The organism is Rhodococcus sp. 27YEA6 (assembly GCF_044908235.1).
Lineage (GTDB): Bacteria > Actinomycetota > Actinomycetes > Mycobacteriales > Mycobacteriaceae > Rhodococcus_F > Rhodococcus_F qingshengii.
Genome location: NZ_JBIYCY010000024.1, coordinates 1 through 42008, shown reverse-complemented (window position 1 = coordinate 42008; position 42008 = coordinate 1). Strand labels below are relative to the sequence as shown.

The window sequence follows — 42008 nt, the reverse complement described above, 5'->3', positions numbered from 1 at the left end:
CTCAAGGGTGAGGTTCTGGATCTGGTGCGCGCCCGACACGAGTTGCAGTCGCGGATGGTGTTGCTGATCGTGGAGATGTTTTCCCGTGAGGTTCTTGGCGGGAAGGGTTTTCGGGCGATCGCGCTGTGGTTGCATGGTTCGACGAATCTGGAGATCGGCGAGTGCAGTCTGCTGGTCGGGTTGGCGCGGTTGCTTCTGCTCGAGCCTGTTGTGGGCGATGCGTTTCACCGCGGGGATGTTGATGCGTTGAAAGCCCGTCAGGTGGCGTCGTTTTGTCAGCATCCGCCGAAGAACATGACCCTGGCGGATGTGGACAAGGCTCGCGGGATCTTGTTGGGGTTGGCGTCGCGGAACATTGCGGATTGTGATGCGGTGCGGGCGGCGATCCGGCGGATCGAGAAGCAGTACGGCAAACGCGAGGACGGCGTTCCGGTCGGTGAGGATTCGGAGCGTAACGAGTTCTACGCCTCGAAAGGCTTGTACGGGCGGGTCACTGTGAAGGGTGATCTGGATGCGGTCAACGGGGCCCGTCTGATCACGCTGCTGTCGAGCCTGTCCGCGCCGACGCCGGAGAAGGACGGCGTGAAGGACACGCGTACTCCGGCGCTGCGGCGGGCGGACGGGTTTTGCGAGTTGTTGCGCCGGTACGAGCGGGCGGGGTTGGGTCCGATCGAGGGCTGAGTGAAACCACACATCACGGTCACCGCCAGCGCAAAAGACATGACGGACCTGCAGGCGTTGAAAGACCTCCTGCCGTCCACCGAGGAGCTGGGATTCGCGTGGGCGGATTGGGTGGGCCCGATCAGTATCGATACTGCCCGGATGTTGGCGTGCGACTGCACAGTCACCCGGATCCTCCTGGATGAGAGTGGTGTTCCGCTCGACTGCGGTAAGGAAGCGAGAACGGCGACCGTTCCGCAGCGGCGGGCTCTTGCGGTTCGGGATGGTGGGTGTGCGTTTCCGGGGTGCGGGACTCCGTCGGGGTGGTGCGATGCCCATCATATTGTTCACTGGAACGATGGTGGCCCAACAGATCTCGACAACCTGGTTCTGTTGTGCGGTCATCACCATCGGACGCTGCATCACACGGAGTGGCGGGTGGAGATCGGCCCGGATCGAAAGACGGTGTTCTATCCACCGATGTCGATCGATCCGTATCAACAGCCGATCGGCGGGAACAGCCCACCCACAGCGGCGTGAACCGCGACAACTGACGAATACGCCGGGGCACAACAAAATGCCCCGGTGTAGCCGCATGCAGTGTTGCGGTGGGAGGGGCCCACACCAATACGATCGGGGGATGAGTTCTCCGCGTGACCTTGCTGCCATCCCGAGTCCTGCGCTCGAGGGCACTGCGCTCACCGTCGTGGTCCCGGTCGGTTCTTTCGAACAACACGGACCGCACCTGCCTCTCGATACCGACACTCGGATCGCGAGAGCAGTCGCACAGGCTCTGCCCGACGTCGTCGTGGCCCCGGCCATCGAATACGGGGCGAGCGGCGAACACGAAGGGTTTGCCGGCACGATTTCGATCGGTGCCGAGGCTATGGAAACCGTCGTCGTCGAATACGGAAGGTCGGCGTTCCGATGGACGAAGCGGGTGCTGTTCGTCAACGGCCACGGCGGAAATGGTCCCGCATTGGCCAAAGCGGTGGTACTTCTGCGGTATGAGGGGCGTGATGCTGCTTGGGTGCCGTGCGCTGTTGCGGGTGCCGACGCTCATGCCGGACACACTGAAACGAGCCTATTGCTGCACCTTTCGCCCGATTTGGTGCACATGAGCCTTGCTGAGACAGGAAATTTGTCTCCTATCGCGGACCTGATGCCAGGAATGCGTTCGGGCGGTATGGTCGCTGTGTCGCAAAACGGCGTTCTCGGCAATCCAGTCGGGGCTACCGCCGAAGACGGCGCATACATCTTCGGTGAGTTGGTAGGACGCGTGACGGATGGACTGGCCCGGTGGGAGCCTGGTCCAGATGGGAGGCTTCGGTGACGACCACGACCGAGTGGGGGCGGACGGTCCACCTGCGACGGCTTTCGAGGCTGCGACGAGTTGCAGCACGACGGGCTACGTCCCTTACGATCATCTGATGCGACCAGCAAGACTCCCCGACGGCTTCGGCATTCGGTTGGACCCCAAGGTGCGCACGTACTCGGGTGGCCGGGTACTCATCGGCGGATCTCCGACGCGGATGCTCAAGCTGGCGCCGACGGCTGCGGCGATGATCGGTGACGGCTTCCTCGAGGTGGTCGATCAGCAGAGCGCTGCGGTTGCGCGACACCTTCTCGATTCAGGTGTCGCGAATCCTCGTCCGATGTCGACGCCGTCCGCTGCCGATGTCACGGTCGTGATTCCGGTCAAGGACAACCAGGCCGGCGTCGAACGCCTATTGCCCGTCCTCAAGGATCTGACCGTCATCGTTGTCGACGACGGTTCGGAAGTGCCGGTGGAGCCCCGTCGCGCCTGCCCGGGCACCGGCACCATCACAGTGGTCCGGCACGAGAGTGCCCGCGGACCCTCGGCAGCGAGAAACTCGGGATTGCGTTCGGCCCAAACACGTTTCGTAGCTTTCCTGGACTCCGACGTCATACCGCGTGCCGGTTGGCTCGAGTTGATGTTGGGCCACTTCAGCGATCCGGGGGTTGCCCTTGTTGCACCCCGCATCGTCGCCCTCGATCCGTACGGGACGGCGCTGGCGCGGTACGAGAACATGCGATCGTCTCTCGACCTCGGACGCAAGGAAGCTGCGGTGAAGTCGGGCAGTCCGGTCGCCTATGTCCCCAGCGCCGCCGTGATCGTCCGGCGCGACGTGGCACTCGAATGCAACGGTTTCGACGAGAGTCTCGAAGTAGCCGAGGACGTCGATTTCTGCTGGCGACTGCAGGCTGCGGGTTGGCGACTGAGGTACGAACCGGTTGCGCATGTCGCCCACGATCATCGAGTTCAGTTCGACAAGTGGTTCGCCAGGAGAGCGTTCTACGGCACGGGTGCGGCGCCGTTGGCTGCAAGACACGAGGGTTCGGTTCCGCCGATGGCGATGTCGTTCTCGACGCTCTTCGCGTGCATCGCCGCCGCAACACTGACCCGTTCCGGTCTTGCCGGCGCACTCGGCGCTTTACTGTTTACCGTTTACCGGCTGCGAAAGATGTTCACCGGCCTGAGTCAACCCACCCGGATCGCGGCGATCCTCACCGCGCAGGGAGTTGTCGGCGGATTCTGGCAACTCGCCTCGGCAATGTGTCGTCACTACTGGCCCGTGACGCTCCTGGCGGTGATCGCCTCCAGGCGAATTCGGCGGCTGGCCGTCGCTGCAGCAGTCACCGAAGGTTTGGTGGACTGGTATCGCCACCGTGAGCCAGGCGGGCTGGGACCGGTTCGGTACGTCTTCTTCAAACGAGCCGACGACATCGCGTATGGAGCCGGACTCTGGCGTGGCGCATTCGACGCCCGCGACTGGGCGGCGCTGAAACCTCGAATCACCAAGTGACAGAAGCCGACTACGCAGATTTCCTGGTTGTCGGTGGTGGCACGTGTGGTTGCGTGGTCGCAGCCAGGCTCAGTGAAGATCCATCCGCCACGGTGATGCTCCTCGAATCGGGAAGCGGATATCGATCGGCGCTCGAACTCCCGGACGTCCTGGGTGATCCGTACCGACTGCCGGTCGGACCTGCGAGCGAATACACGTGGACCTATCCGGTCGAACTGACGCCGCGTCGGGCGTCCACAATTGCGCGGGGGCGGACACTCGGTGGATCCGGAGCCGTCAACGGTGCGTACTTCACCCGCGCGACCCGTGCTGATTTCGAGAATTGGCCGAGTTCATGGCGATACGACGACGTCTTGCCGTACTTCAAGAAGTCCGAAACGGATCGTGATTTCGAGGGCGAGTTCCACGGGACCGCCGGACCGATCCCGGTCGAGCGTCGAGCGTGGGACCAACTGCATCCACTGAGCGGCGAGTTTCATGCGGCAGCGCTCGGAGCAGGCTTTCCCGACGACGTCGACAAGAATGCGCCGGACTCGTTCGGGGTGGGCCGAGTGCCACTGAACGTGTCGGATCATCGTCGGATCAGTACGGCGATCGGGTATCTGATGCCGGCGTTGCACCGGCCGAATCTGCGGGTGGAATCCGGAGTGAACGTCATTCGCATCGCGTTCTCGGGTACCCGTGCGATCGGCGTCGACGTTCTCGACGACGGCAATGTCCGACGCATTCGTGCCGACCATGTGGTCGTGTGTTCGGGCGCGGTGGCGACACCGCACATTCTCCTCAATTCCGGTGTTGGTCCAGCGGAACAACTTGTAGAGCAAGGAGTTTCCGTCGTTCTCGATCGACCGGGCGTCGGACAGAACTTCGTCGACCACCCGGAAGTGCTGCTGCCGTACCATTTTTCGAAGCCCCGCACGATTCGATCGCAGACTCCGGTGCTGGAGACAGCCCTCAACCTCGCTGAGATCGAAATCCGTCCGTACACCGCATCTTTCACAGACCTGGTTCCCGGTGCGCCTCGCATGGACCACGGCGTCGGAGTGGTCCTGATGGCGCCGCGCAGCCGGGGAAGCATCGAACTGGCATCGGGGGATCCCGCTGGGGCGCCGCGTATTCGGTACAACTACGTCGCGTCGGCGCACGATCGAGCTGCCATTCGGGAAGGGATGCGGATCGCCGAGAATCTTCTCGAGTCGATCGCCGAGACGGGGTTGATCGATCGCCCCGTCGTGGAGTACACCGATGAGTGGGTCGAATCCCGCCTGGGAACGTCGCTGCATATGTCCGGTAGTTGCGTGATGGGTGCCGAGGCGGACCCGTTCGCAGTCGTCGACCGTCGGTGCCGTGTGATCGGCGCGCAAGGACTCAGTATTGTTGACACGTCAATCCTGCCGACGATCCCGACCCGCGGCCCGCATGCGACTGCGGTGATGGTCGCGGAACGAGCAAGCGCCATTCTGCTCGGTGACGAGTGACCGCGAGGGGCAGCAGGCTGGGTCGGCAGTCATACCGAATGGTCGTTCTCGCCTATGGGCTGTGATCGGCGTTACAGTGGTCCACGGAGCGGAGGAACGCAAAATATGGCACGTGAACAGGCTGTGCCCGGCAACCCGTGGGTGGCGGTCAGGCCAGGCGATGACGTCGCGTTACTCGCGCGGCGACTTTCGTCTGCCCATCAGTCGTTCATCGATGCTCGCGGCGTGCCCGGCCAGGGGCTGACCGACGACTCCCATGTCCGCTCGGTCGTACTCGAGTCCTGGATGCGTAGCCGCAACAAGGGGGTAAATCCCGATGTGGTCGGCAACCCTGAGATGCTCGAAGGGTTGGAGCTCGAAAAATATCGCTCCGCGCATCCCATGTCACTGATCCGTCCGGTGATTCGGAAACTCCTGGTGGAAGATGCTGCCGAGACCGGACTACTGATCGCGATCAGTGACGCACACGGTCGATTGCTCTGGGTGGAGGGTGACAACTCGGCCAAGGACAAGGCGTTGTCCATGAACTTCGTCGAAGGCGCCGATTGGAGCGAAGATCGTGTCGGCACCAATGCGCCGGGAACGGCGCTTGCTCTCGATCACTCCGTACAGATTTTCGGATCCGAGCATTTCAACCGAACCGTGCACGACTGGAGTTGTTCGGCCGCACCCGTCCACGATCCCACCACTGGGCAAATCCTTGGTGCCATCGACATCACCGGTGGTCCCAGGGTTGCGGTTCCCGAAGTGCTGTCACTGATCCGTGCAACTGTCGCGGCCGCCGAATCGGAATTGCGATTCCATCTCTTGAACTCGCCCATCCCACTCAGTGCCACGGCTCCGCGCCTCGAAACATTCGGTGCCGGCCGGCCGACGCTGGTTCGCGGCGGTGACCGCATCCCGATTTCGCAGCGTCACGCCGAGATTCTCCTTCTGCTTTCCGAACACCCGGAGGGTCTCAGCTCCGACCACCTTGCGGTCCTGCTCGACGAGGGCGAACTCGACGCAGTGACCATTCGCGCGGAAATGTCGCGGCTTCGTAAGGTTTTCGGCGCCGACCGGCTGGCTTCGCGCCCCTATCGGATCATCACGGAGTTCACGACAGATGTCGGCGATGTGCGGGCAGCGTTGGACCGAGGCGACGCAGCGACGGCGATGAAACTGTATTCGGGCCCGGTGCTGGCGGGCTCTGCCTCCCCGGGAATCGAAGAGGTGCGGGAAGAACTACGCACCAGGGTCCAGGCAGCTCTGCTGCGTGGAGGTGACGCCAACCTTCTGGCCCGGTGGACCACGTCGGTGCACGGCCGCGAAGACTCAGTCGTGTGGGAGGCCTACCTGTCCACGTTGGATCCTCAATCTCCGTTGTATTCGCAGGTCCAGGCAAGAATTGATCTCCTCGACCGCCAATTGGGCATCTGAGAATCATCCGCGTTTCTCGCACGCAACGTACTTGCAACGTTGCAACTCCTAGTGTTGTGAATCACACCCCACCGGGGGGTGGGATTGCAGTCACCGATTTGGTGGGTGCGCCCAGGAAGAACACGTTTACATAGGAGCTTGCAATGACCGTGTACGCCCGCCCAGGTACCGCCGACGCGATCATGTCCTTCCAGTCTCGATACGACAACTGGATCGGCAACGAATGGGTTGCTCCGGTCAAGGGTCAGTACTTCGAGAACCCGACACCGGTGACCGGACAGAATTTCTGTGATGTGGCTCGTTCCACCGCAGAAGACATCGAACTCGCTCTCGACGCAGCGCACGCAGCAGCTCCGGCCTGGGGCAAGACCTCGGTCGCCGAGCGCGCGATCATCTTGAACAAGATCGCTGATCGTATGGAGGAGAACCTCGAATCCATCGCACTCGCCGAGTCGTGGGACAACGGCAAGCCGATCCGCGAGACCCTCAACGCCGACATTCCGCTCGCCATCGATCACTTCCGATACTTCGCGGGAGCTATTCGCGCACAGGAAGGTTCGCTCTCGGAGATCAACTCCGACACCGTGGCGTACCACTTCCACGAGCCGCTCGGCGTAGTCGGCCAGATCATTCCGTGGAACTTCCCGATCCTCATGGCCGTGTGGAAGCTTGCCCCCGCCCTCGCTGCCGGCAATGCCATCGTGCTCAAGCCTGCCGAGCAGACGCCAGTCTCGATCCTGCACCTCATCGGCATCATCGGTGACCTGCTGCCTGCCGGTGTTCTCAACATCGTCAACGGCTTCGGCGTCGAGGCCGGAAAGCCGCTCGCGTCCAGCCCGCGTATCAAGAAGATCGCGTTCACCGGTGAGACCACCACCGGTCGCCTGATCATGCAGTACGCGTCGCAGAACCTTATCCCCGTCACCCTCGAACTCGGTGGCAAGAGCCCCAACATCTTCTTCTCCGACGTTCTCGCCTCAAACGACGACTACCAGGACAAGGCACTCGAGGGCTTCACGATGTTCGCCCTCAATCAGGGCGAGGTCTGCACCTGCCCGTCACGTTCGCTGATCCAGGAAGACATCTTCGACGAGTTCCTGGCGATGGCAGCCATCCGCACCAAGGCTGTGCGCCAAGGGGATCCGCTCGACACCGACACCATGATCGGTGCCCAGGCCAGCAACGATCAGCTCGAGAAGATCCTCTCGTACATCGAGATCGGCAAGGCCGAAGGCGCCAAGGTCATCACCGGTGGTGAGCGAGCCGAACTCGGCGGAGACCTGTCCGGCGGTTACTACGTCCAGCCGACGGTGTTCACCGGCAACAACAAGATGCGCATCTTCCAGGAAGAGATCTTCGGACCCGTCGTCTCGGTCACCTCGTTCAAGGACTACGACGAGGCCATCGAAATCGCCAACGACACGCTCTACGGTTTGGGCGCCGGTGTCTGGTCCCGCGACGGCGGAGTTGCTTACCGCGCAGGCCGCGACATCCAAGCCGGTCGCGTCTGGACCAACACGTACCACCAGTACCCGGCACACGCCGCTTTCGGTGGATACAAGCAGTCCGGCATCGGCCGCGAGAACCACCTGATGATGCTCTCGCACTACCAGCAGACCAAGAACCTCCTGGTCAGCTACGCCCAGAAGGCTCAGGGCTTCTTCTGATCTACCCACCGGCACCCGTGAGCCCCTCGCTGCGGGTGCCGGTGAGCAAGACTGCAACACGCGAAACCTGCACAAACACACGGAGGTTGGAATGAGCGCCACGGACACACCCGATACCGGCGCCGTTCCACCCCGGTTGGTGACCACCGCTGGGGCGGCTGACCTCCTGCGCCGCCTCAGCGGGACTCACGGCGAACTGATGATGCATCAATCCGGCGGATGCTGCGACGGCTCGGCCCCGATGTGTTATCCCTCAGGCGAATTCATCGTCGGGGACCGTGACGTACTACTCGGAATCATCGATCTCCGACTTGCTGTCGGAGAGACTCCCGAAGACCTTCCCACCGGAACCGACGCTGTACAGGTCTGGATTTCCGGATCACAGTTCGAAGCCTGGAAGCACACCCAGTTGGTGCTGGACGTCGTGCCCGGCCGCGGCAGTGGATTCAGCCTGGAGTCTCCTGAAGGATTCAGATTCCTCAGTCGAGCAAGGGCATTCACACCGGACGAAAACGAAGCACTCGGCGCGTCGAGCATTCTCGTGGGCGCTGATTGGGAAGCGGGCATGCGTCCTTTGCCCCCGACGGTTCCCCAGGTGGTCGCCGAGGCCGTCGATGCCTGCCCGGTGCCGGGCGCGGCCGCCCGATCCTGAGAACGGCAGCCTGAAGAAGATCTGAACAGACTCGGGGCCGCTCACATGACAGCCAGTTAACAGCACGGTCATCTCCAGGCGACCTTCTCCGTACATCGCCCACATACCGTTCATTTCACGCGACGCATCCACCGTGCGTCGTCTCATTCTTGACCGATTCAGAGGATGGACATGTCTCTTTCCGACCACGCAACCGGCAAAAACGCCGGTGCCGCGGGTGCACACCACGACGGCGCAGACTTCCATGCGGAAGACAATTCGTATCTGGAGAAACGAACACTCCGAAAGGGAACAGCAGGGTGGGTGCTGCTTGCGGGGTTGGGTGTCAGCTATGTGATTTCCGGTGACTACGCCGGCTGGAACAACGGTCTGGCCGAAGGTGGTTTCGGTGGCCTTCTCATCGCGGCCGTCGTCATCGCTGGTATGTACCTGGCGATGGTGCTCGGTATGGCCGAGATGTCGTCGGCACTTCCTGCCGCTGGTGGTGGATACACGTTTGCCAGACGGGCCATGGGGCCCTGGGGTGGATTTGCCACCGGCACAGCAATTCTCATCGAGTACTCGATAGCACCCGCAGCGATCGCGACCTTCATCGGTGCGTACGTCGAGTCCCTGAACCTGTTCGGGATCACCGACGGCTGGTGGGTGTACCTCGCGGTGTACGCGATCTTCATCGGCATTCACCTCACCGGCGCCGGTGAGGCACTCAAGGCGATGTTCATCATCACCGCCATTGCACTCGTCGGCCTGGTCGTGTTCGCGGTTTCGGCTGTCGGCCTTTTCGATTCGTCCAACCTCACCGATATCGCCGTCGACACCAGCGCAGTCGGATCGTCGTCGTTCCTGCCATTCGGTCTGCTCGGAATCTGGGCCGCCGTGCCCTTCGCGATCTGGTTCTTCCTTGCGGTCGAAGGTGTACCGCTGGCCGCCGAGGAAGCACGTGAGCCGGAGAAGAACGTCCCCCGCGGCATCATCATCAGCATGTTGATCCTGATCGTCACAGGCGCAACGGTTCTCTTCCTCGCCACCGGTGCGCTCGGCGCAGACGCCCTGTCCACCTCCGGAAATCCGCTCGTCGAGGCTCTGGGGGACAGCGGAGCGGCAAAGGCCGTCAACTACATCGGACTTGCCGGTCTGGTCGCGAGCTTCTTCTCGATCATGTACGCCTACTCACGCCAGACGTTTGCGCTCTCCCGCGCCGGCTATCTGCCGAAGAACCTGTCGGTGACCAACAAGCGCAAGGCCCCCACTCTCGCGCTCGTCGTACCCGGAATCATCGGCTTCGCGCTCTCACTCACCGGTGAAGGTGCAATGTTGCTCAACATGGCGGTGTTCGGCGCGGCAGTAAGCTACGTCCTGATGATGGTGAGTCACATCGTTCTTCGTAAGCGTGAGCCGAACATGCCGCGCCCGTACCGCACGCCCGGCGGTATCGCCACCACCTCGTTTGCGCTCGTGATCGCGGCAGTGTCGGTGGTGGCCACCTTCCTGGTCGATCCCGTTGCGGCATTGCTGACGTTGGTTGCCTTCGGAGTTCTGATGGCGTACTTCGGTCTCTACAGTCGTCACCACCTTGTTGCCAACTCGCCGGACGAGGAGTTTGCTGTACTTGCACAGGCGGAAGAAGAATTGGGATGAGTCGCGGGATGGCCAAGTATCACCAGCAGGTATCCGGAACCAACTACTCGTTCGACGGTCTCGTCGATCTGATGGCAAAAGCGACACCACTGCGGTCGGGTGACGAACTAGCCGGTTGCGCGGCAAGCTCCGACGCCGAACGTGCTGCTGCTCAATGGGTTCTGGCTGATCTTCCGTTGACGGTGTTCCTCGAAGATCTGTTGGTTCCGTACGAGGACGACGAGGTAACCAGGCTCATCATCGACAGCCACGATCGCCTGGCCTTTGCGCCGGTGGCCCACCTGACTGTTGGCGGACTACGAGACTGGTTGCTCGAGACCGCGTCGGCGCCGGAAGCTTCCGCACGGTTGTCCGCCGTAAGTCCCGGGCTCACCCCCGAGATGGTTGCGGCGGTCAGCAAGATCATGCGCAATCAGGACCTGATCGCCGTCGCGAAGGCCATCACCGTGACCGCGGGGTTCCGTACGACCATCGGACTGCCCGGCCGGCTGAGCACCCGACTCCAGCCAAACCACCCGACAGACGATCCACGCGGCATCGCGGCGGCCACATTGGACGGTCTCCTGATGGGATGTGGCGACGCCGTCATCGGTATCAACCCTGCGACGGACTCACCCCAGGCCACCTCGGATCTGCTCCACCTGCTCGACGACATCCGTCAGCGATTCGAGATCCCGACTCAGTCGTGCGTGCTCTCGCACGTGACCACCACGATCGGACTGATCGAATCGGGGGTGCCGGTCGATCTCGTCTTCCAGTCGATTGCCGGTACCGAAGGCGCCAATTCCGGTTTCGGAGTGAACATTCCGCTCCTGCGTGAGGGTAACGAGGCCGGGCGCTCCTTGAACCGCGGAACGGTCGGCAACAACGTCATGTACCTGGAGACGGGGCAGGGGTCCGCCCTCAGCTCAGGTGCCCACTACGGCACCGGCGGAGCCCCGGTCGATCAGCAGACACTCGAGACCAGGGCATACGCAGTGGCACGTGATCTCGAACCGCTGCTGGTCAACACCGTGGTCGGCTTCATCGGTCCCGAGTATCTCTACGACGGCAAGCAGATCATTCGCGCGGGCTTGGAGGATCACTTCTGCGGAAAACTCCTCGGGCTGCCGATGGGAGTGGACGTCTGCTACACCAACCACGCCGAAGCCGATCAAGACGACATGGACAACCTGCTCACCTTGCTGGGCGTCGCCGGCGCGGCGTTCGTGATCGCGGTGCCCGGCGCCGACGACGTGATGCTCGGCTATCAAAGTCTGGCGTTCCACGACGCGCTGTATGTGCGTAAGGTTCTCGGTTTGCAGCCCGCCCCGGAGTTCGAGACCTGGCTACACAACTTGGGGATGACCGACGCAAACGGTCGGGTTCTTCCGATCGACGCCGAAATGTCGCCGTTGCGGGCTTTGACGGTGAACTCATGACCGAAGATCAGGCACCGATCCTCGATTTCTGGGGTCCACTGCGCAAGACCACACAATCGCGTATCGGGCTGGGGCGTGCCGGAGATTCGTTGCCCACCAAACGGGTTCTCGAATTCAAGGCAGCTCACGCCGCAGCCCGCGACGCGGTCCATGAGCCACTCGACTCCGAGACGCTTGCCAGTCGGGTCGAAGGGGTGGGCATCGGGGCGCCGGTGGTGGTCGCGAGCAGCGTCTCCACCCGCAGTGAGTATCTCCGGAGACCCGACCTGGGGCGCCAACCGGCTGACCTGGGTGCGATCTCGAGTTCCGACAAGGAAATCGGGTTCATCCTCGCCGACGGACTCTCGCCGCGAGCACTGATGGACCACGGCGAGCAATTACTGTCTGCGTTGGTCACGGTGTTGGGGGAGCGGTACTCGATCGCGCCGCCCGTGATCGCCACGAATGCCCGTGTGGCACTGGGTGATCACATCGCTGCCGCGATGGGAGTGCAGACGGCGATCGTCCTGATCGGCGAACGTCCAGGGCTCTCCGTTGCGGACAGTGTCGGGATCTATCTGACTCACCTTCCCCGCGTCGGTCGTACCGACGCGGATCGAAACTGCATTTCCAATGTCCACCCACCCGAGGGACTCGGATACGAGCAGGCTGCTCGTGTCGTCCTGGGATTGGTGGCGGGAGCGCGCCAGTTGGGTCGCTCCGGCGTCGACCTCAAGGACACCTCTCGCGCCGACGCCGTTGCGTCGGGAGAAGTGCTGACGCTCGATTAATTGACAACTGCACGGCATACCCGGGTCGATCGACCCGGGTATGCCGTCGTACCCGAATCACGACGAAAACGAGGGAATCGATGTTCCGTTCGCTGCATGCCCGCGCCCTGTGTGCGTTGGCGGTAGGTAGTGTCCTGTTGAGTGCAACTGCATGTAGTTCGGCCGAGAGCGCCGCGAAAGAAGATGTGGCGCAGAGTGGTTCATCCTGCGCGGTGTTGGATCCCAGTCTTGCGTGGTACGGCGACAACCGTGTGACGTTGGATGCCATGATGACGGAGTTCGGAACGTGTGGAGCTGCAGGTGATGTCGATGACGGAGCTCCGTTGGCGCTCTTCGACTGGGACAACACAGTTGTCAAGAACGACATCGGAAGCGCCACCGCATTCTGGATGATCAAGAACAACAAGGTGTTACAGCCTGCCGGAGGGGACTGGGCAACCACCAGCCGCTTCATGACGCCAGCCGGCGCTGCCGCACTTTCCGCCGCGTGCGGCTCCGAGACCGCGCCGGGGCAACCGTTGGCAACCAGCACCGACCTGGACTGCGCGGACGAGATCGTTGCGGTACTCGAAGAGAAGACTCGCGACGGGCAAGCCGCATTCGACGGTTACGATCACCGCCGGACAAAAGCCGCATACGCGTGGGCCGTGCAGTTGATGGCAGGGCACACCGAGGACGAGATTACCGAGTACGCTCGCGCAGCGCGTGCCGAGAATCTCGCTGCTGCAGAAGGATCCGATCAGACCGTCGGTACGACGGAAGTCGACGGCTCGGTGCGGTACTACGCGCAAATCGAAGATTTGGTGAAATCCCTCGGCGCTCATGGATTCGACGTGCGGATCATCTCCGCGTCGGCCGAACCGGTCGTTCGAGTCTGGGCGGAACAACTGGGATTGGACGCCGATCACGTGATGGGAGTTCGGCCCATCGTCGAGGGCGGGTTTCTCACCGGGCGCCTGCGTGGGTGTGGTGGCGTTGTGGACGGCGACGACTCGGTCATTCCGTACATCGACGGCAAGCGGTGCCAGGTCAACGAGGTTGTCTACGGGGTTCAAGGGCCTACGGCGTTCGAGCAGTTGGCCGCCGATCGACGTCAGGTATTTGCTGCCGGTGATTCTGTCACCGACGTGACGTTCCTCGGAGATGCGACCGGTGCGCGCCTGGTGATCAACCGCAACAATCCCGAACTGATGTGCAATGCCTACGACAACAGTGACGGGAAATGGCTGGTCAACCCCATGTTCATCGAACCGAAGTCCCGGGCGGACGCTCCCTATCACTGCTCGACCGATGCTTACACCGACGCGGCCGGGGCAAAAGGTGCCGTGACCCGCGCAGACGGCAGCGTGATCCCCGATCAGGCCGATACCGTCGCGTGACGGTCGACTTGTCGCGGTGACTTCACAACGATCGATCGGGGTGTGATCTGATTCTGTCGAGCCCTTTGTCGGGCTGCGGAAACCCACGGGTGTCCGCTGTGATGCTGGAGCCGCAGAGGCGGCACGTGAGTAGGAGAAATCGATGGCCTTCGCTGGCAATGTGGACGAGTTGGCACTGCTCCAAGCAGTACGTCTCAAGGAGCGGGTCGGAGCGGTCGTCCTGGCCGAGCACCTGGGCGTCAGCTCGGCTTCCGGTCAAGCTGCGTACGACGCACTTGTCGCGCAGGGCAAAGCGGTCGAAGCGGAAAACGCCATCAGCCTGACCGAGAAAGGTTTGGCAGAACTCGAAGATCAGTTGGACGCCGAGCGCGTCTCGATCGACGAGGACTCCATCGGTGAGGTGTACGAGGCGTTCCTTCCCTTGGACGAGGAGTTCGCCGCGCTCATCGACGACGCAGATGCGGATTCCCTTGCAGAGTTGGATCGCCGGGCTGCAAACCTGTTCGACGATCTGTCGGCATTCGTTCCGCGGTTGTCTCGTTACCAGGATCTCTTCTCGGATGCTCTCGCGAAAGTGAAAGCGGGGGAGTCCAAGTGGATTTCCGAACCGATCATCGACTCCTACGCCACGGTGTGGGGCGAGATCCGTCAGGAACTGTTCGGGGCTGCCGGTAAGGCTTGATCCGTAGCGTTGCACCGTGACGCCGTTTCTCGAGGGCCGTCCGATTCGTGAGAACGAATCGGACGGCCTGCGGCATGTCGAGGGTCGTGAAACTCGTTACCATTGCATACAAGTCGTGACCGAGATCACTCCTACCCCCTTTTGGGGGTAGTGCGGGGGTGAGCCACATCACTACCTTTCCTCCTATCGACGGTGATGCCCACAGGGCGACACCACGGGACCACGGAGGAATCGAGTGACCACAGTCTCTCCCACAGGCGGCACCAGTGCCGCCGGCGCCGGGGGTGCGAGTGCCGCAGGTGCGACGCAGCCCCCGCAGAACACCACCAGTGTGCGGCGCGTCGCAATCGCGAGTTGTATCGGCACGACTATCGAGTTCTACGACTTCTTCATCTACGGAACCGCTGCGGCACTTGTCTTTCCGACGGTGTTCTTCCCCGCGCTCGGTGCCACTGCGGGAACTGTCGCATCGTTTGCGACTTTCGCAGTCGCATTCATCGCCCGGCCCGTCGGCGCAATGTTGTTCGGACACTTCGGTGATCGCATCGGTCGCAAGAAGACGCTGATCTCGACGCTCCTGCTCATGGGTATCTCGACGCTCCTGATCGGCTTGCTGCCGGGTGCTGCAACCATCGGTGTCGCGGCCCCGATCATCTTGGTGCTCTTGCGATTCGGCCAAGGTTTCGCGGTCGGTGGTGAGTGGGCAGGCGCAACCTTGCTCACCGCAGAATACGCTCCACCGGGCAAACGTGGTCTGTATGCGATGTTCCCGCAGCTCGGCCCTGCAATCGCATTCGTTCTCTCGAGCAGTACCTTCCTCATCACCGGCGCAGTTCTCGGCGACACCAACCAGGCTTTCCTCGATTACGGCTGGCGTATCCCGTTCCTGTTCTCCATCGTGTTGGTCGGCATCGGCCTCTACATGCGACTCGCTATCGAGGAGACTCCCGTCTTCAAGGCGGAGCAGGCAGAGCGCGTCGCGGAGCAGAAGAACGAAGCACCTCGCACCCTCCCGTTCCTGGATGCTTGGCGGTTCCAGACCAAGGAGATCCTCCTCTCGGCAGGCGCCCTGGCTTGCCTGTTCGCGTTCTTCTACATGGGCACGGCTTTCCTGACGAGCTACGGAACAAAGACCCTCGGCTTCTCCCGTCCGTTCGTCCTGTCTGTCGGTATCGCTTCCGCGGTTGTCTTCGGTGCGGCGATCGTCGTTTCCGCTCTGTACTCGGACCGCATCGGGCGCCGCAAGGTCATCATGATCTCGTGTGGTCTGGCCGTCGTCTGGGCGCTGGTGCTGTTCCCGCTCCTCGACACGGGATCGCCGATCGCGTTCATCATCGGAATGTTCGGCACGCTCATGATCTTCGGAATCGCCTACGGCCCCTGCGGTGCGCTGCTTCCGGAAATGTTCCAGACCCGCTACCGCTACACCGGTGCCGGCCTCGGCTACAACCTCGCCGGAGTGCTCGGTGGGGCAGTGCCGCCGCTGATCGCCGCACCGCTGGCCTCGGCCTACGGGAGTATGGCCATCGGAGTCATGTTGGCGATCCTGGGTGTGTTGAGCCTGATCTGCACCTGGGCACTCGTCGAGACCAAGGACCACGCGCTGTAACCACTGTGCGCCTTTATTAACCGCCGGCGGTTAATAAAGGCGCACAGCAGGCGGGTGGGGTGTCCGGACTCTGAACAGTTACGGCCACCCCGCACCGGGAAGTATGTCGTGCATCACACCGAATCGAGTAAATTCGTAGATGAGAGGGTCCGCTGCGGCGGCCCCTCTCATAGGTGCCTGAACAGGTAACCGGAGAGGACAGAACACATGAGTACGCCGCTGCCCAGCTATACGTCCGGAGTATGGGACGGTCCGATGCTGGGCGACACCATCGGAGACAACCTCGATCGCACGGTTGCCGCACACGGCGACCGCGATGCGTTGATCGACCACGCCAGCGGTCGACGATGGACGTACCGGGAGTTCGCCGAGCAGGTGAACGGGCTCGCTGCCGGACTACTTTCCCGTGGTGTGGGGAAGGGCGATCGGGTAGGAATCTGGGCTCCCAACTGTCCGGAATGGACGTTCACGCAATACGCGACGGCAAAGATCGGCGCGATCCTGGTCAACATCAATCCGGCGTACCGCTCGCACGAGTTGCAGTACGTACTCGAGCAGGCCGGGATCTCGACGCTGGTGTCTGCGGCCAGCTTCAAGACCTCGGACTACGCGTCGATGATCGAGACGGTGCGGCCGCAGTGCCCGGATCTGACGTCGGTGCTCCTGCTCGGTTCACCCGAGTGGGACGCGGTGCTTGCAGACGGCTTGGCGGCGCAGGCAAGCGATCCGGCTCCGCTCGCCGCAGCCCAGGCCGCGTTGTCGGCCGACGACGCGATCAACATCCAATACACCTCGGGTACTACCGGTTTCCCGAAGGGCGCGACGCTCAGTCACCACAACATCCTCAACAACGGCTATTTCGTCGGCGAGTTGTGCCACTACAGCGAGGTCGATCGGGTGTGCATCCCGGTGCCGTTCTACCACTGCTTCGGCATGGTGATGGGCAACCTTGCGTGCACCAGTCATGGTGCTGCCATGGTCATTCCGGGTCCGGCTTTCGATCCGCGTGCTTCGCTCGAAGCCGTTCAGGCCGAAAAGTGCACGTCCCTCTACGGCGTTCCGACGATGTTCATCGCGGAGTTGGCGTTGCCGGACTTCGACAGCTTCGATCTGTCGTCCCTTCGCACCGGCATCATGGCGGGCTCGCCCTGCCCGGTCGAGGTGATGAAGCAGGTCATCGATCGCATGGGCATGTCGGAGGTGTCCATCTGCTACGGCATGACGGAGACCTCGCCGGTGTCGTTGCAGACCCGCTCGGACGATTCGATCGAGCAGCGCACCGAAACGGTCGGACGGGTAGGGCCGCATCTCGAGATCAAGATCGTTGATCCGGCAACCGGATTGACGGTGCCCCGTGGCGAGCCGGGTGAACTGTGCACGCGTGGTTACTCGGTCATGCTCGGATACTGGGAGAACCCGGAGAAGACCGCCGAGGCGATCGACGCTGCCCGGTGGATGCACACCGGAGACATCGGAGTCATGGACGAGGCCGGATACGTCGCCATCACGGGACGCATCAAGGACATGGTCATCCGCGGTGGCGAGAACGTCTATCCGCGTGAGATCGAGGAGTTTCTCTACACCCACCCCGACATTCTCGATGCGCAGGTCATCGGTGTACCCGACGCAAAGTACGGCGAGGAATTGATGGTGTGGGTCCAGATGCGCGAAGGTGCAGACGATCTCGACGCCGATTCGGTCCGCGCGTTCTGCACCGGCAAGCTCGCGCACTACAAGATTCCGCGGTACGTCCATGTCGTCGACGAGTTCCCGATGACAGTTACGGGCAAGGTCCGCAAGATCGCGATGCGAGAACAGGCGATCGAATTGATCGGTCAGGCCTGAGAGTATGTCCGCGAACCCAGGGGAGCGTGAGCCGGTACGCCCCGAGATCGCGCTCTCCTGGAAGCGTTCTCGACTCAGTGGCCTCGACCCGTCGTCGGCCATCGCCGTGGACACCGAGGAGCAGGACGGTGAGTCTCGTCTGCTCCGGGCCGCCGCACCCGTGCTCGACGAAGTTTCGCAACAGATCGCGGGCACCGGTTTCTGCGTGCTGCTTGCTGATCGCGAATGCCGCGTGGTCGCTTCGGTGTACTCCGACAGTCGCGTCGAGCGAACGATCGAGCGGTTGGGTGTCGTCAACGGTTCACGCTTCGGTGAAGAGCACGCCGGCACCAACGCGCTCGGTACGCCCCTCGAGGTCGGACGAAGCGTGGTGATCCACGGTGACGAGCATTTCCTCGACAGCCTCAAGGGTTTGAGCTGCTACGGACAGCCGATCCTGCATCCCGTCACACGTCGTGTCGAAGGCATTCTCGACATGACCGGCGTTGTCTCGCAGGCCAACCCACTGTTCGCGCCCTTCCTTGCGCGTGCTGCAGCGGACATCGAGAAACGGCTGCTCGAAGGCTCGAAAGCATCGGAGCAGCGGCTGGTCGACGCATTCCAGCGAGTTTCACATCAGCGCCACATTGCCGTCGCGGCCATCGGCGACGACATCCTGCTGAGCAACCGAACCGCTTTGGATCTGCTCGACACCGCAGACCATGTATCGCTCCGTTCCTTGATTGCCGACCTGAATCCGGACCAATCACGATTGGTGACAGTCGAATTGGCGTCCGGCGCGCTGGCGCGAGTTCAAGCCGACCGGATTTCCGGGGCTGACGGTGGTGCGCTCTTCCTGGTCGAACCACTCCAACGGGAACGGGCACCGATCCGCAGAACGCACGAGCGGGCACCGTCTCCCGGCGAACGACTGCGGCGCGACCTGATGCGGGCGCGGGCAACCTCTGCCGCCGTGGCGATCTCGGGTGAAGCGGGATCCGGCCGAACCTCGGCAGCATCGGACGTAGTCGGCAGTGTCGATGCGAGTTGGCTCGATGCCACGCGAATCGCGTTCGACGGCCGTGAGCAGTGGGTCACCGATCTCGTGCGAGCATCCCGTAAGCGTTCGGGCGTGGTCGTGATCGAACAGGTACAACTCCTTCCTGACTCGGTGTTGCCGCTGGTCGCAGACCTGATCGACGCCAGCGCCGAGGGGCCGAAAATCGTACTGACCAGCGGAGCGGCAGTTGATCTTCCGCCGACCATCGCCGCGCTGCTCTCACGATGCGCCTCCCGGGTTGTCATCACCCCACTGCGCGAGCGACAGGCTGAGATCGCCGAGTTGGCACAAGTCATGTTGGAGGGGATCTCACCAGAACTGAGATTGACCGCCAGCGCTGCCGAAGCACTCGCGGCGGCCAACTGGCCGGGCAACCTGGCCGAATTGCGCGTCGTGTTGAATCGCGCCTCGGATGAACGCTCGAGCAATCGCATCGACGTCGCTGATCTGCCCGAGGACTATCGCACCACGACCAAGGTGTCGCGGTTGGCAGGGCGGGAGAAAGCCGAGCGCCAGGCGATCATCGGAGCGTTGAAAGACTGCGGCGGCAACAAGGTTCACGCGTCGGCGCAACTCGGAATCAGCCGAAGCACTCTCTACACACGGATGCGGGCGCTCGACATCACTGTGTAGTTTGCTGTCCGACTTCAGTTGTACAAAGTTCGGACAGTTAGCACCCCCGGAAGCGCGGAAGTATGGCGTGCATCACATTCGCACCTCACTACTTCAGGGGAGTTTCCGATGACGGCAGTAGCCGAACACACCATCAGTTCCGCGGTACAGGGTTTCCTGAACGGACCGAAGAAGCTCTACATCGGCGGCGAATTCGTCGACGCCGCTTCGGGTCAGACCTTCGCGACGTACAACCCGGCTGACGGACAGAAGCTCGCAGACGTGGCACACGGTCAGGCCGAAGACATCGACCGCGCGGTACGTGCCGCTCGAACGGCTTTCGAGGACGGCCCCTGGTCACGTATGAAGGCAAACGAGCGCGAGCGGATGATCTGGCGCGTCGGCGACATTCTCAGTGCTCGTGCCGAGGAATTCGGTCAGCTCGAAGCTCTCGACAACGGCAAGTCCGTTGCCATCGCCACCGCCGTCGACGTGGCTTGGGCCGCAGACGTTTTCCGCTACTACGCGGGTTGGGCCACCAAGATCGAAGGCAGCACCGTCAACGTGTCGATGCCCTTCTCTCCGGGCGGCGAGTTCCACGCCTACACCCTGCGTGAGGCGATCGGCGTCTGTGGACTGATCGTGCCGTGGAACTTCCCGCTGCTGATGTCGTCGTGGAAGCTCGCCCCCGCGCTCGCCGCCGGCAACACGGTGATCCTCAAGCCCGCCGAGCAGACCCCGCTCACCGCACTGCTTCTCGCGGAGGTCTTCGAAGAAGCCGGCTTCCCGCCCGGCGTCGTCAACATCGTTCCCGGCTTCGGCGATGCAGGTGCTGCTCTGTCCGGCCACGACGACGTGGACAAGGTTGCGTTCACCGGTTCCACCGAGGTGGGTAAGAAGATCGTCGACGCTGCCAAGGGCAATCTGAAGAAGGTTACGCTCGAGCTCGGTGGCAAGAGCCCCAATATCGTGTTCGCCGACGCCGATTTCGATTCCGCGGTGGAGGGTTCCCTCAACGCGTGGCTGTTCAACCACGGACAGTGCTGCGTTGCGGGTACTCGTCTGTACGTCGAGGACACCATCTTCGAGAAGTTCACCGAGGCCGTCGCGCACGCAGCGAGCCAGGTCAAGATCGGACCCGGCCTCGATCCCACCACCCAGCTCGGACCGCTGGTCTCGCAGGAGCAGTTCGACAAGGTGACCGGCTACCTGCGTGAGGGAATCGCCGACGGCGCACGTGCACTGACGGGCGGCAACCGCTGGGGCGATCAGGGCTACTTCGTCGAGCCGACCGTCTTCGTTGACGTCAAGCCCGAATTCTCCATCGTTCAGGAGGAGATCTTCGGACCCGTCGTGGCGGCGCTGCCGTTCAATGCGGACGACGGACCGATTACTGCCGCAAACGATTCCATCTACGGCTTGGCCGCCGGCATCTGGACCCGGGACATTTCCAAGGCTCACCGCACGGCGAAGCGCTTGAAGGCCGGTTCGGTGTGGATTAACCAGTACAACGGCTTCGACACTGCAATGCCCTTCGGTGGATACAAGCAGTCCGGCTGGGGCCGCGAGCTCGGCGCTTCGGCTATCGATCTCTACACCCAGACCAAGGCCGTCAACATCGCTCTCTGACCGACCCCATCGCTCATTCTCTCGTCCGACAATCAAGGAGATCACCAGTGAAGACCAAAGCTGCTGTACTGCTCGAGCCCGGAAAGCCTTTCGAGATCATGGAACTCGACCTCGACGGCCCGGGTGTGGGTGAGGTACTGATCAAGTACACCGCTGCCGGACTGTGCCATTCGGATCTGCACCTGACCGACGGTGATCTCCCGCCGCGTTACCCGATCGTCGGCGGACACGAAGGCTCGGGCATCATCGAAGAGGTCGGCCCAGGCGTCACGAAGGTCAAGCCGGGCGACCATGTCGTGTGTAGCTTCATCCCCAACTGCGGCACCTGTCGCTACTGCTCGACCGGTCGCCAGAACCTCTGCGACATGGGTGCCACCATCCTCGAAGGCTCGATGCCCGACGGTTCCTTCCGTTTCCACGGCAACGGAATGGATTTCGGCGGAATGTGCATGTTGGGAACGTTCTCCGAGCGCGCCACCATTTCTCAGCACTCGGTAGTCAAGATCGACGACTGGCTTCCCTTGGAGACAGCGGTGGTCGTCGGCTGCGGCGTGCCTTCGGGTTGGGGAACGGCAGTAAATGCCGGTAACCTTCGCGCCGGTGACACCGCGGTGATCTACGGCATCGGTGGTCTCGGCATCAACGCCGTCCAGGGCGCCGTTTCGGCCGGCTGCAAGTACGTCGTTGTGGTCGATCCGGTTGCTCTCAAGCGTGAGACCGCACTGAAGTTCGGTGCAACCCATGCCTTTGCAGACGCCGAGAGCGCTGCTGCCAAGGTCAACGAGCTGACGTGGGGACAGGGTGCCGACGCTGCGCTCATCCTTGTCGGCACCGTCGACGAGGACGTGGTCAGTGCAGCGACGGCAGTGATCGGCAAGGGTGGCACCGTGGTGATCACGGGACTCGCCGACCCCGCCAAGCTGACCGTTCACGTGTCGGGTACCGACCTGACGCTGAATCAGAAGACGATCAAGGGCACGTTGTTCGGGTCCATGAATCCGCAGTACGACATCGTGCGACTGCTGCGTCTCTACGATGCCGGTCAGCTCAAGCTCGACGAACTGATCACCAACACCTACAGCCTCGAAGACGTCAACAAGGGCTACCAGGATCTACGTGACGGCAAGAACATCCGTGGCGTGATCATTCACGACAAGTAACCCCAAGTGCTGTGCGCCTTTATTAACCGCCCGCGGTTAATAAAGGCGCACAGCACTATTTCTTGGCTTTCGACAAAATCTGCATCAACTGAAGTAGCGCCGAGAACTTCGCGAACACCGAGCGCGAGACCACCGGACCGAAAGCCGCGGTGTCGGTTGCGTCGAAGGCGTCGAGCAGATCCCGAAAGCTTTCGATCTGCTTGATCATCGCGTCCAGATCGACGTGCGTGACGGCGTCGGCTTCGCGCAGAGCGAGCAGGTACTGCGGCGCCGTCACCAAGGCGACCGCCGGGATCTTCCGCTCGAACAGTGGTTCGCCCTCACCGAAATGAATGACCGGTCCTGGCGCCACGATTCGGCGATCGCCCGCTCCAATGTCGCGCCACAGCGGTGCAACGATGTCGTGCACTTCCCGACTCGTCGCGTAGAGCAGTTCCGGTTCCGGAGTGGTCTCCAAGGCATAGCCGCCGGTCGAGTTGTCCTCGGTATCACCCAGTGCGCCGAGGTGCTCGATGGCGATCCCCGCTACGGCGCGCGCCTGACCGGCTTCGCCCTTCCACATCTCGGGGTGCGCTTCGAGCCAGGTGGACGTTGCCTGTCCGTGCTTGGACACCGCTGGAATACGAAGGTGGCCAGTCGTCAGGACAAAAACGTACGACCGTCGATGCGGCTGCGCCACGGCGTGCCGCGCCAACGCCAACATTCCCAGATGGCCGTTCTCCTCGACACCGTTGGTTCCGTCGCTGTGAGTGATGAGCAGAATCGTCTCTTCGGGTGAGGTTCCGGGGGACACCGCCCACACCGTGTCGGTCCGGGTGTCCGGATGGAGAGTCGCATCCAGTACCAGAGTCGCCAGCTGACCGGAGCGAGCTGCAGCGACAACCTTCGCGCCCTCGTCGCCGGCCACCCAGACGGCGGGGATGTCGTGATATGGCTGCGTGAACGGAAGATATTGTCCCAGTGCGTTGTCCGGAGCGATGTCACGCCACACCGCGATCACGCCGAGGACACCGGCCTTGCGGGCCTTGTCGAGCTTCGGGCCCAGAAGTGTTGCGGAGAGAACCGGATTTCGAAGTGTCTCGTCGGTGGCGATCGGGCCCCACTCGCTGACCAGTAGCTTGCGGGGGAGATCGATGTGCGGGACCTCGATCACTGCGATCGCGCCCTTGGCCGCCGACCACTTGGGGCGTCGCGCGCTGACGTAGACCAGGGGAGCGGAGATTCCCTGTGGCCCGGTCAATCCGGAGTAGGGGAATGCGGACGAAACTCTGATCGGTCCCGTCGGCAATTCGATGCGAAGTCCGTCAGGTGTCGCCGGCAGATCCCAGCGTTCGAAAGTGTGTGAATCACGCCGGACGTCGAGGCCCAGTTCGGTCAGTTCGTTCGCGACTTCTTCCACCACCTCGTGGTGTGCAGGAGAGCCCGTCAATCGTGGGCCCAGCGCGTCGAGTCGCTGTTGGCCGGCAAGGAGGAGATCGCGATCGACGGCCTGGCCGTGATTCATGGGATTGCCTTTCGTACTACGTGGCGTCTGCTCTGGCGAGGCGCCTGCCCGTGTCGTGTCCACGGTACCGAGCGGTCTGAAAACGGGACGAAGGCGCGTCGGATATGCCGTTTTCGCAGATATACCGGGTGCCAACAGGCCGATCGGTCCGTACCGTATGTCCCTGGCACCGAAAGACTCCGTGTCCTTCGGACAGACCAGTCCACGGCGAGAGAGGCCTACGTTGGCTACGTATCTTTACAGGTTGGGGAAGTTTGCTTTCCGCCACAAGTATCTTGTGGTGGCCGCGTGGATTATCGTGATCGCGGTGGTGGGGGGCGCAATCAGCGCCACAAATCCGACGTTCTCCAAAGAATTCAATCTTCCGGGCACTGATTCCCAACGTGCGACCGAGTTGATGAACGAGAACTTTGCAGCGGCAGCAGAGCAACAAACTCAGGCGTCGACCAGCATTCTCATCGCGGCAGACGACGGACTTGCCGCACACAGCGATCAGATCGACCAGTTGATCGCGCAGGCGAAGACGTTGCCGGATATCGTCGATCCCGAGAAGATCGTCAATCCGGTGACCCTCGCGGAGGCAAATCCGGCGGTGGCGTCGGCCGTTCTCGGCGACAACGGCAAGGTCGGGCTGATCCAGCTCAATCAGTCGATTCGCATCGAGGATCAGACACAGGCCAACAAGACGGCGTTCCTCGACTTGATGGCAAAATTCCGCACCGGTGGCCTGCAAGTCGAAGGCACCGGTTCGATGATGCAGGTACAGGCCGCAGGTGGTCTGTCGGAGATGCTCGGCTTCGCGGTGGCGTTCATCGTGATGATCGTGGCGTTCGGCGCGCTCATTGCGGCCTTTATTCCGCTGTTCACCGCAATTCTGGGAATTGCGCTGGCCACTCTGACTGTCACCCTCGGTTCGGGCTTCTTCGACATCAACGAAGGCGTCACGGGAATCGTCACGATGATCGGCATCGCAGTCTCGATCGACTACGCGTTGTTCATCGTTTCGCGTTACCGCAGTGAGCTCAATTTGGGCGGAACGAGGGAAGCCGCTGCCGGGCGCGCAGTGGGTACTGCCGGTTCGTCCGTCGTCTTCGCCGGCCTGACGGTTGTGGTCGCGCTGGCAGCCCTGGCGGTGGTCGGGGTTCCGATGATCACCCAGATGGGAATCTCTGCAGCGGTTGCCGTCATCATCGCCGTCCTCGGCGCAATCACGTTGATCCCGGCTGTCCTGGGTATCTTCGGCAGATTCGCGTTCTCGCCTCGTATCCCCGGGCTTCGCCACGGTGACGAGCCCGAGACGATGGAATCCAACGGACATCGCTGGGCCAAGATAGTCACCAAGTACCCGTGGCCGATCGCGGGTGCTGCGCTGGTGCTTCTGGTGATCGCGGCTATTCCGATGACGAAGCTCGAACTCGGACTCTCGTTCACTCAGGACGAAGAGCGGCCGGCACTTGCCCTGCTGCAACGCGGGTTCGGTGAAGGCGTCAATGGCGAATTGTTCGTCGTGCTCGACGCGCCTGACGGCACCGATATCACCGCGATTGCCGAAGGCACTGTCGCGCACATCAAGGGCCTCGACAACGTCGCAACTCCGGATCAGTTGATGTGGGTCGGAAACGGACCCGACGCGGCAAACCCGATGGCGGGCGCCAACTCTGCGCTCATCGCGGTCACCCCGCAGATGTCACCGAGCGGCCCCGAAACTCACGAGCTGATGAATCAGATCCGGGATTACGGATCGACGGTGAAATCGGAAGGCGCAGAACTCGGTGTAGCGGGGCAAACCGCGATCGTAGCCGACATGTCGTCGAAGCTCAGTTCCGCGCTCATCCCGTATCTCATCGTGGTTGTGGGGCTGGCGTTCATCATCATGATGGTCGTCTTCCGCTCGATCCTGGTGCCGCTGACCGCAACTCTCGGATTCCTGTTTTCCGTCTGTGCGACCTTCGGCGCCACGGTGGCCATCTTCCAGGAGGGCGACTTCGGGCTGATCGAGCACACACAACCCATCATCTCGTTCCTGCCGATCTTCATGATCGGTGTGGTCTTCGGGTTGGCGATGGACTATCAAGTGTTCCTCGTGACGCGAATGCGCGAGGAATACGTGCACGGATTGTCGGCCAAGGACGCCATCATCTCCGGCTACACCCATGGTGCTCGCGTGGTCGCGTCGGCGGCCATCATCATGATCTCCGTGTTCGGCGCATTCATGCTGTCCTCGGAGACGACAAGCAAGATGATGGGCTTCGGCCTCGCGGCTGCAGTCTTCTTCGACGCCTTCATCATCCGCATGATCGTGATCCCTGCGGTCATGTCGATTCTCGGTGATTCGGCATGGAAGTTGCCGGCGTGGCTCGACAAGATCCTGCCGAACGTCGACATCGAGGGTGAAGCGATTCGACGGATTCCGATCGAGCAGGATCCGGATTCCGATCCAGACCCGAATCAGGTGCCTGTGAGGGTGTAAGCACTCAGGCAGTCAGAACGGGGTGCCGGTTGCACAGCAACTGGCACCCCGTTCTTCTGTGTTCATACGGAGCCCGCGCGATAGGAAACCATCCGGTTGGTAACAGAAATTGCTGTGATCGCGACAGGAATTCCAGAGGCGACGCGCATCGGGGGCGAGCCGTGACGGTGACTGCGAGGGTACGTGTCGAAGGAGCAAACCGATTCGAAGCGGGCGGAGAAGTGGACCTTCGCGCTGACGGTCGTCTCCCTGATCGCCGGTGGGACAGTGGTTGCCGGGCTGGTGGATCGGTGGAGCAGTTCGCCGTCCGATGACATCTCGGTAGCTGCGACTTCGTCGATCAGCATAACGTCCACACCGGAAGAGATGGCGCCGGAGGACCTGCCTGAATTCTCGTACGTCACGCCGAGCGCGGTGTACCCGACCACGATTCCGGGTTGTGAAAGCGTCGAAGTGCCGGACGACGAACACGGAATCTCGATCTTCACATCGACAGGTGGCGACGACGCGTACGACGACCCACGTTTTCCGTGGTTTTCCGGCGCCAAAGCTGTATCGATGTCGGATGCGGTCGCCGATGCGATTCCGGACGGCGTCGAGATCAAGTTCGCCAGTCCGAGCCGATCACTCCAGTTCGGTCCGATCTCGGCACCGTCGACCTCGGACGAGTTGTCCGAGGGATGGACGATCGAGGATCTGGCGTCCACTGATGCGTCGGCGACAATACTTCGAGGCGAGGCCAGTGGTGGACTGTCGGTCTCGGTCAACAGCAGTAAGGCGCCGGTTCCTCCGTGCATTGCCGGTTCTCTCGTCGAACGTCGCTCACTCGCGGATGGTTCAGTTGTGGACGTGCAGGACTCGTGGAGTGAAATCAACGGACAACGCACTCTTTCTCGTTCGGCGTTCCTTTACGGTATCGATGGCACACGAGTTCACGCCTATCTCGATGACACTGCCGATCGAGTCGGCGCCGAGGTTCAGGCAAGCGGCGCGCTTCCACTGACCATCGACGAACTGGTTTCTCTGGTCAGCCTGCCGCAACTGCGAATCACGACGCCTGCTCCGCCGGGGGCTGCCCCGCTTGAGACTGATTGTGGCGGTTGGACGGACGAGTCATCAGGGAGGGAACTGGATCGAGGAATCGTCGAGGCGCTCGGTGAAGCGCTCCGATCGGGTTGGCGCGCAGCACCGCCAGAAGCGCCTGACCTCGGCAGCCGGCTGGGTGATCTGGTTCTGGCCGAATACGACGACACCACCACGTGCCAGGTTCTTGTTGCACGGTCGGGAAGCAACGAGTCGCGTCTGAGTATCTCGATCACCAGCGGACAACCGCTTCCCGCACCTCCGAACAAGTACGACCCTTCGTACGACGGACACCCGCTCTCGATGGAGACCACTGAAGATGGATCCGTAATCGAACGTGATGAGAGTCAGGGGGAGAAGGTCCACAGATCGGTAGTCGTTACCCGTCCCGGTGGGACGCGAGTAACGGTGAGCTCGTCGGCGGAGGCACCGAACGTGCCGATGACGTTCGAGCAGTTGGAGTTTCTCGCGATGACCGAAGGCCTGGAGATTCGATGACCACCAGATTCTCCCCGAAATCGCGCCTTCGGATCGCGGCCGCCGCAGCCGTAGTCACCGTCACTGCCGCCATCGCCACGGTGGTCACGTCGACGAGTTCCGAACCGACAGCGATCTCGTCGCCGCTATGGAGCGTCGAGGCCTCCGAGATTCTCGGGCGCGAGTTCGCGATATTTCGGAGCCCACTTGTTGGAACCGAATTCAACATGGACATGGGCGGATTCATCGACGCCGGATCACTCGTGGTCACGATGATCGGTATGCCGGATCGTCAGGCGTATTCGTTGGATGACGCAGAATTGGTCGGATTGGACGCCGAAGATGGCACAGTTCGTTGGCGCACGTCGGCGGTCGACATCGGTGGTTGCTCCGAGACTCTGCTCGGCAGTTCGGTGCTGTGTTTCTCCGGGCCGTACGTATCCGGTGGTTCGTACTCACTTTTCGATATCGAGACAGGAGAGCGTCGAGACATCAAGACGCCGTGGGCACCGATCATCGCGGTTGTCTCGGGTGACACGGTCCTCGCGCTCGAGGGTGATATCGAGAGCAACGACGTTCGCGTGCACAGCGGAACCGTCGACGATCCGGAAGCGAACTGGTCCAAAGCGTTCGACGTCGGTGGATCGTGGGAAGCCGGATACGTCGATCCGGTGATGTCGGTGCACGGCGATCTGGGCGTGATCACTCTCGACGAGTCTCTGGGATTCGATCTGAAGACGGGCGAACAGCGCTGGGTGCACGGTTACTCCACCTGCTCGACCGCGCACACATCGTCGGACGGCGTGACATTGGTGTCGGATGGCGGTTGCGAAGGCAACGGCCATCCGACAAGTGAGTACGCGCTCGATCAGAACGGGCGCGAGTTCGCCAGGACGGACGAACTGCCCTCGGAGTCCTCGTACTACGGCGGGCGATACAGCCGAGATAATCCCGCAGGAGGATCGACTCCGATCATTCTGGGACACAGCGGTTTCGACCGGAAGTCCGGCGAGATGCTGTGGACCAACAGTGAGATGTTCGGCTCCGCGCGGTCATTGGCGGTGATCGGCAACGTGGTCGCTGCGACCCGTTCCGGTCCCGAGCCCGAGGTCCAGTTCGTGGACCTCTTCACCGGGGAGGTCCTGTGGCGATCGAACGCTGAGCGCGCCGGGGAGATCGCCTGGCACGGCGATGTCGTTATCGACGAGGGAAAGGTCTACGGAACGGATGTCCTTACAGGCCAACGTAGTTGGGAGGTTCAGGTGGACCAGGACGGGGACGACGAGTTCACCCCCTGGGCGATGCCGCGGGAGCTGTGGGCGGGGGACAAGGTGCTGTTGCGCTCCAGTGAAGATAGGATCACAGCGTTGAAATCTTCGTGAGACCCGGTGTGGCGTGCACGTCCGTCGCAGCACACCACACCGGCCACGATTCAGTCTCGAGTGAACCCGTGGCTCAACTCGCCGATCCGCGAGCGATAGCGCTCGACCGCAGCGAGTTTGATGCCCTCATATCCGCGGACCATATCGGGTAGTTCAGCTATTTCGACTGCAAGGTGGAGGTTTTCAGTTGTCAGTTCTTTCAACAGTTTCCGGATAAGTGCCTGATACTCGACGATCAGCTCACGTTCGACTCTTCGCACGTGAGCCATCCCGAAGAGGTCGGCGCGTGTACCTCTGATGCGTCGCATCCCGGCCAGAGCGCGAAATGCCGGTGTGAACCACGGCCCCAGCACGATCTTCTTCTTCATACCCGGTGCGCGCAGCGCAGGCGGATGAAGGCGATACGAAACCTTCGCATCCGGACCGAATTGAGCAGCAATGGTGTGCCGGACCTCGGGATCGAGGGACAGTCTCGCGACTTCGTACTCGTCCTTGTATGCCATCAGCTTGTACAGATTGCGGGCAACGGACTGCGTCAACTCGTCGGTACCTGCGGCGCGGCGTGCCTCGATTTCACGCACGTGCTCGACGAACTCGGTGTACTTCGTTGCATAGGAAAAGCTTTGGTAGGCAACCAGCTCGGGAACACGTATCGACATCACCCTTTCGAGTTCAGAGCCTGGCGTCGCTGTAACAGTGCGTGCAAGTGCGACGGATCGATCGTCGGCAGGTGTCTGTCGTCTCGATGCACCCGTTGCCGAGCGAAGGCTGCCGCTCAATCGTGACGGATCCGCAACGAACAGGCGACCGTATCGGAAGGCGCGGAGGTTCGATTCGACCTTGACCCCGTTGAGAGCTATTGCCTCCTCGATGAATTCGAATGACACGGGCAGTGCTCCGATTTGGTAGGCAACGCCGGTCAGCAGGAGGTTTGCGAACTGATCCTCTCCCAGGAGCTGCACGGCAAGATCTCGCGCGTCCAACAGCCTGTGCTGAGCGACCTCTCTAGAAATCCTCTCCGATACCTTCGTTACATCGGGGAAGTCCACCGAGGTGTCGATCACCATTTGACCGGTAGGAACCTCGGAGGTCGAGACCACCGCGGTGGTGCGTAAAGCATTCGTGGCCGTGAGATACCTCGCGTCGGCTGCGACGAGCAGATCGCAACCGAGGTACAGATCGCACCCCGCGTTACTTGCTTTGCTGCCCTGATCGAGTGGGTCGAGCGTGAACTTGACGTCCGAGACAACCGCACCTCCTTTCTGCGCGAGGCCAGTCTGATCGAGGGTGCGTACGTGCCTGCCGGCAAGTGTGGCTGCCGTGCTGATGATTTGGGACAGTGTGACCACACCGGAGCCTCCCACTCCGGTGATCCGGACGGTGTACGACGAAGGGAGTTCGTATTCAGGCTCGGGTAGATCGGCGGTGTCGAGCGACTCGGAGGATGGACGCACTGGTGGCTTCGCACCCGGCACTACTGACAGGAATGATGGGCAGTCGCCGTCGAGGCATGAGTAGTCCTTGTTGCACGACGACTGATCGATCCGCGTCTTGCGCCCGAATTCCGTTCCGACAGGTTGAACGGAGAGGCAATTGGACTTCTGTCCGCAGTCACCGCAGCCTTCGCAAACACGCTCGTTGATCACGATACGCTCCACCGGTTCGGCAACCAGCCCACGCTTACGTTTGCGTCGCAGTTCGGTCGCGCATTCCTGATCGTGAATCAGAACCGTAACTCCCGAGATTTTCGCGAGTTCTTGCTGCGCTTCGATCAACCGGTCTCGATGCCAGAATTCTACGTTCCGAGGTAGTTTCGCCTTGCGGTAGCGTTTGGTGTCGTCGGCAGTGACGATGATGCGCCGAACTCCCTCGGCTGTCAGGGCGGCACAGATCGCATGAACCGACATGACCCCGCCGGGTTGCTGTCCTCCGGTCATGGCGACGGCCGAGTTGTAGAGGATCTTGTAAGTGATGTTCGTGCCAGCCGCTATGGAGGCGCGAATGGCGAGACTGCCGGAGTGGTGAAAGGTCCCGTCGCCTAGGTTCTGGATGAGATGCTTCCGGGACAGAAAGGGAGCCATGCCGATCCACTGTGCCCCCTCGCCGCCCATCTGGGTCATACCTATGACTGATCCCACCTGCACCGGATCCATGAGGGATACCATTCCGTGGCAACCGATTCCGGCACCAACTGTCGCACCTTCCGGCGCTTTCGTCGATACGTTGTGGGGACATCCCGAGCAGAAGTACGGCGTCCGGGCGAGTAGCGGGAGTTCTATGCGAGCGCTCGACGGGCGAGAATCCAGTAGCCAACGATCGACAGTCGGGAACGATCCGAACGAAATCAGTCGACCCGCCAGACGGGTGGTGATGGAGTCGGGGTCGAGTTCGCCGTCGAGCGGAAAGAACGGTCGGCCGTTCGGCAACCTCTTGCCGACGACGGTGGGCGGGTTCTCGGTGCCGTACAGCAGGTCCTTCACCGCGGTTTCGATGATCGGCCGCTTTTCCTCCACAACGATGATGTGGCTCAGCCCATCCGAGAACTTTGCGATCACCGTTGGTTCGAGAGGGAAGATCATTCCGAGGTGAAGCAAGCGAACGCCACGCCGTGCCAACTCGTCGTCGTCGAGGCCCAGTGTTCGTAGTGCTTGGCGTAGATCAAGATACGTTTTACCCGGTGCGATGATGCCGACCGTGTCGCTCGGCGTGCTGTGAGTGATGCGATTGAGTCCGTTGTCTGCGGCGTAGCGGCGAGCGATCTCCAATCGTGCTCCGTCACGGCTTTTCTCGAGCCTTCCGAGGGTTGGTTGAAGAATCTGTGCGGTTACTTCGTGGCGGTACGGGGCGCCGTCGACCACACGATCCGGAATGACGGGCTGAACGCGCTGCGGGTCGATGTCGACGGTGCCCGAGCCGTCGGCAACGTTGGTGGCGATCTTCAGTGCAACCCACAGTCCGCAAGCCCTCGACATCGCGATTCCGTGGATCCCGAAATCGAGTGCTTCTTGTGGGTCCGAAGGGTAGAGCGTCGGGATTCCTAGGTCGGCCAGCAGTAACTCGGATGCGCCCGGAACAGTTGACGACTTTGCCGCGGGATCGTCTCCGACCAGCGCGAGCGCTCCGCCTTCGGGATGTGTTCCCATCATGTTGTTGTGGCGGAACGCATCCGAAGCTCGGTCCAGGCCGGGGGACTTGCCGTACCAGATGCCGATGATTCCCTCGACACGCTTGTCCGGTTGCATCCCAGCGAGTTGGGTGCCCTGGACAGCGGTGGCCGCCAGTTCTTCGTTGACGCCAGGCCGGAAGACTATGTCGAACTCGTCCAGAAGTGTTCGATTGCGCTCGAGTTCCATGTCGTAGCCCGCAAGAGGGGAACCTTCATATCCGGAGATGAAAGCGGCCGTATCGCGCCCGGCCTGACGGTCGATCCTGCGAAGGTCGATGGGGAGTCTCGCAAGTGCCTGGATTCCGGTGAGATGCAGACGTCCAGGCTCCTCACGGTAGCGGTCGGTGAGACTCAGGGCGGAGGGAGTATCGGTCATGCCTGCGTCGCCTGTCTCGTAGGGGCGCCTGCTACGGCGTACGCGAGTCCCACGGTCAACGGCACATCGGACTCGTTGCTGCGCCAGGCGATATGGCCGTCCGGACGGATGAGGATCGCCGAATCGTCGTCCAGGCCAAGTGTGGCGAGTGCCAGAGGGTCGGCATGTGCATCGCTACCGAACACGACTGACGAGTGTGGGACCGCAGTGCTGGATCGGTTCAACTCCTCCACCCACATTGTGCCGGCAGGACCCGCGATCAGGGTGAAGCCCACTTTTAGGAGATCGTGCGACGATATTTGGGATCCTTCGCGTTGGATCCACACATGAGGGAGCCGGGCGCCTACTCGATTCGATTGCACGTGAGACTCGGCGACCGGAGCGTCATACGTACTGTCGTAGGCGTAGCCGAGTTCTTGCGCCAGACAATCGAAGTGCGCGCGCTGCAGCGGAATGGAAACGCCGAGGTTGATGCGGGCCTGCGAAGCCACCGACGGGTCGTGGCTCTCGAGTTGACGAGCCACATCAGCGCTTCCTGGACCGATTCCGCTCTGCGCCATGGAAATCGCGTTGCGGACGCTGTGCGCTGTATTGGATTCGGCGACGGGCCGGCGGTCTGATTCGTACGTGTCGAGAAGAGCGTCAGAAGCCCATCCCTGCACGACGGCCGCAAGCTTCCATCCGAGATTGTCTGCATCGGCTAGCCCGGTGTTCATGCCGAGGCCGCCGGTAGGTGGGAACTGGTGCGCTGCATCGCCTGCCAGCAGTACCCGATCCTTGCGATAATTCGTCGCTGTTCGCGCCGACATCGTCCACGTCCCCACCGAGCAGACCTCGACATCGACGCTGTGGTCTCCGATTGCGTCTCGAATCAACGTGCGGCAGTGCTCGGGTGTGAACTGTTCGATCGACTCGGTAGCGGGATCGAAATTCCTGTTGAACGTCCAGCGGTTGTGCCCGTCCATTCCGATGAAAACGCCGGGCGAGAGGGAATTGATCGCCCAGACGAGAAGCGCGGGTGAGTGATCGGTCCACGGTGACAGATCTGCATGGAAGTAGATGTTGAGCTGATGGCCGAGATCGGGTTGTCCGTTCATTCCTATCCCGAGCGAGTCGCGGAACTTGCCCGTGGCACCATCTGCCACGACGACGAACTGGGCGGTGAGAGTGTCGGTACCGGCCTGCGACCGGGTCGTGAGATGTACCTGTTGTTTCAGGTTGTCGATTGCCGTGACAGTGGTGTCGTATCGGACCTCGGTGAGCCCTGTCGCACGGACAGCCTCGAGCAGATGCTCTTGTACGCGGTCCTGCGCGCAGGAGGTGATTGTGACCGGAGAAGAATTCAGGCGAGCAAGAATCTGGTCTTCCGGAACTTCCAGCATGCTCACGCGGCCGAATTCTTCGCCGGAGAGGGTGCTCTTCCACAAGATGTTCATCATCCACATGGGATCCACTGCGTCGCGCAGTACCGCGTCGGCGATGCCCCATGTCCTGAACAACTCCATCGAACGGGTGTTGACGACGTGGGCGCGCGGGTGCGGATTGATTCCGGAGTACTGCTCGCAGACGATGCTCCGGACACCGTGGCGGGCGAGAACCAAGGCCGTCGCCAGGCCGACGGGTCCTCCGCCGATGATGACGACCGGCGAGGAGTCGGGCCCGGTCATGACTGCTTGACCAGCTCGGCGAACGGCACGCCGTTGTCGAAACGTCGACCGAGTTCGTCCGGATCGAACTCTGTACCGATCGGATTGGCCTCGAAGGCGCCCGAGCGGAAGAAATCGTCGAGTTCGGCCTCCGTGGCGAAGTTGTCGATCTGCAGTTCGACGTGGTTGCCGTCGGGATCCTCGAAGTACATCGACGTAGTCGGTCCGTGGTTGATGCACCAGAAGGGTCGAACATCGTCCGCGGCAAGCCGACGATACGTGCCGATCAGATCTCCGAGTGTGGCGTAGGTGAACGCAACATGATGGAGGCCGCTGTGATGCGGTTCCGGCTTGTCGGTCGCGCCACTGGCGATGAATGCGACTCGATGATGCTCCTCGTCGTACGTGATGAAGGCAAGAAAGTCATTTCCGAACGTGACACTGCCTTCGAGTACGTGGGTGTACCACTCCGTCATCTGCGTGAGTTGACCTGTTTTGAAGACGATGTGGGCGAGCTTGTCGGGTGACGCCATGACGAAACCTCCTCGTATGGGGCATCTCTCTTGAATGCCATATAAGAGAAGGTACGGGTTCTTGATTGGAAGTCAAGAGAGTGTGAAGATTTGCCTCGAAAGTCAGAGGGCTTTCGTCTTTGCTACTGCGACAAGAGCTTCCGTCAGCAAGTCGACCAGATCGCTGGTAGGTCGGTCGAGTCGTCTGGAGCTGATTAGCAGCCCCTCGAAGAGGACATGGGCAGTGTCGGCGATCAGTGAGGTGTCGGCGCCGGCAGGAAGTTGGTTGCCGATGATCGCAAGCAGGTGTTCGTCGAGCCAGTTCTGCATCTTCGCGTACGCTTCGCCGACTGCGCTGGATGACTCGATGCGCTCGTAAGCCTCCCGATGTAGGCCGCGGTAAGGCTGCATCGCAGCGAGGAGTGCCAGAAGCTCGCCGCGAGGGTTGCCGGCGATCTCAGGATCGGATTGGACTGCAAAACGTGCGTTCGTGAAGAGTTGTTCGAGCGCTGCTGCGAACAGATCATCCTTGGTGGGGAAGTACCAGTGCACGGCGGCGGGTGCAATACCGGCCGCTCTGCCCACCGCTGCCACGCTCGTTCCTTTGAATCCGTTGGTGACGAACAGCTCTCGGGCGCACTCGACGACCTCGGCCTGACGCTCGGCCTTGGGTATGTCTTGTCGATTCTTCGGCATGCCTTCGAGTCTATGGGCTCGCGCCCGCTCTTGACTCTTGGTCATGAGATGCTCTTAACTATGAGTTAAGAGCATTCACTACCTGTCAACGACGAGGAGCCATCATGCGATTGTTCAGTACCGACAACGGACTTGCTCGCGAAGACGAACCTGGGTGCCTGTCTGTGCTCGATTTACCGTTCGAAGACATCGGGGCGCTGCTTCGTGGACCGGGCATCGAGGCGGCGCATGCTGCTTCGGTTCTGCGGCGGGTGGACTTTGTCGAAGTGGCGTTGTTGGCGCCCGTGCTCCGTCCGGGCAAAGTGCTGATCGTCGGACTCAACTATTCCTCGCATGGGGACGAAGCGTTGGACATGCTCGCTTCGTTGGGTAAAACCGTCAGCAATCTCCCTACCGAACCCAATTTTCAAGTCACCGCGGGCTCTGCGGTGACCGCCGCGCAGTCACCTATCGTGCTGCCGAGGATTGCCCCGGCACAGGTGGACTACGAGGGGGAATTGGCTGTCGTCATCGGCAGCGTTGCGAAGGACGTGTCGATCGAAAATGCGTGGTCACACGTCGCCGGCCTGAGCGTGGTGAACGATGTGTCGGCGCGAGACATCCAGAAGCGAGCCATGGCAGGCGATCCCGTTGCATCGATCGGCGTCGCCAAGAGCTTCGACAGCTTTGCGCCCTTCGGCCCCTGCCTTGTCACGGCCGATGAATTCGGACCCGCAGTGGACTTGCGTATTACCACCCGCGTGAATGGTGAACTACGCCAAAGTGACCGGACAGGTAATCTCATCCACGACATCCCGTCATTGATCGCGTATCTGTCGGCATTTCAGACGCTCGAACCCGGTGACGTCATCTGCACCGGGACGCCCGCCGGTGCCGGAATCTTTTGCGGACGGTTCCTCTCGCCGGGTGACGTCGTTGAGGTTGAGATCGAGGGTATCGGGGTGTTGCGTAATCCCGTGGTGTCGGCACGATGAGTGCCCTCGAGGAGTTGGCGCGACTCGAATCTGTCGCCTTGTCTGATCGGAATCTGCCGGCGAGTATTTACGAGTTGATCGTACGATCCGCCAAACGCCACGCAGACAAAGTCGCCCTGCACCTGCTGCCGGGTGGATCTGTTTGGCGCGAGCCGGATTCCTGGTCGTACTTGCAGTTGCTGAGTCGAGTGAACCAAGCCGCGAATCTGTTCGCCGCGTTGGAGGTTCCGTTGGGCGGAGTAGTGGCGGTGATGTTGCCCAATTCCGGGTCCGCGTACGCCGCACTGTGGGGCGCTCAAGCGCTCGGCATCGTGAACCCGGTCAACCCAATGCTCGCGCGTGAGCATCTGATCGACATCTTCACACTGACAGAGGCCGAGATCTTGTTGGCCCCGGCCCCGGGCGTTGATCGGTTGCTCTGGGAGAAGGCGCTCGACATCGCTGCCGCTGTACCGACTTTGCGTATGGTCCTCGCTGTCGGTGGACCACCCCAGCCCGACAGCGAGATTGCGACCGGGGACTTCGATCTGTTGTGTGCCGACCAATCAGGTTCGAACCTGGTGTTCGAAGAACGCCGGACTATCACCGATGTGGCGGCGTACTTTCACACCGGGGGAACCACGGGTGCTCCTAAAGTCGCCGCTCACACTCACCTCAATGAAGTCTCGTTGGCATGGTCGCTCGCGCAGCGCGCAGAGTTTGTCGATGCTGTTGTGCTGACCGGTCTTCCGTTGTTTCACGTCAATGCCGTCCACGTCACCGGTTTGGCTCCGCTCTACGGAGGCGGCACGATTGTGGCTCTCGGTCCACTCGGCTATCGGGACAGGGCTGCGGTCGATGAATTCTGGCGAATCGTCGAGCATTTCGAAGTGTCATTGTTCTCCGGCGTTCCAACGGTTTTCTCGTCCCTCCCAGAGATTCCGACCGGGGTCGACATCTCCTCGCTGAGATGCGGAATTGTCGGCGCGGCACCCTTGCCAGCCCAAGTGCGTCGAGATTTCGAGTCGAACACCGGCGTCCCGATGATCGAGGGGTACGGACTGACCGAAGCCACGTGCGCCAGTGTGCTGGAACCATTGGGTGGTCGGGTTCTCGGCGCCACCGGTCTCCGTCTGCCGTATCAGCACGTCAAGGCTGTCGACGTGGACGCTGGAGGTGTACCGATTCGCGACTGCTCGGCCGGAGAGGTAGGCATCCTTGCGATCAAGGGGCCATGTGTCTTTCCTGGATATTTGCGACGCCATTCGCAGGGCGTCAGGCTGGATTCCTCGGGATCTGTTTTCGACGGCTGGCTCGTGACCGGTGATCGAGGATCTGTCGACGGACAAGGATTCGTGAGCCTCGGCGGGCGGGCGAAAGATCTCATCATCCGGGGCGGGCACAATATCGATCCGCGAATCGTCGAGGAGGTCCTCCTGCAGCACCCGGACGTCGAGGCGGTGGCCGTGGTGGGACGACCCCATGCACATTCCGGAGAGGTCCCGGTCGCCTACGTCGTGCTGAGAGGTGACGCCCCACGAGACACCGACTCCCTGCTCGCGTGGGCTCGAGCCCACGCGCCGGAACCGGCGGCAGCTCCGGTCTTCATTCATGAAATCGACGAGCTTCCACTCACTGCTGTCGGAAAGGTGTTCAAGGTTCCGCTGATTCGTGATGCAACAATGCAGGTGGTCGACGCAGAGTTGATCGAACTCGGCCTTCGCGGTCGGACGGTCATCGACGGCGACCGCGCGTCGGTGCACCTCGCTGAGGACACGGCGGACGATCGTGCGGATCAGCTGCGAGACCGTCTGCTGCGCTATAACTTCGAATCTGTGGTGAGTAGCGGAACTCGATCGGCTACTGGTGAACCGGCATGATTCGACCCTTCGACATGCCGAACAAGCGCCTGAACTCCAGGCGCTCCTGCTCGAAGTTGTAGATGCGGTAGACGGGCCACACGAGCGCGTGGAGCATCGAGTCGCCCCAGATGGTCAGTTTGAGGCGCCAATTCATGATGTTGTGAAGGTGCAGAACCGATTCGGATGCTTGGTTGTACTTCAGGTACTCCAACGGAGGGGTTTCACCGCGTCGACCGGACGTTTCTGCTCGCATGTCGGCGATCTGACCGATCGTCATCCCTTCCTCCCGAAGGCACAGTGAAAGGTCGATATCTTCGTGGATGTCCGGCCGGTCACTGACTTGCTCGCGGACCGACAACCATGCGCTTTTTCTGATCGCCATGTTCGCTCCGGCGACAGCGAGTACTTGACGTTCGCAACCGAACTTCCCCTGCTTCACCTGCCTGTCCAGTGCGTAGCGGTGGATTCGAGCAAACGGCGATTCGAAGAGGTAGGTGAGTCCGGCAACTGCTGAATGAGCGGTGCTGCGTTGGAAGAAACCCTTGACCGCATCTGCCCATCCCGGTTGTACCCGTGTGTCCGCGTCGATACGACCGATGATGTTGCCGGTCGAGGCGTCGAAGCCCGCGTTCCGGGCGTGTACGACGCCTTGGCGGGCCTCGAAGACATATCTGACTTTGTCGTACTTCTCGGCGAACTCCTGGATGATCGATGCAGTACCATCCGTCGAGTTGTTGTCGACAATCAGAATCTCATCGATTTCCGACTGGGTCAGTAGACGCTCGATGCAGCCGGAAACCGCGTTCTCTTCGTTGAATACCGGAACAACCACCGAAAGTCGATTAGTGGACAAGTGTTCAATATCCTGCATGGATGCGGTCACTGTATTCCTTTGCTGGGCAATCGGGTCCAGTCCTTCGCAAAGGTTACGATAGCAATAGGTGACCATTCGGACAATTTGAACCGAGGGCCATATGATCAATCCCGCAACAGCTTATTGCGGGAAACTATCAGCATAAGTGCAGCTGGCATGGCATAAATGCATGCAGAATAAGCCTTTCGGAACTGATTGATTTTTACCCACTCGAGTCTATTTGTCGGTCGAACACCGGACTTTAGTCCTTCTAATTCCGGCAAATATAATGCTGCCCGTTCGCTGAATTGTGAATCGCCACTGCGGCAACCGCCGGGCAATATCTGGATGTCGCAAGTTGCTTTTCAGTGAAGTGGAGTCGGTGCAGCGTAAGTGTCGTATTTGTAGATTCAACGGTCCCTCGTCGGCCGGGTTGTCGCCATCTGCAAATATTTGCTTTTATAGCTGTCGGTCTGGATTTTCCAGTGAAGTCTGCCCCCCGCGACTCTTCAGCACCGATTTCCGATGTGCAAACAGCAGCCGGCACCTACCTATCGGGTCAGGATGCTTTCGGTTTCGGGTGCCGGAACGGTTTTCCCCGCGATCGGATCGACTTCCTCGAGCGGTGGAACGTCTTCTCCGTCGAGCACTCGGCGCATGCGCTCCTTGTCGAGCTGCCCCTCCCAATTGGCGACCACGAAGGTTGCGACACAGTTCCCGAGCAGGTTCACCGACACCCGCATCGAATCCATGATTCGATCGGCGCCCAGTAGGAGAGCGACTGCGGCGACGGGAATTGCGCCGTGACCGATTGCGGCCACGGTGGCCGACAGCGCCAGGAATGACGATCCCGGCACGCCGGCCATTCCCTTCGAGGTGAGCATCAGAACCAGGACGGCAGTGATCTGTTCACCGAGTGTCAGGTCCACGCCGAGTGCCTGCGCCAGAAACAGCATGCAGATCGACAGGTACAGCGTTGCGCCGTCGAGATTGAACGAGTAGCCGGTAGGCACCACCAATCCTGTTGTAGTGCGCGAGCATCCGGCGTTGGTGAGCTTGACCATGATTCGGGGCAGAACTACTTCGGTCGACGCCGTTCCCAAAGCGAGGAAGAGTTCGTCCTTGATGTACTTGACGAATTTCCACAGGTTCACGCCCGCGAAGTACCTGACTATCGCGGCCAGGATGAGGATGAACAGGACGGCGGCGAGATAGCATGCGGCGATCAGCTTTCCGTAACTTCCGAGCGAAGCGATCCCGTACTGACCGACGATGTGCGCCATCGCGCCCAAAGCGCCCAACGGCGCCAGTCTCATGATCCAGCCGATGATCGTGAAGAACAGATGGCTCAGACGATCGACGAGTTCGAACACGATCGGTGGTCCACTCTCACCCGCCTTGGCCAATGCGAGCCCGAACAGTACGGCGAAGAAGAGGACTTGGAGGAGTGCGTTCTCGGCGAAGGCCGAAACTATCGACACCGGAATGATATTGAGCAGGAATTCGACGGTGTGGGGAAGTTCGCCACTTCCGGTCTTGGCTGCCACGGCGTCCGCACCGTTCGCCAGCGTCTCCGGATCGATGTCGAATCCCGCACCCGGCTTCATCAGATTTCCGATGAGCAGCCCGAACAACAGGGCGAAGGTGGTCACGACCTCGAAGTAGATGAGTGCTTTGACGCCGATACGCCCCACGGCCTTCAGATCCCCGACGTGGGCGATCCCGATCACAACGGTGCAGAAGATGATCGGCGCGATCAGCATTTTGATCAGCTTGATGAACCCGTCGGCGAGGGGCTTGAGGTTCGCGCCGAATTCCGGCCACAACCAGCCGATGAGAACACCGATGACGATAGCGGCGATCAATTGCACGAACAGTGATCGGTACCAGGGCGGCTTGTTGGCGAGTCGCGCGAGCTCGCTGTTCGGCAGTTTTACGGAAGTTGGCATGGATGGGAACGGTAGGTCCGCTTGATTGCGAAAAAATAACTCGCGAATGTCGTGGATGTAACGCGTCGAGGTTGCATCTCGGACAACAATTCGGTCAACAAGCGACAGTTGTGTGTGACTGTGGTTATTGTTTCCCTGAGCGGTGATCTTCCGTCCGCGTGCATGCACGACGTGTGAGAGGGGCTGTCATGGGGCAAATTATCGGAACCATCATTTTCGGCGCAGTCATCGGAATCCTGGCTCGTCTCGTACTGCCAGGTAAGCAGCAGTACGGCATGATCGTGACCGTCGTGCTGGGTATCGCCGGAGCGCTTATCGGGTACTGGGTCTGGGGAGCGATCTCGGACAAGGGCGACACGGGTGGAATCGACTGGATCCGCTGGATCATCAGCATCGCCGCGGCGGCCGTGCTCTCGATCGGCTACAGCGCCGTCACTGGCAAGAAATAGCAAGCCGACCCAATTCGAGAAGTGGGGGGGGCCCCCCCGGGGGGGGGGGGGCGGGGGGGTTTTTTTGGTGGGTTTGGGTGGGCCCGGTGTGGGGGGGGGGGGGGGGGGGGGGGGCGCGGGCGGCGAAGAGACGCGGTGGGGA

The 42008-nt window shown here is 61.5% G+C and carries 29 protein-coding genes and 1 pseudogene; 23 read left to right on the top strand and 7 right to left on the bottom strand.

Features of this window, described 5'->3' with window-relative positions; genetic code table 11:
- The 17 genes and pseudogenes from ABH939_RS30895 to ABH939_RS30815 form a co-directional block, all read left to right on the top strand.
- Positions 1–1200, top strand: a pseudogene (locus ABH939_RS30895) (DUF222 domain-containing protein); the annotation flags it as partial.
- Between the two features lie 100 nt (positions 1201–1300).
- Positions 1301–1993, top strand: a complete 693-nt coding sequence (gene mftE, locus ABH939_RS30890) for a mycofactocin biosynthesis peptidyl-dipeptidase MftE (RefSeq protein WP_404650637.1) — start codon at positions 1301–1303, stop codon at positions 1991–1993.
- A gap of 97 nt (positions 1994–2090) precedes the next feature.
- The gene (mftF, locus tag ABH939_RS30885; protein ID WP_007730153.1) at positions 2091–3488 is read left to right on the top strand and encodes a mycofactocin biosynthesis glycosyltransferase MftF; all 1398 of its coding nucleotides are present in this window, start codon (positions 2091–2093) and stop codon (positions 3486–3488) included.
- Positions 3485–4966: a mycofactocin system GMC family oxidoreductase MftG gene (mftG, locus tag ABH939_RS30880; RefSeq protein WP_404650636.1), complete on the top strand. Its 1482-nt coding sequence runs from the start codon at positions 3485–3487 to the stop codon at positions 4964–4966. The genes mftF and mftG overlap by 4 nt, the downstream gene beginning before the upstream one ends.
- Positions 4967–5071: 105 nt before the next feature.
- Positions 5072–6385, top strand: a complete 1314-nt coding sequence (locus ABH939_RS30875) for a helix-turn-helix domain-containing protein (protein WP_007730155.1) — start codon at positions 5072–5074, stop codon at positions 6383–6385.
- 143 nt (positions 6386–6528) lie between these two features.
- Positions 6529–8052, top strand: coding sequence for an aldehyde dehydrogenase (gene adh, locus ABH939_RS30870; protein ID WP_007730158.1), 1524 nt, complete (start codon positions 6529–6531; stop codon positions 8050–8052).
- A gap of 91 nt (positions 8053–8143) precedes the next feature.
- Positions 8144–8704, top strand: a complete 561-nt coding sequence (locus ABH939_RS30865; protein WP_404650635.1) for a DUF779 domain-containing protein — start codon at positions 8144–8146, stop codon at positions 8702–8704.
- Positions 8705–8869: 165 nt separating this feature from the next.
- The gene (gene eat / locus ABH939_RS30860) at positions 8870–10342 is read left to right on the top strand and encodes an ethanolamine permease (protein WP_003941913.1); all 1473 of its coding nucleotides are present in this window, start codon (positions 8870–8872) and stop codon (positions 10340–10342) included.
- Complete coding sequence (locus tag ABH939_RS30855) at positions 10339–11763, top strand: ethanolamine ammonia-lyase subunit EutB (protein ID WP_019744243.1); 1425 nt, start codon at positions 10339–10341, stop codon at positions 11761–11763. The genes eat and ABH939_RS30855 overlap by 4 nt, the downstream gene beginning before the upstream one ends.
- Positions 11760–12533 (top strand): ethanolamine ammonia-lyase subunit EutC, encoded by a 774-nt coding sequence (gene eutC, locus ABH939_RS30850; protein WP_047268929.1) that lies wholly within the window; start codon positions 11760–11762, stop codon positions 12531–12533. Before ABH939_RS30855 ends, eutC begins: the two co-directional genes overlap by 4 nt.
- An 80-nt stretch (positions 12534–12613) precedes the next feature.
- Entirely contained in the window at positions 12614–13912 is a 1299-nt protein-coding gene (locus tag ABH939_RS30845; RefSeq protein WP_404650633.1) for an HAD family hydrolase, read from the top strand.
- 142 nt (positions 13913–14054) lie between these two features.
- The gene (locus ABH939_RS30840; RefSeq protein ID WP_075832704.1) at positions 14055–14594 is read left to right on the top strand and encodes a hypothetical protein; all 540 of its coding nucleotides are present in this window, start codon (positions 14055–14057) and stop codon (positions 14592–14594) included.
- Between the two features lie 331 nt (positions 14595–14925).
- Positions 14926–16203, top strand: a complete 1278-nt coding sequence (locus tag ABH939_RS30835; RefSeq protein ID WP_085998903.1) for an MFS transporter — start codon at positions 14926–14928, stop codon at positions 16201–16203.
- A 207-nt stretch (positions 16204–16410) separates the two neighbouring features.
- Complete coding sequence (locus tag ABH939_RS30830) at positions 16411–18048, top strand: AMP-binding protein (protein ID WP_003941942.1); 1638 nt, start codon at positions 16411–16413, stop codon at positions 18046–18048.
- Between the two features lie 4 nt (positions 18049–18052).
- Positions 18053–19720, top strand: a complete 1668-nt coding sequence (locus tag ABH939_RS30825) for a sigma-54-dependent Fis family transcriptional regulator (protein ID WP_058038111.1) — start codon at positions 18053–18055, stop codon at positions 19718–19720.
- 108 nt (positions 19721–19828) lie between these two features.
- Positions 19829–21328, top strand: a complete 1500-nt coding sequence (locus ABH939_RS30820) for an aldehyde dehydrogenase family protein (protein ID WP_019744236.1) — start codon at positions 19829–19831, stop codon at positions 21326–21328.
- A 47-nt stretch (positions 21329–21375) separates the two neighbouring features.
- Positions 21376–22488, top strand: a complete 1113-nt coding sequence (locus ABH939_RS30815) for an NDMA-dependent alcohol dehydrogenase (RefSeq protein WP_003942086.1) — start codon at positions 21376–21378, stop codon at positions 22486–22488.
- 55 nt (positions 22489–22543) lie between these two features.
- Here ABH939_RS30815 and ABH939_RS30810 read toward each other — a convergent pair whose 3' ends face one another.
- Positions 22544–23992, bottom strand: a complete 1449-nt coding sequence (locus ABH939_RS30810; protein WP_058227514.1) for a hypothetical protein — start codon at positions 23990–23992, stop codon at positions 22544–22546.
- A 223-nt stretch (positions 23993–24215) separates the two neighbouring features.
- Here ABH939_RS30810 and ABH939_RS30805 point away from each other — a divergent pair, with 223 nt between their 5' ends.
- The 3 genes from ABH939_RS30805 to ABH939_RS30795 all read left to right on the top strand — a co-directional run bounded on the left by ABH939_RS30805 (position 24216) and on the right by ABH939_RS30795 (position 29404).
- Positions 24216–26462, top strand: coding sequence for an MMPL family transporter (locus ABH939_RS30805; RefSeq protein ID WP_047268953.1), 2247 nt, complete (start codon positions 24216–24218; stop codon positions 26460–26462).
- Between the two features lie 183 nt (positions 26463–26645).
- Positions 26646–28043, top strand: coding sequence for a hypothetical protein (locus ABH939_RS30800; RefSeq protein ID WP_404650632.1), 1398 nt, complete (start codon positions 26646–26648; stop codon positions 28041–28043).
- On the top strand, positions 28040–29404 hold the full coding sequence (locus tag ABH939_RS30795) for a PQQ-binding-like beta-propeller repeat protein (protein ID WP_333824173.1): 1365 nt from the start codon (positions 28040–28042) through the stop codon (positions 29402–29404). Before ABH939_RS30800 ends, ABH939_RS30795 begins: the two co-directional genes overlap by 4 nt.
- Positions 29405–29454: 50 nt before the next feature.
- Here the strand turns inward: ABH939_RS30795 and ABH939_RS30790 are convergent, their stop codons facing one another.
- The 4 genes from ABH939_RS30790 to ABH939_RS30775 all read right to left on the bottom strand — a co-directional run bounded on the left by ABH939_RS30790 (position 29455) and on the right by ABH939_RS30775 (position 35800).
- A complete protein-coding gene (locus tag ABH939_RS30790; RefSeq protein WP_404650630.1) occupies positions 29455–32946 on the bottom strand; it encodes an indolepyruvate ferredoxin oxidoreductase family protein in 3492 nt (1163 codons plus the stop codon).
- Positions 32943–34613 (bottom strand): FAD-dependent monooxygenase, encoded by a 1671-nt coding sequence (locus ABH939_RS30785; RefSeq protein WP_333824169.1) that lies wholly within the window; start codon positions 34611–34613, stop codon positions 32943–32945. The genes ABH939_RS30790 and ABH939_RS30785 overlap by 4 nt, the downstream gene beginning before the upstream one ends.
- Positions 34610–35125: a VOC family protein gene (locus ABH939_RS30780; protein ID WP_064689512.1), complete on the bottom strand. Its 516-nt coding sequence runs from the start codon at positions 35123–35125 to the stop codon at positions 34610–34612. The genes ABH939_RS30785 and ABH939_RS30780 overlap by 4 nt, the downstream gene beginning before the upstream one ends.
- Positions 35126–35227: 102 nt before the next feature.
- Positions 35228–35800: a TetR/AcrR family transcriptional regulator gene (locus ABH939_RS30775; RefSeq protein WP_333824164.1), complete on the bottom strand. Its 573-nt coding sequence runs from the start codon at positions 35798–35800 to the stop codon at positions 35228–35230.
- 104 nt (positions 35801–35904) lie between these two features.
- Between ABH939_RS30775 and ABH939_RS30770 the strand changes: the two genes are divergently transcribed.
- On the top strand, positions 35905–36774 hold the full coding sequence (locus ABH939_RS30770; protein WP_333824162.1) for a fumarylacetoacetate hydrolase family protein: 870 nt from the start codon (positions 35905–35907) through the stop codon (positions 36772–36774).
- A complete protein-coding gene (locus tag ABH939_RS30765) occupies positions 36771–38633 on the top strand; it encodes an acyl-CoA synthetase (RefSeq protein WP_333824160.1) in 1863 nt (620 codons plus the stop codon). The genes ABH939_RS30770 and ABH939_RS30765 overlap by 4 nt, the downstream gene beginning before the upstream one ends.
- Here the strand turns inward: ABH939_RS30765 and ABH939_RS30760 are convergent.
- Both ABH939_RS30760 and dctA read right to left on the bottom strand, forming a co-directional pair.
- Entirely contained in the window at positions 38614–39486 is an 873-nt protein-coding gene (locus ABH939_RS30760) for a glycosyltransferase (protein ID WP_404650628.1), read from the bottom strand. The genes ABH939_RS30765 and ABH939_RS30760 overlap by 20 nt on opposite strands.
- 533 nt (positions 39487–40019) lie before the next feature.
- Positions 40020–41417, bottom strand: coding sequence for a C4-dicarboxylate transporter DctA (gene dctA / locus ABH939_RS30755; protein WP_404650626.1), 1398 nt, complete (start codon positions 41415–41417; stop codon positions 40020–40022).
- A gap of 188 nt (positions 41418–41605) precedes the next feature.
- Here dctA and ABH939_RS30750 point away from each other — a divergent pair, with 188 nt between their 5' ends.
- Positions 41606–41866 (top strand): GlsB/YeaQ/YmgE family stress response membrane protein, encoded by a 261-nt coding sequence (locus ABH939_RS30750; RefSeq protein ID WP_003942027.1) that lies wholly within the window; start codon positions 41606–41608, stop codon positions 41864–41866.
- The last annotated feature ends 142 nt before the right edge of the window (positions 41867–42008 follow it).

Excerpts from the sequence above, each read along its gene's own strand:
- ABH939_RS30830 (WP_003941942.1), top strand. The coding sequence starts at position 16,411 with ATGAGTACGCCGCTGCCCAGCTATACGTCCGGAGTATGGGACGGTCCG.
- ABH939_RS30770 (WP_333824162.1), top strand. The coding sequence starts at position 35,905 with ATGCGATTGTTCAGTACCGACAACGGACTTGCTCGCGAAGACGAACCT.
- eat (WP_003941913.1), top strand. The coding sequence starts at position 8,870 with ATGGACATGTCTCTTTCCGACCACGCAACCGGCAAAAACGCCGGTGCC.
- ABH939_RS30790 (WP_404650630.1), bottom strand. The coding sequence starts at position 32,946 with ATGACCGATACTCCCTCCGCCCTGAGTCTCACCGACCGCTACCGTGAG.
- ABH939_RS30875 (WP_007730155.1), top strand. The coding sequence starts at position 5,072 with ATGGCACGTGAACAGGCTGTGCCCGGCAACCCGTGGGTGGCGGTCAGG.
- ABH939_RS30765 (WP_333824160.1), top strand. The coding sequence starts at position 36,771 with ATGAGTGCCCTCGAGGAGTTGGCGCGACTCGAATCTGTCGCCTTGTCT.
- eutC (WP_047268929.1), top strand. The coding sequence starts at position 11,760 with ATGACCGAAGATCAGGCACCGATCCTCGATTTCTGGGGTCCACTGCGC.
- adh (WP_007730158.1), top strand. The coding sequence starts at position 6,529 with ATGACCGTGTACGCCCGCCCAGGTACCGCCGACGCGATCATGTCCTTC.
- ABH939_RS30855 (WP_019744243.1), top strand. The coding sequence starts at position 10,339 with ATGAGTCGCGGGATGGCCAAGTATCACCAGCAGGTATCCGGAACCAAC.
- ABH939_RS30865 (WP_404650635.1), top strand. The coding sequence starts at position 8,144 with ATGAGCGCCACGGACACACCCGATACCGGCGCCGTTCCACCCCGGTTG.
- dctA (WP_404650626.1), bottom strand. The coding sequence starts at position 41,417 with ATGCCAACTTCCGTAAAACTGCCGAACAGCGAGCTCGCGCGACTCGCC.
- ABH939_RS30840 (WP_075832704.1), top strand. The coding sequence starts at position 14,055 with ATGGCCTTCGCTGGCAATGTGGACGAGTTGGCACTGCTCCAAGCAGTA.
- mftF (WP_007730153.1), top strand. The coding sequence starts at position 2,091 with ATGCGACCAGCAAGACTCCCCGACGGCTTCGGCATTCGGTTGGACCCC.
- ABH939_RS30845 (WP_404650633.1), top strand. The coding sequence starts at position 12,614 with ATGTTCCGTTCGCTGCATGCCCGCGCCCTGTGTGCGTTGGCGGTAGGT.
- mftE (WP_404650637.1), top strand. The coding sequence starts at position 1,301 with ATGAGTTCTCCGCGTGACCTTGCTGCCATCCCGAGTCCTGCGCTCGAG.
- ABH939_RS30820 (WP_019744236.1), top strand. The coding sequence starts at position 19,829 with ATGACGGCAGTAGCCGAACACACCATCAGTTCCGCGGTACAGGGTTTC.
- ABH939_RS30825 (WP_058038111.1), top strand. The coding sequence starts at position 18,053 with ATGTCCGCGAACCCAGGGGAGCGTGAGCCGGTACGCCCCGAGATCGCG.
- ABH939_RS30760 (WP_404650628.1), bottom strand. The coding sequence starts at position 39,486 with ATGCAGGATATTGAACACTTGTCCACTAATCGACTTTCGGTGGTTGTT.
- ABH939_RS30775 (WP_333824164.1), bottom strand. The coding sequence starts at position 35,800 with ATGCCGAAGAATCGACAAGACATACCCAAGGCCGAGCGTCAGGCCGAG.
- ABH939_RS30810 (WP_058227514.1), bottom strand. The coding sequence starts at position 23,992 with ATGAATCACGGCCAGGCCGTCGATCGCGATCTCCTCCTTGCCGGCCAA.
- ABH939_RS30785 (WP_333824169.1), bottom strand. The coding sequence starts at position 34,613 with ATGACCGGGCCCGACTCCTCGCCGGTCGTCATCATCGGCGGAGGACCC.
- ABH939_RS30750 (WP_003942027.1), top strand. The coding sequence starts at position 41,606 with ATGGGGCAAATTATCGGAACCATCATTTTCGGCGCAGTCATCGGAATC.
- ABH939_RS30780 (WP_064689512.1), bottom strand. The coding sequence starts at position 35,125 with ATGGCGTCACCCGACAAGCTCGCCCACATCGTCTTCAAAACAGGTCAA.
- ABH939_RS30795 (WP_333824173.1), top strand. The coding sequence starts at position 28,040 with ATGACCACCAGATTCTCCCCGAAATCGCGCCTTCGGATCGCGGCCGCC.